Source organism: Cyclobacterium qasimii M12-11B, from assembly GCF_000427295.1.
GTDB classification, from domain to species: domain Bacteria; phylum Bacteroidota; class Bacteroidia; order Cytophagales; family Cyclobacteriaceae; genus Cyclobacterium; species Cyclobacterium qasimii.
Genome location: NZ_ATNM01000110.1, coordinates 1 through 57,671, shown reverse-complemented (window position 1 = coordinate 57,671; position 57,671 = coordinate 1). Strand labels below are relative to the sequence as shown.

The 57,671-nt window shown below is 39.4% G+C and carries 46 protein-coding genes and 3 pseudogenes (1 of these 49 running past the window's edge); 25 read left to right on the top strand and 24 right to left on the bottom strand.

Annotated elements, in window-relative coordinates; all coding sequences use genetic code 11:
• The 8 genes and pseudogenes from gatA to ADICYQ_RS12705 form a co-directional block, all read right to left on the bottom strand.
• Positions 1-235, bottom strand: a pseudogene (gatA, locus tag ADICYQ_RS12740) (Asp-tRNA(Asn)/Glu-tRNA(Gln) amidotransferase subunit GatA) (it extends 1,198 nt beyond the left edge of the window).
• A 4-nt stretch (positions 236-239) separates the two neighbouring features.
• Entirely contained in the window at positions 240-449 is a 210-nt protein-coding gene (locus ADICYQ_RS12735; protein WP_020888834.1) for a Sec-independent protein translocase subunit TatA/TatB, read from the bottom strand.
• 114 nt (positions 450-563) lie between these two features.
• Complete coding sequence (locus ADICYQ_RS12730) at positions 564-1,766, bottom strand: murein hydrolase activator EnvC family protein (protein ID WP_235114613.1); 1,203 nt, start codon at positions 1,764-1,766, stop codon at positions 564-566.
• Positions 1,767-1,818: 52 nt separating this feature from the next.
• Positions 1,819-2,562 carry a lipoprotein insertase outer membrane protein LolB1 gene (lolB1, locus tag ADICYQ_RS12725; RefSeq protein WP_020888832.1) on the bottom strand — a complete coding sequence of 248 codons (744 nt, stop codon included), beginning with the start codon at positions 2,560-2,562 and terminating at the stop codon, positions 1,819-1,821.
• Entirely contained in the window at positions 2,555-4,300 is a 1,746-nt protein-coding gene (locus ADICYQ_RS12720; RefSeq protein WP_040416084.1) for a tetratricopeptide repeat protein, read from the bottom strand. The genes lolB1 and ADICYQ_RS12720 overlap by 8 nt, the downstream gene beginning before the upstream one ends.
• A gap of 213 nt (positions 4,301-4,513) precedes the next feature.
• Complete coding sequence (gene dut / locus ADICYQ_RS12715; RefSeq protein ID WP_020888830.1) at positions 4,514-4,945, bottom strand: dUTP diphosphatase; 432 nt, start codon at positions 4,943-4,945, stop codon at positions 4,514-4,516.
• Position 4,946: 1 nt separating this feature from the next.
• Positions 4,947-6,464, bottom strand: a complete 1,518-nt coding sequence (locus ADICYQ_RS12710) for a polysaccharide biosynthesis C-terminal domain-containing protein (RefSeq protein WP_020888829.1) — start codon at positions 6,462-6,464, stop codon at positions 4,947-4,949.
• Between the two features lie 12 nt (positions 6,465-6,476).
• Positions 6,477-7,262: an enoyl-CoA hydratase/isomerase family protein gene (locus ADICYQ_RS12705; protein ID WP_020888828.1), complete on the bottom strand. Its 786-nt coding sequence runs from the start codon at positions 7,260-7,262 to the stop codon at positions 6,477-6,479.
• A 413-nt stretch (positions 7,263-7,675) separates the two neighbouring features.
• Here ADICYQ_RS12705 and ADICYQ_RS12700 point away from each other — a divergent pair, with 413 nt between their 5' ends.
• Positions 7,676-9,142 carry an NADP-dependent isocitrate dehydrogenase gene (locus ADICYQ_RS12700; RefSeq protein WP_020888827.1) on the top strand — a complete coding sequence of 489 codons (1,467 nt, stop codon included), beginning with the start codon at positions 7,676-7,678 and terminating at the stop codon, positions 9,140-9,142.
• A gap of 55 nt (positions 9,143-9,197) precedes the next feature.
• On the top strand, positions 9,198-10,484 hold the full coding sequence (locus tag ADICYQ_RS12695; protein ID WP_020888826.1) for a glycosyltransferase family 4 protein: 1,287 nt from the start codon (positions 9,198-9,200) through the stop codon (positions 10,482-10,484).
• Positions 10,485-10,552: 68 nt separating this feature from the next.
• On the opposite strand, the gene ADICYQ_RS12690 is transcribed toward ADICYQ_RS12695, so the two are convergent.
• The 5 genes from ADICYQ_RS12690 to ADICYQ_RS12670 form a co-directional block, all read right to left on the bottom strand.
• Entirely contained in the window at positions 10,553-11,677 is a 1,125-nt protein-coding gene (locus tag ADICYQ_RS12690) for an oligosaccharide flippase family protein (protein WP_235114612.1), read from the bottom strand.
• Between the two features lie 435 nt (positions 11,678-12,112).
• Positions 12,113-13,135, bottom strand: coding sequence for a glycosyltransferase family 4 protein (locus ADICYQ_RS12685; protein ID WP_040416080.1), 1,023 nt, complete (start codon positions 13,133-13,135; stop codon positions 12,113-12,115).
• An 18-nt stretch (positions 13,136-13,153) separates the two neighbouring features.
• Entirely contained in the window at positions 13,154-13,867 is a 714-nt protein-coding gene (locus ADICYQ_RS12680; protein WP_020888821.1) for a class I SAM-dependent methyltransferase, read from the bottom strand.
• A gap of 2 nt (positions 13,868-13,869) precedes the next feature.
• A complete protein-coding gene (locus ADICYQ_RS12675) occupies positions 13,870-16,311 on the bottom strand; it encodes a YfhO family protein (RefSeq protein WP_020888820.1) in 2,442 nt (813 codons plus the stop codon).
• 358 nt (positions 16,312-16,669) lie between these two features.
• Positions 16,670-17,350, bottom strand: a complete 681-nt coding sequence (locus tag ADICYQ_RS12670) for a Rossmann-fold NAD(P)-binding domain-containing protein (RefSeq protein ID WP_020888819.1) — start codon at positions 17,348-17,350, stop codon at positions 16,670-16,672.
• Positions 17,351-17,998: 648 nt separating this feature from the next.
• Here ADICYQ_RS12670 and ADICYQ_RS27725 point away from each other — a divergent pair.
• Positions 17,999-18,631, top strand: a complete 633-nt coding sequence (locus ADICYQ_RS27725) for a phage tail fiber protein (RefSeq protein ID WP_020888818.1) — start codon at positions 17,999-18,001, stop codon at positions 18,629-18,631.
• Between the two features lie 449 nt (positions 18,632-19,080).
• Here the strand turns inward: ADICYQ_RS27725 and ADICYQ_RS27140 are convergent, their stop codons facing one another.
• The 8 genes from ADICYQ_RS27140 to ADICYQ_RS12625 form a co-directional block, all read right to left on the bottom strand.
• Complete coding sequence (locus tag ADICYQ_RS27140) at positions 19,081-19,353, bottom strand: hypothetical protein (protein WP_020888815.1); 273 nt, start codon at positions 19,351-19,353, stop codon at positions 19,081-19,083.
• 17 nt (positions 19,354-19,370) lie between these two features.
• Positions 19,371-19,814, bottom strand: coding sequence for an RNA polymerase sigma factor (locus tag ADICYQ_RS12655; protein WP_020888814.1), 444 nt, complete (start codon positions 19,812-19,814; stop codon positions 19,371-19,373).
• 291 nt (positions 19,815-20,105) lie between these two features.
• On the bottom strand, positions 20,106-20,975 hold the full coding sequence (locus ADICYQ_RS12650) for a glycerophosphodiester phosphodiesterase (RefSeq protein WP_161625600.1): 870 nt from the start codon (positions 20,973-20,975) through the stop codon (positions 20,106-20,108).
• A gap of 493 nt (positions 20,976-21,468) precedes the next feature.
• On the bottom strand, positions 21,469-22,443 hold the full coding sequence (locus ADICYQ_RS12645; protein ID WP_020888811.1) for a PorP/SprF family type IX secretion system membrane protein: 975 nt from the start codon (positions 22,441-22,443) through the stop codon (positions 21,469-21,471).
• A gap of 11 nt (positions 22,444-22,454) precedes the next feature.
• Positions 22,455-24,890, bottom strand: coding sequence for a T9SS type B sorting domain-containing protein (locus ADICYQ_RS12640; protein WP_020888810.1), 2,436 nt, complete (start codon positions 24,888-24,890; stop codon positions 22,455-22,457).
• 103 nt (positions 24,891-24,993) lie between these two features.
• Complete coding sequence (locus ADICYQ_RS12635; protein WP_040416069.1) at positions 24,994-25,962, bottom strand: hypothetical protein; 969 nt, start codon at positions 25,960-25,962, stop codon at positions 24,994-24,996.
• A complete protein-coding gene (locus ADICYQ_RS12630) occupies positions 25,959-26,807 on the bottom strand; it encodes a hypothetical protein (RefSeq protein ID WP_040416066.1) in 849 nt (282 codons plus the stop codon). The genes ADICYQ_RS12635 and ADICYQ_RS12630 overlap by 4 nt, the downstream gene beginning before the upstream one ends.
• Positions 26,808-27,285: 478 nt before the next feature.
• A complete protein-coding gene (locus ADICYQ_RS12625; protein ID WP_020888805.1) occupies positions 27,286-27,780 on the bottom strand; it encodes a DUF6508 domain-containing protein in 495 nt (164 codons plus the stop codon).
• A 286-nt stretch (positions 27,781-28,066) separates the two neighbouring features.
• Between ADICYQ_RS12625 and ffh the strand changes: the two genes are divergently transcribed.
• Positions 28,067-29,404: a signal recognition particle protein gene (gene ffh / locus ADICYQ_RS12620; protein ID WP_040416064.1), complete on the top strand. Its 1,338-nt coding sequence runs from the start codon at positions 28,067-28,069 to the stop codon at positions 29,402-29,404.
• Positions 29,405-29,814: 410 nt separating this feature from the next.
• Here the strand turns inward: ffh and ADICYQ_RS12615 are convergent, their stop codons facing one another.
• The gene (locus tag ADICYQ_RS12615; RefSeq protein ID WP_020888803.1) at positions 29,815-30,798 is read right to left on the bottom strand and encodes a pyruvate dehydrogenase complex E1 component subunit beta; all 984 of its coding nucleotides are present in this window, start codon (positions 30,796-30,798) and stop codon (positions 29,815-29,817) included.
• A 426-nt stretch (positions 30,799-31,224) separates the two neighbouring features.
• Here ADICYQ_RS12615 and ADICYQ_RS12610 point away from each other — a divergent pair, with 426 nt between their 5' ends.
• From ADICYQ_RS12610 to ADICYQ_RS12595, 4 genes and pseudogenes are all read left to right on the top strand, one after another.
• Complete coding sequence (locus ADICYQ_RS12610; protein ID WP_020888802.1) at positions 31,225-31,725, top strand: metallophosphoesterase family protein; 501 nt, start codon at positions 31,225-31,227, stop codon at positions 31,723-31,725.
• A 349-nt stretch (positions 31,726-32,074) separates the two neighbouring features.
• Positions 32,075-33,444 (top strand): annotated as a pseudogene (hisS, locus tag ADICYQ_RS12605) (histidine--tRNA ligase).
• Between the two features lie 144 nt (positions 33,445-33,588).
• A complete protein-coding gene (locus ADICYQ_RS12600; protein ID WP_020888799.1) occupies positions 33,589-33,921 on the top strand; it encodes a YbaB/EbfC family nucleoid-associated protein in 333 nt (110 codons plus the stop codon).
• Positions 33,921-34,931 carry a glycosyltransferase family 2 protein gene (locus ADICYQ_RS12595; protein ID WP_020888798.1) on the top strand — a complete coding sequence of 337 codons (1,011 nt, stop codon included), beginning with the start codon at positions 33,921-33,923 and terminating at the stop codon, positions 34,929-34,931. The genes ADICYQ_RS12600 and ADICYQ_RS12595 overlap by 1 nt, the downstream gene beginning before the upstream one ends.
• Here ADICYQ_RS12595 and ADICYQ_RS28600 read toward each other — a convergent pair.
• Positions 34,928-35,147 (bottom strand): annotated as a pseudogene (locus ADICYQ_RS28600) (PspC family transcriptional regulator). The gene ADICYQ_RS12595 and the pseudogene ADICYQ_RS28600 overlap by 4 nt on opposite strands.
• 79 nt (positions 35,148-35,226) lie before the next feature.
• Between ADICYQ_RS28600 and ADICYQ_RS26050 the strand changes: the two are divergent.
• The 5 genes from ADICYQ_RS26050 (at position 35,227) to ADICYQ_RS12570 (ending at position 40,868) form a co-directional block, all read left to right on the top strand.
• Positions 35,227-36,756 (top strand): TPR end-of-group domain-containing protein, encoded by a 1,530-nt coding sequence (locus tag ADICYQ_RS26050; protein ID WP_146948292.1) that lies wholly within the window; start codon positions 35,227-35,229, stop codon positions 36,754-36,756.
• Between the two features lie 16 nt (positions 36,757-36,772).
• Positions 36,773-37,627, top strand: coding sequence for an ROK family protein (locus ADICYQ_RS12585; RefSeq protein WP_020888796.1), 855 nt, complete (start codon positions 36,773-36,775; stop codon positions 37,625-37,627).
• A gap of 73 nt (positions 37,628-37,700) precedes the next feature.
• On the top strand, positions 37,701-38,213 hold the full coding sequence (locus tag ADICYQ_RS12580; protein WP_020888795.1) for a cupin domain-containing protein: 513 nt from the start codon (positions 37,701-37,703) through the stop codon (positions 38,211-38,213).
• Between the two features lie 383 nt (positions 38,214-38,596).
• Complete coding sequence (locus ADICYQ_RS12575; protein WP_020888794.1) at positions 38,597-39,718, top strand: family 20 glycosylhydrolase; 1,122 nt, start codon at positions 38,597-38,599, stop codon at positions 39,716-39,718.
• Positions 39,719-39,722: 4 nt separating this feature from the next.
• Positions 39,723-40,868 carry an acyltransferase family protein gene (locus tag ADICYQ_RS12570; RefSeq protein ID WP_020888793.1) on the top strand — a complete coding sequence of 382 codons (1,146 nt, stop codon included), beginning with the start codon at positions 39,723-39,725 and terminating at the stop codon, positions 40,866-40,868.
• A 552-nt stretch (positions 40,869-41,420) separates the two neighbouring features.
• Here the strand turns inward: ADICYQ_RS12570 and ADICYQ_RS12565 are convergent.
• Positions 41,421-42,338 (bottom strand): DUF5996 family protein, encoded by a 918-nt coding sequence (locus ADICYQ_RS12565; protein WP_040416062.1) that lies wholly within the window; start codon positions 42,336-42,338, stop codon positions 41,421-41,423.
• Positions 42,339-42,795: 457 nt separating this feature from the next.
• Between ADICYQ_RS12565 and ADICYQ_RS28590 the strand changes: the two genes are divergently transcribed.
• From ADICYQ_RS28590 to ADICYQ_RS12510, 12 genes are all read left to right on the top strand, one after another.
• Complete coding sequence (locus ADICYQ_RS28590; protein ID WP_020888790.1) at positions 42,796-43,683, top strand: sulfatase-like hydrolase/transferase; 888 nt, start codon at positions 42,796-42,798, stop codon at positions 43,681-43,683.
• Complete coding sequence (locus ADICYQ_RS28585) at positions 43,572-44,345, top strand: sulfatase-like hydrolase/transferase (protein WP_235114611.1); 774 nt, start codon at positions 43,572-43,574, stop codon at positions 44,343-44,345. The genes ADICYQ_RS28590 and ADICYQ_RS28585 overlap by 112 nt, the downstream gene beginning before the upstream one ends.
• A gap of 653 nt (positions 44,346-44,998) precedes the next feature.
• Positions 44,999-46,018 carry a Gfo/Idh/MocA family protein gene (locus tag ADICYQ_RS12555; protein WP_020888788.1) on the top strand — a complete coding sequence of 340 codons (1,020 nt, stop codon included), beginning with the start codon at positions 44,999-45,001 and terminating at the stop codon, positions 46,016-46,018.
• Positions 46,019-46,053: 35 nt separating this feature from the next.
• A complete protein-coding gene (locus ADICYQ_RS12550) occupies positions 46,054-47,076 on the top strand; it encodes a Gfo/Idh/MocA family protein (RefSeq protein WP_020888787.1) in 1,023 nt (340 codons plus the stop codon).
• Between the two features lie 3 nt (positions 47,077-47,079).
• On the top strand, positions 47,080-47,865 hold the full coding sequence (locus tag ADICYQ_RS12545) for a PIG-L deacetylase family protein (RefSeq protein WP_020888786.1): 786 nt from the start codon (positions 47,080-47,082) through the stop codon (positions 47,863-47,865).
• A 23-nt stretch (positions 47,866-47,888) separates the two neighbouring features.
• A complete protein-coding gene (locus ADICYQ_RS12540; RefSeq protein WP_020888785.1) occupies positions 47,889-48,821 on the top strand; it encodes a sugar phosphate isomerase family in 933 nt (310 codons plus the stop codon).
• Positions 48,822-48,878: 57 nt separating this feature from the next.
• Positions 48,879-51,917: a PVC-type heme-binding CxxCH protein gene (locus ADICYQ_RS12535; protein ID WP_020888784.1), complete on the top strand. Its 3,039-nt coding sequence runs from the start codon at positions 48,879-48,881 to the stop codon at positions 51,915-51,917.
• Positions 51,918-51,975: 58 nt separating this feature from the next.
• The gene (locus tag ADICYQ_RS12530; RefSeq protein WP_051160198.1) at positions 51,976-52,899 is read left to right on the top strand and encodes a Gfo/Idh/MocA family protein; all 924 of its coding nucleotides are present in this window, start codon (positions 51,976-51,978) and stop codon (positions 52,897-52,899) included.
• Positions 52,900-52,936: 37 nt separating this feature from the next.
• Positions 52,937-53,773, top strand: coding sequence for a class I fructose-bisphosphate aldolase (locus ADICYQ_RS12525; protein WP_020888782.1), 837 nt, complete (start codon positions 52,937-52,939; stop codon positions 53,771-53,773).
• Positions 53,774-53,776: 3 nt separating this feature from the next.
• Positions 53,777-54,901 carry a Gfo/Idh/MocA family protein gene (locus ADICYQ_RS12520; protein WP_020888781.1) on the top strand — a complete coding sequence of 375 codons (1,125 nt, stop codon included), beginning with the start codon at positions 53,777-53,779 and terminating at the stop codon, positions 54,899-54,901.
• A gap of 75 nt (positions 54,902-54,976) precedes the next feature.
• The gene (locus ADICYQ_RS12515) at positions 54,977-56,002 is read left to right on the top strand and encodes a carbohydrate kinase family protein (protein WP_020888780.1); all 1,026 of its coding nucleotides are present in this window, start codon (positions 54,977-54,979) and stop codon (positions 56,000-56,002) included.
• A gap of 36 nt (positions 56,003-56,038) precedes the next feature.
• Complete coding sequence (locus tag ADICYQ_RS12510) at positions 56,039-57,394, top strand: purine-cytosine permease family protein (RefSeq protein ID WP_020888779.1); 1,356 nt, start codon at positions 56,039-56,041, stop codon at positions 57,392-57,394.
• Positions 57,395-57,671: the final 277 nt, after the last annotated feature.

Genomic DNA, 57,671 nt, shown 5'->3' with positions numbered 1-57,671 from the left:
AAAACATCCTTGATACCTATTACCATTCCTGCTAGTTTCCCAGCCTTTCCAGAAGCTAATTTTTCGTCAATAGCTGCTGCCTGCTCTAAAGCAGATTGGCTATAAACTTCAACGAAGGCGTTTAATTGCGCCTTCGTTTCAATGTTGCTTAGGTAGTATTTGACAATCGCTTTACAATCCGTTTCCTTTTTTCTAGCGATTTTCTTATCTCATCGAATGAACGAAATTTTTCCAACGTGTTATTTTTTTGCTTTCTTGTTGTCGTCTTTTAGACCTTCTTCCAAATCGTCCTGAATCTCTTTGGTTGCGTCTTTAAATTCTCTGATACCTCTGCCTAGTCCTCTAGCCAATTCAGGTATTCTTTTTGCTCCAAAAAGAAGGATAACTACCAGTACGATGACCACTAATGATCCTCCTCCGATATTTTGTATAAAACCCAATGTATTCATGATTCGATTATTTTGATTTTGAAATTATTACAAATATATGATAGTGCTTTATTAACGCAAAGGATTTAAAGCATGTTGTATTTAATTTTTTGTAAATATATTAAAATTTAGTGATTATTTACTAGAAAGCCAAATGCTGGGGTTCATTACTTCCAGGCCTTTCCACGTTTGAAAATGAAGTTCAGAATATCCATCTTCATCTGAATATACGTGGCCAATGATTGTTTCGGATTGAACCTCTTCACCAGATTTTACATCAATGGTTTTTAGCCTGCTATACATGGTGTAAAATTCGCCATGTTTGATGATAATAGTGCCTCCCATTCCGGGTACAGTGGTGATCTTGGTTACTGTGCCTGGAAAGACGGATTTGACTGGAGCGTTATTAGTGGTTTGAATGTCTATGCCATCATTGGTTTCAGAAATTCCTTTTAAGGTGGGGTGGGGATAAGTGCCGTATTTTTTTGATATGAATCCACTCTCTACTGGCCAGGGTATATTTCCCTTATTACTAGCGAATGAGGCGGATAGTTTTTTTACCTGTGGCGTATTTGGAAGATTTTTGGTTTTTGGACCTTCAGCTTTTGGTGTTTCGGTAGCTTTTTCTGCGGCTTTGGCAAGTCTGATTTCTTCAGCAATTACATTTTTAATCAGCTTATTGAGTTCTGCCTGCTGTTTTTTTGTAGCCGCTATTTCTTTTCTTACTTCCTCTTCTTTTTGGCTTAAGGTATTGACCATTCTTTGTTGCTCCGTTTTGAGCTGATCCAATGCTTTTTTCTGTTCTTGCTCTTGGGTGAGCACAGCTATTTGTTCTTGTTTTTGTACCTCTAAAGCTTCCTGTTTTCCAGCCAACTCTATACTTACCTTTTCCATTTGTTCCACCTGTTTTTTTCGCGCATCACTGTATTGCTTCAGGTATTTTAGCCGCATATAGAACTGCTTAAAGGTAGCAGAAGAAAAAATGAAAGTGATTAGATTTACCCCTTGATTTAATTTGTATGAGGTGTATACCATTTGGGCATATTCCTCCTTGAGTAAGCTTAGTTCATCACTCAGCTTTTTTATTTGAGTGGAGGTTTCTTTTATTTCTTTGTTTACAAGTTGGAGCTCCTTGTTGATGGTTGCGATGTATTTTTCCCTTTCCTGGAGTTTTTGATTAACCGCCCTCAGCTCGCTTACAGAAACTTTTTTTTCATCAGTAGTTTTTCTCAAAACGAGATCAAATTCCCTCAGTCTTTTTTGAATGGCAGATTTTTCCTTCTCTAACTTAGCCCTGTCTGCCGTAATTTGTGCCGTCAGAACAGAAGTTGAACTCAATCCTAAAATCAAAAATAGGATCAGACATAAAACCCTAGCTCGGCTGAATTGGCTAAAAATTGTATGGGAAATTAAGTGGGTCATCCGTTAGTTCTACTTTGATCATCTCTACATTTAAGAAAAAATTGCTTTTTGGCCTTTCTGGTAAGCTCAACACCATTTTAATAATGGCCTGATAAGGGAATGGCTGCTTGGAAACATCTCGAAAGTCCATATAGGACCCTTCCAGACTCCCACTCCTGGTTTGTGAAGCGATACTCTTGAGTTGGGTTACCTTACCATGTCCGGCGTCTATGGAGGTTTCATAGGTGATGTTTTCCCGTTCCTGCTTCAAAACAAAAGTTTTCCCTACCCTGATCAGCCTGTCTCTGTAACTGAATTCGTGGGGTAAGTTAGCGAAAAGTAAATTCTGGAATAAAGAAAAGGACAAAGGTACCCCGTATTTCTTTTGAAATTCAGCGTAATCCATGTCGATTTTTTGACCGTTTATGCGGTCTCGAATCTTTATCCTATCGGTACTGATATACCCTCTCAGGGCTTCTATTCCTAGCCCAGGAGACATGTTAAACCAAATAACACTGTCTTTTTTTGCTCTTAAGTTGAGTACCCCTTTAGTGATTTTACCATCCTGTTCTTCTAAAGTTATTCTTCCTTTCGCGGACAAGTAATTAAATTCAAGATAATTAGGCTGAAACTCATCCATTGCCTTATCGGTAGTATAAGACATGGGTTTTCTTGCACAAGACCAAAGCATCACTACTCCAAGGAGGTAGGTCAATAATTTAGCTTTACTCATAGTATGTTTTATTTTTGATTTTAAGTGTCAAAAATTCTGATGTATCCTCCAAAGCCATGGCCTTTTTCCAGTAGTCCATTGCCACCTTTTTCTCCCCAATTTTGAACATGATGTCTCCATAATGCTCAAACATCACTCCACTAGGCTCTGTTTCTATTTCTAAAGCCTTTTCCATAAATGGTCTGGCTTCCTCAAATTTATTCTGTTGAAATAAAACCCAAGCATGTGTGTCTAGATAAGTCGCATTATTGGGAAACTTTTTTACCAATTTTAGCGACATGTTATATGCTTTTTCAAGGTCTTTTTTTTCTAAAGAAAGAAAGTAGGCATAATTATTCAGTATATGTTCATTATTGGCATTTTGAGCTAAAACTTCGTCGTATATCTCAAAAGCCCTATCCTTTTCTTCCAAGCCAAAAAGCACATCTCCTAATTGCGAATTTGCCATTAAAGTCAGCTGTGGATTCGTATTATTGTTGAGCTTTAAAGATTCTTCAAGCGACTTCTTAGCAGCTTCATTTTCCTTGTTTGCAGATTGAGCAGTACCCAGGTAAAACCAAAACTCAGGAGTTTCATGGAAATTCTCCGTTGCCATGGTAGCCATTTCAGCTATTTCATCAAATGGTACCTGGTTTTCAAACATCAAAGGTATCAATTGCTGAAACAATTTCTCGTTTGTTGGATCAATTTTAGCTGCACTAGTGTAAAAATCAATGGCTTCACTGTAATCTTTTAACTGCAATTTCCAGTCCCCCAGAGCGATTAGGGTATTTGGATTATTAAGATGGAAAGCTTCCATTGGTTTGGAAAGACTATCAAGTAATTGGTCTCGGGCAGAATTTTGGATTTGTGTCAATAGCGCTGAAAATGCTTCAGCCTTGACATCTCCCTCTAAATCTGGATTCGAAAAGGCCTCTTTCAGGTATTTGTTTGCTTGTTCAAATTCGCTCCTTTCCTTGTACAGTTTGTATGCCGCCATTTTTACATCTGGCTGGTTGGGATATGCAGTCAGCGTATTTAAGACCAGTTCCATAGCCTGATTGGCTTTGTTATTGTTGAAAAGTACATCTACCAAAGAGAGCACAAATCTTGAATTACCAGGGTGCGCCTCTATAAGCTTTTCACCCTCTTTTATGGCCATTTCTAAGTTGTTTTCCTTCAGGTAAATGCGTTGTTTTTGAGCTGTAAGTTGCTCTACTACACCGAAATATTCCTCAGCTTTATTTAACGCTTCCAGCGCTTTATCGAAATCTTGAAGTTTTAAATACATGGAAGCCAGGTCCAATATATATTGCCTGTTGTTCCCGTCTTTAGCCATCAGGTTTTCAAGAACTCCTGCTGCTTCCAACGTTTTGTTTTGGTTATTGTATATTTCAGCTATCTGTAAATGGTAGTATTTATTGTCAGGATCTAACTCAAGAGCTCTTTTACCGTAGCTTAATGCTTTGTCGTATTGCTTGGCGCGAACCATCATTTGTGAGAGTTTGAAATGAATGGCGCTTTCTTCTTCATCGTATTCCAGGGCCTTTATAAAATAAAAATAGGCTTTCTCATAATCTTCCAGCATGAGGTTTTTTTGTCCCTCAATAAATAGCCTGCTGGCCATTTGCTCTTTTTCTTTGGCTTTTCGTTCTTTTCTGCTCATTTTGTTTTGAGCAAAAGCATCCTCTTGGGAAGTTCCCATCAGGAGTATTAAAGTGAAAAACCAGATAAAAAAATTAATATTCAATTTATTCATGTTTATGCATGCTATAGGTTTATAGCTATTAAATTACCTAAACCTTCATTTTGACTAAAGTGTGATTTGCTACGCTATTTGTACCCAAAAGGATTGCGAACATCCGTCAGGGATAATGATTTACAGATTACTTTCAAATATACAATTAACCCTTGCTTTTGGTTCATCTGATAGCTAACGCAAATAAAAAAGTTTGTGGCTTAATTTTTTAAATTATTTACCAGTGCTTCCGTAGCCACCAGCTCCTCTTTCGGTTTCAGAAAGTGCTTCTTGGGGACTCCATTCTATCTGTTCATATCTGGCAATTACCATCTGTGCAATTCGTTCACCATCCTGAACAGTAAAGGTAGTGTCAGAATTATTCACCAACAATACTTTTATTTCTCCTCGGTAATCCGCATCTATCGTGCCAGGGCTGTTGAGTACTGTAACACCATGCTTAAATGCCAATCCACTTCTTGGCCTTATTTGAGCTTCAAAACCTTCAGGTAATGCTATATACAGGCCAGTTCCTATTAGTTTCCTCTCCAGAGGGTTTAATTGAATAGGTTCCGTTATTTCTGCGGTAAGGTCCAGTCCTGCTGATAGTTTGGTTTGGTAAGCAGGCAAAGGATGCTTTGATTTATTGATGACGTTAATTTTCATGCTACTTTTTGGTGATAGATTTGTAAAACGAAGATAGTTCCTTTTTTTCCATCAGGAAAATGAGTCCACTGTACAATAATATGATGCCAGAATGCAGCATAAAATTTACCAGCATGGATCCTGTATCCAAAAGAAATCCTGCATAACTTAATAGGAAAGCAATGAGCAGGTAGCTGATGTCTTTTTTTGTTTGATAGGGGATGGGGTAATATTTTTGCCCAATGAAATAACACAACAATACCATGACCAAGTAACTTCCCAAAGTACTCAAGGCTCCACCTATATAACCCCAAACGGGAACCAGTGTTAAAATGATTACCACTGTAACGATTGCCCCTACTAAAGTAATATAAAAACTATAACGTGTTTGGTCGGTGATTTTAAACCAAATGCTTAGGTTGTAATATATTCCTAGGAGTAAATATCCCATCAAAAGAAGTGGAACCATGGGGAGTGCGGGTGCATAACCCTCATCCTGGAAAAACAATGCGCCAATCAATTTTAAATTAACGGTTACTGCCACCATCAGCAAAGTGCAAAAGATAATGAACCAATGCATTACCCTGGCAAATAAAAGCGGGTTGTTTTTGTTTTCAGATTGTTGGAAGAAGAAAGGCTCAGCGGCATATTTAAATGCCTGAATGATTAGGCTCATTAATATAGCCAACTTGAAATTGGCACCAAATACTCCTCCAGCCTCTCTGGAAGTTAATTCAGGATAAAAGCCTTCAGGAAGCGCATATTCAAATAATCCCCTGGAAAAAACTTCATTTGTGACACCGGCCAGCCCCATAAATAATAATGGAAGTGCATAACCCCACATGGGTTTTAGTATGGTGCGCTTTAGTTGGAATTTCCATTGGCCTGCCAGTTTCCATAGGATTGGTAAAATCAGCAAGTTAGCCAGTAGGTTAGCCAATAAGATATAATCTACTCCCCAATCTGGGTTGTACCATTTGGAGACAATAGGGTTAAGGGCTTGAAGAATATCTCCTTCTACTATATGGTAGGCCACTACTATAAAGAGGATGTTGAAACCTACATTCAGAAAGATGTTTACCAACTTAAGAAGGGCAAAAGTCAAAGACCTTCCCTCGAGTCTCAGCCTGGCAAATGGAAGCGCCATCAAAGCATCAATTGTCAAAATCATGGCTGCCCATTGAAACAAATGGGCCTTGCCTTCATATTCAAATAGTACACTGAGGTCTTTTGCAAATAGAAATAATGTTGCACCTAATGATAAACCGACTATGGCAACCAATGATTGTGCATTTTGAAAGACAACCTTTGGATCCAATCCTTTTCCAGTGGAAAATCTAAAATAGGTTGTTTCCATGCCGAATGTGAAGATTACATTCAGAAATGCAATCATTGCATAAAGCATGGTGAATGAACCTAGTTCTTCCTTTGGAAGATATCCCGTGTACAACGGGACGAGCAAAAAATTGATCGATTTGCCGAGAATACTACTAATGCCGTAGATGGCAGATTGCCCGGCTAATTTTTTTAACAGGCCCATAAAAAAAGGGGATTACTCCCCTTTAAAATTAGGTTTCCTTTTTTCGAGAAAGGCTTTGGTTCCTTCCCTATAATCTTCGGATTTAACGCATCTTGCGAAGCTGTTGGCCTCGATCTGATACCCGTTTTCGTCGGTAGCAAAAACTGCATTGACACAGTCGACTATCATGCCGATGGACAATGGCGCTTTGCTCATTATCTTCCTTAAAATCTCCTCTGCTTTGGCTATTGCATCTTCTTTTGTGGCTTCTACATGGTTTAGTAGCCCTAAAGATTTTGCTTCGTTGACGTCTAGCATATCTCCAGTCATCAGGATTTCCGTGGCTTTTGTTCTACCGATAAGGTTAGTAAGCCTTTGGGTGCCTCCATATCCAGGGATAATCCCTAAATTCACTTCCGGTTGTCCAAATTTGGCATTAGAAGTAGCAATTCTCATGTGGCAGGCAATAGCCAATTCACATCCCCCTCCCAGCGCATAGCCATTGACTACAGCGATTACAGGTTTATGACAAGATTCAATATTATCAAAAACTTCCTGACCAAATTCAGCAAACTTTCTTGCATTGAGTTCGTTGAGCTCTGAAATTTCATTGATATCAGCACCAGCGACAAAGGCCTTTTCTCCTGCACCCGTAATGATTACGCCTCTTATGGATTTGTTATCATTCACCTCGTTGAAAATGTTTTTCAATTCTTCTAAGGTGCTGAAATTTAAGGCGTTGAGTTTGGTCTCTCTGCTGATGGTAAGATAAAGTATTCCGTCTTTAGTCTCTGAAAGAATATTTTTTTGTTCAGCCATTCCAATTCTTCAATGTTAAGGCCCAAATATACGAGGTGCCTGATCAATCACAAAAGATTCGGCTAAAAAACATACATCAGTGGAAAAGTCACTTTTCATAAAAAAGCTATAAAATTGTATTTTAGATAAGGAGAAAACCATTTAGTAATCGAAATGGTAATTTAAATAAATCGAAATTGGGATGTTCACTTGGGTTATCTCACGACTGACCAGCCATTGATTTCGAAATATGTTTGGTAGTTTATCGCCTTTTCCAGGAGCGCTCTTTTTTGTATACGGATTGGTATTGATCGAATTAGCCTTTTTTTAGATTCAAAATGTCTATTAATTCTCAGGTTGAATCGATTGTATGTCAATATTTTCTATTTTTGTATTGAAGGTAAAAACATATTTAAATTTCAATCACTTACCACATGACCGAAAAAAAGAAAATTACAGTAGCATTTGGAGACGGCATTGGTCCGGAGATAATGAATGCAACCTTGTCAATTTTGGAAGCAGCAGGAGCAGCTATCGAACCGGATATTATAGAAATAGGTGAGCAGGTATATTTAAAGGGGATAAGTTCGGGGATAGCATCTAGTGCTTGGGACTCTCTTAGAGAGACCAAAGTATTTTTAAAATCCCCTATCACAACTCCCCAAGGAGGAGGGTTTAAGAGTCTGAATGTAACGACACGTAAGACTTTAGGACTTTACGCCAACGTAAGGCCTTGCAAGGCATATTCTCCTTTTATCCATACGCATTTCCCTAAAACGGATTTGGTTATTATCAGGGAGAATGAAGAAGATCTTTATGCCGGCATAGAGCACAGACAGACGGATGAGGTATTTCAATGTTTGAAGTTGATCTCAAGACCTGGTAGTGAGAAGATCGTCAGGTATGCTTTTGAATATGCCCGCATGAACAAGCGGAAAAAAGTCACTTGTATGACCAAGGACAACATCATGAAAATGACAGATGGTATTTTTCACCAGATGTTTAATGAGGTTGCCAAGGAGTATCCAGAAATTGAAACAGATCATAAGATTATAGATATAGCGACTGCACTAATTGCAGACAGCCCAGAAATATTTGATGTGATTGTCACCTTGAATCTTTATGGCGACATTATTTCAGACGTAGCCGCGCAAGTAACGGGTTCCGTTGGTCTTGGAGGATCAGCCAATGTGGGAGAAGACGTGGCAATGTTTGAAGCCATTCACGGGTCTGCACCTGACATAGCAGGTATGGACATTGCGAACCCTTCTGGCTTGTTAAATGGAGCAATCATGATGCTGGTACATATTGGTCAGCCTGAAGTGGCTCAAAAGATCAGCAATGCATGGATGGCTACCCTTGAAGATGGCATTCATACTGGAGACATTTATCAAGACGGCATAAGCACCAAAAGAGTAGGTACTAAGGAATTTGCTGAGGCGGTGATCGCTAGATTGGGAAAAGAACCTAAAAGCATGAAAAAAGCGGTTTTTGCTAAAGCTGAGCGAAGTGAAGCCGAGATAAAGAAAGCTCTCGCCATCAAACCACGAAAAGCTGCTGAAAAAGTATTGATAGGATTGGATGTGTTTATTGACTGGAAAGAGGGGGACAGAGACCCTAACGTGATGGGAGATAAACTTAGGTCGGTCAATGCTGATGGATTAAAGATGCAACTTGTTACCAACAGAGGTGTGAGAGTGTACCCAGATGGAATGAAAGAGACATTTTGTTCAGACCACTGGAGGGTGAGGTTTTTTGATGCGGATGATAAAAGCATTACTCATGGCCAGACCATAGAAATACTTAAACAAGTGGGTGATCTTGGTTTTGACTTTATAAAAACAGAGAACCTATACACCTTCGATGGGGAAAGAGGTTTCTCATTGGCACAAGGCGAATAATTATTTATTATCATTCAAGCAGGATTATCACTTCCTGCTTGAATTTTTTTGTTGTATGAAAAGGGTCCTGATTATTACCTATTACTGGCCACCAAGTGCTGGATCTGGCGTTCAACGCTGGCTGAAATTTTCCAAGTACCTTCCTGAATTTGGCTGGCAACCGGTGATTTTTACTCCTGAAAACCCTGATTTTGCTTTACAAGATAGCTCACTTGAGAAAGAAGTAGATATGAATACTGAGGTTTTGAAGTTTCCTATTTGGGAACCCTATCAGTTGTTCAGGTCACTTAAAAAACAGCAACCAAAGGATACTGCAAGCATTCTGGAGTATAAAAACCCAGGGGCAATCGACCAACTTGCCGTGTGGCTCAGAGGGAATTTATTAATTCCTGATCCACGACTATTTTGGATCAAACCCGCAGTTAATTTTTTGTCGGAAATCTGTGAACAGAATGATTTTAAAGCCATCATCACTACTGGTCCTCCCCACAGCATGCACCTGATCGGGAGAAACCTGAAAAGAAAAACAGGTATTCCCTGGCTTGCAGACTTTCGTGATCCCTGGTCAAACTGGGAGTTTTTGGATACGCTTAAGTTAAGCCAGTTTGCCAGAAAGAAACACCAAAAGCTTGAAGCTAGCGTGTTTAAAGAAGCAGACAGTCTAGTCACCATTTCCCCTACTTTTAAAAATGAAATGCAGGGGATAGGAGCTGAAAATGTTCAGGTAGTATTAAATGGTTATGATCCGGCAGATATTCCTGATTCGCTTGCTCCTCCGGATCACAAAGCTTCTGTTTTAGAGATTGTTTATTCTGGAGTGATTGACGGTATAAGAGATCCCTTTCCATTTTTAATGGCCTTAAAAACTGTTTTTGGGGAGACTTCAGGCAAGGTAAGGCTTACTTTTGTAGGGAGGGTGAATGAAAGTGTGAAAAAACTGGTCGCCCAGGACAGCTGGTTCAATGCACATGTTGAATTGCCAGGTTATGTTTCTCATGGTGAGGTGTTCTCCTTTTATGAAAAAGCCCAACTATTGCTTTTGATTCTTACCAATACTAAAAATGCCAAAGGTAATATTCCTGGGAAATTGTTTGAGTACATGGCTACTGGTCGGGAGGTTTTGGCCTTGGGGGACCCGATGGGGGATTCGGCTTCTATTATTAATGCATCAGGGGCGGGTAAAGTTTTTGCTCATCAAGATGAAGAAGGTTTGGTTCAGTTTCTTCGTGATTTTGCTAAAGGGGAAAACCAAGGTATAGCAAAGGCAGACATTCAACAGTACAGTAGAAAAAACATTACTCAGCAGTTGGCGATTTTACTCGATGACATTGCAAAGAAGTAGTTTTCAAAGGCTGTAGGAATCAAGGCATTTCTTTCTTGGTATAACTTTAAATTGCCTAAGCCTGGTCCTCAACGATTATTTATCATAGCGAGCACTTGCTTTACTTTTTGAATTATCATTGTTTCTGTTTCAGGTGCGGCTTTTAATAAGTGTACGAGCAGAAGGTAAACTGCCGTAACAATGCCACTTCTAATTAGAATGTCGGGAATAACGGATGAAAAAGTAGGGATCAAATAATACGAAACTGCCCAGCTAAGGCCTCCGGAGATAAGTATGAAAAACACACCGGGTGTGAAAGGATTGAAGCCTAACCTTATTTTTATGTAGATAAATTTCACCAGGTTATAACAAAACATGGCAATCAGAGATGCCAAAGCAGCACCTTCAATTCCGTATAGTGGAATCAAAGCAAGGTTGAAAATGATTACCGCAGCACTCATTAAAAGTGTAGCCGTGATATTAAAGGTATAAAACTTTGAAAAGACGATGATTTCTCCGTTAACTGAAAAAATAACATCTGTTAGTTTACCCAAACCTATCAATAAAACCACCCACTTTCCTTGTTCATAAATGGCCCGATTGGGGACAAAATGATAAAGGTTTTCGATATTGATCCATATCATCAGGAAGATTAGCAGGCAAATTAATAGCTGGTTGATTGCTATTTTTTTGTAAAGCGCATTTATTCCCGCAAGTTGATTTTCTGCAAACATCTCAGAAATAACAGGCATGGCCACTTGAGATATCGCCCGTCTGGGCATTTCTATGACTACCGCTATAGAAAAACCAATGGTATAGATCGCATTCGCATCCAGCCCTATCATTGAGCTCACCATAATGCTGTCAATTTTCATGATGAGCAGCGCTCCAGCGGTGCCCAGGAGGGTGATCAAACTGTATTGTAAAAATTCCTTCTTAAAGGGTTGGGTAATCCCTTCCCAGTTAAAATCAATTTTAAATATCTTTTCCCTTTTCATGTAAAAAACCATGGAAAGCATGGCCAACATATAGACTGCCCCCATGCCCCAAATCATGATGCTAAAGGTGTAAAATGACAAGAAATACCCGATAACCAGCATAGCCATAAGAATCCTCAAGAATACATCCCTAATCAATGAAGGGATGGCTACTTTTAGAAATGATCTGCAAAATGCATCGAGAAGCGAATTGATTAGCGAGAAAAATGCAATCAAAAGTGCAACAATCAGGAAGTTATTAACCTCAGGGGCTTTCTCCGCAAAAGCATTAATGATAGGATTTTTGAAAATAAAAAAAGTATGGCCACCAAAAAAAAGCCTATGGTAGCGATAAACATGCTAAAACTAAAGAAGGCAAATTCGTTGCCCCTCAATCTGGGAAAGAAACGTGTTATGCCATGACCGATACCCAATTGAGCGAATGGAACTAAAAGTAAAGCAATGTCCTGTACAGTTTTAAATAAACCGATCTGCGATGGACTAAGTACGTAGGGAAACAACCACAATAAATTGACATAACCTACGAGGACTCCCAGATAGGAAAAAACGGTTGTAAGTACACTTTGCTTAACACCTGCCATCAATAGTTGAATTTAATACTTGAATATTTCATTCAAAGTTGGAGATTATTTTTTTATACAGGCGTCAAAATTATTTTAAAATCGCAATCAGCTTTTCTTTTCTCAGGGCATAATTGAAATTTTCCTTAATCCTTTGCGCCGTATTTATTCGAAGTGTTTCTAAATCGATTTGATCTAGTTTGGAAACCAAGTCCTGTAAAAGTTTGAAATCCTTTTTAGGTAGAATAAAACCGGTTTCCCCAATGATTTTAGCAATTTCACCCACATCACTCCCGATTGGAACACATCCACATAGCATGGCTTCAGCGAGGGCGTTTGGAAAACCTTCTGAATAGGAAAGCTGTAAATAAAACTGATTGCTTCTGTATACCTCTCTAATGTCTTTTTGGGCAAGTGAAGGCAACACGGTAACATTTGGAAGTGTGGTTTGAAAATTTTCATCTCCAATGATTGTAAATAGATAGCTTGGGAAAGCTTTTGCCATTTCAAGTACAAGGTCTATGCCCTTGACCAAGGCCCGGTTTTTTTTTGAAATTCCTGTGGCTACTGTTACAAAGGAGAAAGGTGTTTTTCTCCTTTGATCATCGCTCCAGAATTGGTCATCAAAGCCATTGTATACAACTTGTATTTTGGTCTTTAGATCCGGAATCAAGTGTAACAAGCCCTGCTTTTTTGGAGAATCAGAATCATAGGTGTAGGTTGATTTAACCAAGGAATTGGAAACGGGCAGGATTAGTGAGCAGTTTTTAAAACTATATACGGTGGCTTTTTTAAGCCATTTTTTCCTGTAGTTGCCATAATCAATTTTGGGAAGGTGCATGGCGTCTGTACCTCCGCATTCTATTATTACTTCTTTGCTGAACAGCTTTCCGAGAAGGACAGGGATAATGGTATGGTAGCCAGCAAAAAAGCAAAGGTATTTTTTAGTGAACGGAAGCAATACCAACAGCTGAAGAAATTGAAACACTATAAAAAAAGGTAGTAAATAGGGGTTTGTTGTGAAATTGAGGTGAACAATACGAAAAGTAGGGCTTAACATCTCTATATCCCTTTGGATAAAAGCAGTAGGAATAGGAGAGATATAGAGGATCATTTATTCGTCAATTGAAATTTAAAAAGTTGGTAATTTTTGTTTTAGTTTGATCAATAGTCTTTCCTTAAAAATAGACCATTTGTCCCTATGTTTGGTGGTTTGAATGGCCTGTTTCTTTTTAAATACGAAATACTGATAATCTTTCTCTTTGTAAAAAAGACCATAGGTTTCCATTTTGTCAAGGTAAAAATCATTAGCCGACAGTTTGCTGACCAGTTCTCCGGTATCCAAAGGTTGATCTATTACCTGAAGTTTTTCCGGTTCATTTGCGATCATCCATTCCAGAAATCTTGGGGAAGGTATATGAATAAAAATAATAGTGCCTGAATGACTGTGTTTTTTAATGGTCTCAAATAAAGCAAAGTGATCCTCCACAGGTATATGTTCCAATACGTCTGGGAAAACAATGGTATCAAATAAGGTGTCTGCTTTCTGGAAATCCTTCATGTCAGAGACCTCAAAGTGGAGGTTGTCAAAACCCTTCCAAATTGATTTTGCTTGTGCGATACTTTCTGGACTAATGTCCACCGCCAGGACTTCACCCTTAGGAGTGTTTTTGGCAATAAGTTGACTTACCGTGCCTATCCCACAACCGACCTCCAATACCTTATGATGAGGTTTTAAACCTGCATTTTTCAATTTAGAAATAATGCTTAGGTGTCTTGAGTTTACACCAGTTTTGATTTGCTGGTTGGCAAATTTGTCATAAAATTGGGCAACGTCTTTTGTCATCTTTAAATAGTCGAATCTTGTTTGATTATAAGATTTTTGAAAACAGCAAATAATAAGGATAAGACTACTAAGTATTGAACGATCACAGAAAGTAACTCCCAACGATAATAAGCAGTCGGTTCAAAGCGCATCTCTACCTGATGTTCTCCTTCTGGTAGCATAAGTCCTCTCAATAAATAATTGACACGTAAAATGGGTGTCTCTTGCCCATCTATAAAAGCTTTCCAGCCTTTAGGGTAATAAATTTCGGAGAAAACAGCCAGACCGGATTTTTCTACTGATACTTTATAGGACAATGCATCAGGGGAGTAGGAGCTCAATGAAATATCGCCTTTACCAGTACTTATGCTTTGATTTTCGTTGTCTTGGGCATTGTAGGTGGCTGTCAATTTGGTGTTTACTTTTGCCAAAGCTTCAATTTCCTCCTCATTTGTCTTTGTACCTTCTATGCTCTCAGGAAACCATGCTGGTCCGTTTGCTTCAGGGTTTAGAAAAACGGCGTTTTCGGCCCTTCCAGCCATAAGGTATTTGGTATTCAGCATGTTCAGTGTCTGAATGCCTTCATAATCAAAATTTCCTTCCTGTGCTTTTTTTACAAAGTTGTTGATTTCGGTACCAAGTATTCTGTCTATCAGGTCATTGTATCGGCTCATTTTGGCTCCATGGTAACCACCTATGCTGTTGAATCGATAGCTCGTTCTGGCATCATTGAAGGGGTTTTGGATGTTCAATACACGGAAATAGTCTTTGTCAGCACTTATTTTATTATCAGCAGGAGTTGCTGCGAAATGTTGTTCGCTAGGGTTATCAGAAAAGCTATCTTTATCCAGGTAACGGCTATTGACTCCCCAAAGGTCTATCAGTAACAATGCCCCAATGCCTATAACTGCGTAGTTGATTTTTAATTTATTGTAGAGGACTAGCCCTATGAGCACCGCAGAAATCACAATAAAGATCCCAGACCTCATCGCATCAGATACAAGCATGCTTTTTCGATCTGATTTTAGAGCTGCCATCAGCCAGTCAGGGTATCCTGAATTAGGAGCAGAAGATTGGTATCCTGCCCAGGAAGCGAAGATGATCCCAAGCACTATCAAACCCAGGGTAATCCCAGTCCCTATAAGAAAAGATTTTTTGGTCCCTTTTTCCCCTGATTTGCTTAGAACATTTTCAAGCCCGATGGCACCAAAGAGAGGGATTACAAATAGGGTCATTCCCAATGCCATGGAAACAGCCCTGAACTTATTGTATCCAGGGAAATAGTCAAAAACCGTGTAATTAAACCAGGCCAGATTTTTTCCCCAGGATAGCATTAGGGTCAATAGGGTCATGGACAGAAAAACATTTCTATACAAAGGAGGAGCAAAGATTATCCCTAAAACGAACAAGAAAATCATGACAGCACCCCCATACATTGGACCACCGGTAAATGGTTGGTCACCCCAATAGGTGGGAGCACCATTGATGAATTGATTGACCTGCGCATTGTCCACCCCATTTGCACGAAGGGCTTTCTCAGAAGCTGAATTTTTAGGAATGGCATCTTGCGAAGCACCTCCAAAATAGTTTGGGATTAAAAGGGTAAAGGTTTCAAGCTTTCCATTGGACCAATTAAAGGCATAATCCTTGTCAAGTCCGGTGTCATTTTGGTTGACTGCAGGAAGGTTACGCTCGCCCCGGATAGAATACTTTCCATATTCCAAAACAGAGCTTAATCTTGCCGCATGCCCCATCACGCCTATTACAGCAGCCAGTAACAACATGCCGGTAACTTTGGCGAAAGCTGGTAACTTTTGTTGCTTGTAAGCAATTACCAATTGGCCGATCCCATAAACAATAACCAATAATAGGGTGTAATAGGTGATTTGTAGGTGATTGAATTTTAATTGAAGCAATACTGCTAGTCCGGTAAGGACTACACCAAGCAGTTTTTTATTTGTGAAAGCCAAGTGAACACCGGCCAATAATAGTGGGACAATACATACTGCCCATATTTTGGCATTGTGTCCGGCTTCAAGGCTGAGGAAATTAAAGGTGTTGAAGGAAAAGGCCCAGGCGCCTAACAGCGCAATAACCGAACGAACTTTAAAACAGAGCAGTAACAGGTACATCGAGACCATTCCAAAGAAAAGGGCACTTATAGGGTGCGGAAGTCCCAGCGTTAGAACCTTTATAAGTGTGTTTGTAATGTCACCTTTAGGTGCGAGGTGGATTAAGTAAGCGGGCATTCCGCCAAACATCCGGTTGGTCCATAAGGCTTCTTCACCAGTGCTTTCTCTATAATCTAAAAGCTCTTTGGCAGAACCTTCCCATTGAAGGATATCTGACTGGAACATCATTTTTCCATCAAATACAATTGGAGAAAAATAGAGAACCACGATTAGGTAAAAGGAAGAAATCGCTAAAAAATGGGGCAATACATCTGCTTTCAAATCAAACTTCATGTTCTAATCGTCTTGAATTAAGTTAGGTTTAAAATTCAATCTGCAAATTAGTAAAAAACGCCGGATTATCGTAGATGGCCTGGTGTCTGGATGACTGTTAAGTTCAATTATTCTTAATAATGGATGGTAAATGTTTCTGAAATTAATTCCTTTGGATCATTATGAAGAAAATCTTGATTAGATTATAAGGCAAGAAGGAAGTAGTTTTAACGTACTTTGATCTTGTATAGAGCAGTCCTTGGTAGGGTTGATGGCGGTGCCTGAATTTTACCTAAGACAGTCATCTGAGTTTTATGTTGAGGGTTTAGCCCCACACTTACTCGATTACTGGCAGGGCTTAGTAGGGTTTATATTCGTTTTATTTAATTACCGAATAAAACTGGTCCCATTGTAACATTTCGTAGCCTTTACCCTTATTGAAAATGTTTTTTGCCATTGCCTGTCCTAGCACCTCTACTGGGATGCCACGGTATTTCCGTAGACCTCCTATAAAAAAGGGTTTCAGAAGTGGCCAAACTTTCAAGGTAATGGCTTGAGCAACTCCATATCGATTAGTGGGGGTTAAAATCATAGAGGGTTGAAATATGCTTAATCTTTCAAAATTCAATTCTTTTAAAGCTTCTACCAATTCTCCTTTTATACGTAAATAAAAAGACCTTGATTTTGGATGTATTCCTACTGATGCCAGTAACTCAAAATGTTTAATCCCAGCCTTTTTGCATGCCATGGCAAAATCTAATACCGCTTTTTTGTCAATTTTTATAAATTCTTCTTTGCTTATTTTTGAAGGTTCACCTACACCTAAAGTGCAAATGGCACTGCTGTGACCAGATAAGAATTCCTGGTAAGAATGGGCATCACTGATGCTAATAATGTGTTGTTGTACAAAATCAACGGCTATGCCTGAAATGGCTTTTCTTCCTAGCAATGTCAATTGCGAAACATTACTGAGAGAAAGAAGAGCGTTTAAAGCGGCTGTGCCAACGGCACCACTGGCACCGAGCATTACAATCGATTGTTGGTTGGGTTTTGTATTCATCACGTATTTTTATTCAATTTGATGTTATTATGGAAAACAACTTCATTGTTGTTTATTCAGTTTTCATATGGAATGGTTTTCTTTCGACTATACCACCTCTCGATGCCGTTAGGGCAGTGTATCCCTAATTCTCTTAATAATTAGGGATAAAAACCTTAATGGGGGATTACTGAGCAATCTATTTCCTATTTCTTTCAGGTCGGTGAAAAATAAATATTTCATGGATTTGCTTCGACCCAAGTTAACTACATTACCTTACTTATCAATCCCCTCAAATCGAAGTTTAACAATTTTATTCCCATACTATTTATTTAAACGATTCTAGAATCCAATTTTTGAGATTAGCGATTGATCAGTAATGGATTAGGCCATCCTGTAGGATTTTTTCCCTGTATTTACCTTGTTTGTTGAAGCGGTAGGCAAATCCTTCCAAAAACCATTGCCTCGTAAATTAGGCTGGTGAAATTAGCGAAAGTTAGCAGCCTTTCTATTCAGCGCTTTTAGTTCTTTTTGTAATTAATATATGAATTAACAGTAAATTATTCATAAAAATTTTAATTTATTAAAACAAATTTCGTTATTTCTTGTTCCGTAAAATTTTATTGATGTTGTTAAAAAAATAAACAAATAAAATTTTAACAAAACGAAATGAAACGAATTTTAGGTAAACATTGGTATCTTATGATATTGCTCCCTTTTTTGGTATTTGCATGTGTTGAAGACGGAGAAACTGGACCACAAGGAGAAGATGGTATAGGGTTACAGGGCGATCAAGGTGAACAGGGCGATCAGGGCGATCAGGGTGTTCAAGGTGACCAAGGAGACCAAGGCGATCAGGGTGACACAGGTACGGCTAATGTGATTTATTCTGATTGGATAACATTCGAAAGTAATTTATGGAGTCAACCTATTTCTTATATTAATGTAAACCGAAGGAGGTATAGGATATCAGCTGCTGATTTGACCGAAAATATCTTGAATACTGGTATTATAATGGTTTACATAAGGAATGCAGGTCCAAAACAAGCTTATCCTCTGCCTCTTACTAGGGCTATAAATATAAGTACTAATCAAGTAATGGCCTTTGATGCTGCTATTGGCTTCATGATGATAAATTTATATAATTTAGACAATACTGATGATCCAGGGGTACCTTCTGAATCATGGGACTACAGATATGTTTTCATACCTGGCGGCACGCCAGCGTCGGCTAGCAGGATAGCCAATATAGATCTTTTAGATTTCGAAGAAGTTAAGCTGGAGTATAATATTCCTGATTGATTTTTTTTATAAAAAGCTACCTGAGTACTTCAGGTAGCTTTTTATTCATTGGTGTACTTTCTTTTTAGACCTTGCTATTTAGGTCATTTCTATTCACTTTTCAGCTTCTCAACGCTTCCATTTCTTTTATTAAGAAGTTGATTTTTTTATCTCTGCTATAGTTTGTTTGTTTAAAACCAATTTCAAAAATTGCCAAAGCAAGAAGGGCGATCATTGGCAAAAGTAAAACAAAGTCAGGCTGGGCCAGTTTAGCGCGTCAATTCCAAATATTTCACCTATGGTCTTTGATTGATTATTAAAGTAGGTATAAAGTAGCATGGGAAAAAAGATTATTGCTACACTTGATATTGCTAGGTTTTTATTGAAGCTGGTGATTTCATACAATTTCTTTCTTACAGCAACTAAATAATCATAGCAGCTGTCACCGTAACTAATCATTTTCAAAGATTTTATTTGCTTAATGCCAACATAAAACCAGAGAAGGCAAGGAAGTGCACACATAACACCCCAAAAAGCACTGTTGTCATTGTCCAGCAAAAGGTTAAAAAGAATTGAGCAAATGCCAATGGAATTAAAATCCACACTTCCACTTTGAAACTCCTCAGTAGTTTATTTATCAAGAGGGTGGATTTTCGATTGTAAAAATCATTAAGTTTTGGCGTTAAGGATGATTTTTCATTTAAAAATCCATCTTCCCATATTTTTTCAAGTGTTTGACTCATAGCTGTTTGATTTTGTGTTATTTGTATATTTCTATCTTGTTCTCCAGTAAATCTTTCAACCTGGACTTAATACGTTGCACCCTTACCGCTATGTTTTTTGCATTGGAGTCCAATATGGTTGCGATTTCTTTGTAAGGTTTTTTCTCCAGGTAAAGTAGAATTATCGTCCGATCTATTTCGGAAAGCTTTTTTATGGCAACGTATAGCTCATTTAAATCTTCGTCACTATAAACCTGCTGATCTTCCACCGACTCATTTAGTGGTAGTTCTGTAACGATGACTTTTCTTGTTTTTTGATCTTGTTTTAGTTGTGTAAGGCAGACATTTAAGGACAATCTGTAAACCCATGTTGACCACTCAGATTTCCCCTGATAATTGTCCCTACTTCGCCAAATCTGTAAGCAAACCTCTTGATAGTAGTCCTCAAAGTCAGCTTGAGAATTGGTGTATAGTCTGCACATCTTTGAAATGATGGCAGCATAAGGCAAAATTCTTGATGTATAAAACGCGTGGCTCAAAGTATCTTTTTCTTTATTAGTGGTGATACTTTGGAAATATAACAGCCTAGTATGGAATTTTTAAAAGATTGGCCTTATTTAAACTGATCCAGGGATCTATTCAAATGGCGTCCAATTCATAGGGAAGAAGCTTTACTATCAAAAAAAATGGCGTTTATGATATTATTGAAAGGAATGTTTTCAGCAGCTGTTCTGTTTTCAAATGTTTTTAATGCGCTTGACCGTGCTAGTGCCTTACTTCTCCTCCAGTATTTTAAAGAGAGCCCTTGGGTCATCTGTGTAGATCCGATCAACACCCATGCCCAATAGTGTTTTCATGGTTTCTGGGTCATTAACAGTCCATGCCCCAGCCTCAATACCGGCTTTGTGTACTTTATCCACTTTTGCCTTTGTAACTCCTACCTGATTGATCACAATGGATTCAAATCCTTCCTTTAACGCAATTTTAATGTCTTCATCAATATCCGAGTCAGCTGGGCGATCCCAAAACACAGGAATTGTGTTTACTTCTTTCTTCACTTCCTTCATTTTCGAAAGGCTACCATCATTAAACCCAACCCATGCTTCCGCATTAAGTTTTTTGATTATATCAATGGCTTCCTTAACACAATTTGATTTTGGCTGAATCGATAAGCGCGTCTTATTTTGTTCCATTATCAAATGGATAATCTCAGAAAGCAAGGGCATACTTTCAGGGGGGCATTCTTTCAAGCTAAGTTTTTTTCGTATTCTAAAATCATGGGCCACATCTATTGATTTCAATGCTTCATAACTTTTCTCTTCTATCTGAAGATCTGTGTCACTAACCCGGCTAGTATTTGCGTCGTGAGTCACTACAATTTGGCCATCTTTTGTCTTGAAAATGTCTAGCTCAATCCAGTCGACTCCAAGAGAAAGGGCACTTTTGAAAGCCGGAATCGTATTCTCCGGGAAGTCTTCAGAATTACCTCTGTGCGCCGTGACGCCATTGTGTGCGAAATTACTTTCACTAGAAAAAACACAACTTACTAATGTGCTTATTACCAGAATAGGGTAATAACCCATCCCTTTTTTCAACACATTAAGCAGGAAGTAAGGCAATAGCGCTTGTACAAATGATACCATTTTTGGGTTTTTGATGGTTAATTTGATCTTTTTAATTATCATGTTATCCCTATGGAACATGTTATCCCTTTGTCTTAATTCAAAAATCAAAACTAAGCTTGCTCATTGATGTTTTAGAGAGAGGTCTCATCTCAACTCCAATTGAGAAATTCTAGTCCTAGCTCCTGTTAGTAAGCATTTTAATTTGAAAAAAAACAGTATATCAAGGCTGTTTGGAAAAGTGTAATGGTTATTTCTAGACTTGAAAGTCAAATTAAAATCACTTAAAGAAACAAATACAACTATCAATATTCCTGCTTTGAATGAACGTCTAATCTAATGGTATTTTAATGTTTTTAAAAGGATTAGTTGGAAGGGCACTTCAAGAACTGATACTTTTACGAAGTAAATGAGCCAAAAGTCATTGTGGCTTTTTAAAACAAATACTTACTGTTTAAAACTTAAGCGTTCAAATGGTAGAAAGTAAGCGAAAAAACTTTTGTCTGCCGATAAATTAAAATCTTCTCTGATTGCGCTGCTTGAGCCATTTGTTATTGAGGTAGTATCCAAGAGAAATCTCGTGACTGTTATTGGTATAATTGCTCTTACTGTTCAAATTGAAATCGTATCCATAACCCATACGGAGTTCGTCGGTAATAAAGATGTCAAATAGCAAAGCGAGGGCAGTTCTGTTTCCCGATATTTCGGAAATGGTTGCCTGGTTTTTAGTTAACCCTGACCGGAAAGAAGTGCCAATCCAATAGTTCTCTTGCAACAAAAACATGGCATTGATGTCAAAACTCGTGGGGCCATTTAGGTCTTCACGGACAAGTACGGAAGGTTTAAAGTATACCTCGCTCGTTAAATGGAATAAAGCTCCCAATTGAAAATAAAAATGAGGATTGTGGGTTGCCACAGCTAGGTTTTTATTCTCTAAAATGTTTTGCCCTACTAAATTATAAGCACTCAAACCTGTGAAAAAGACAGGAGTGTGAAAAAAGATCCCTAGGTTTAAATTGGGTGTAATGGCATTGATACTGCCTTGAGGGATGCCGGGGTCACTAGGGTCATCTGCCTGAAATTGACTTGCATCAAGGCCATAGGAAGTGAAGCCCGAACTGACACCCATTGCTAAAAAGCTTTCATATGATATTTGAGCATTGTAAGAATAGGTGAGTAATAAGGATTGAATTTCGCTGGCCCCAAACTGGTCAGCATTTATGTTTATCCCAAAACCCATTGTTTCATCCAGATTTCCCATATCTGCAGCCAATGAAAAAGTCTGGGGAGCTCCCTCAAAACCACTAAACTGAGTTCGGTATGTTGCCTGTACAAATGGCTCTACTTTATAACCGGCATAGGCAGGGTTGACATGCACACCATTAAATACATATTGGCTGTATTGAGGTAATTGTTGGGCACGCACACTTGTCAGCGTGACAAATACACCAAAAATTATAAGAATGCTATTTAAATTATTTGGCTTCATATTTTACTTAATCACCTGAATCCAGCCTTTGTATTTTTTTCTTTCTTATCAAAATCTACACCTATTACCTGATAATAATAAGTTCCAGCCAATAAACCTTCGGCAGACCATTCGTTCTGGTAATCTTTGGATCCATATACGATGTCCCCCCATCGATTAAATAATATCAATTCCAAGCGTTCAAATCTATGTGATGCCCTGATGATAAGGGTTTCGTTTTTCCCATCGCCATCCGGCTTGATGACATTTGGAATAAATAGTGGTAAGATGGTTTTTACCTCAATGGAAGTATTGTTTTCAGGTTGTACATCCTTTCCATCTGCACTTACTTCAGCCCTGTTACTGATTCTCCCATCCTCAACGGCAATTACTGTTAAGGTGATTTGAAGTGTCGCTCCTACTGCGAATTGTGGTATTTCCCAAATTAATGATTCTCCTTCTTGTGAGAATATTGGGGAGGAAAATAGCCCGGTTGAAGTTAGGGAAGCATTGACATATTTTAATTGTGGAGGTAGGAAATCTACTATTTTGATATTGTCCGCTGGATCTGGACCATTGTTACTTACGACTATTTGATAGTCAAACGAACCCCCATCGTTAACCGAAGTGCTAGAGGAAGATTTTTGAATGCTCATGTCGATCATTTTTGGCCTTACCTGCAATTCATCACTGCTTATCGTTTGGTTATAATTCTCAACATTTATGTTTATTTCGTTGGTGAAGTTTCCGTCTTTAGTTGGCATTATTGTTAAAGTTAACGCCATAGATTCTTCAGAAGCAAGGGTCGCTATTTCCCAAGTATTGGAAGGGCTTAATTCAGGGCTTGCTGACAAAACCATCAATTCTTCCGGAAGAATCTCTGTTAGGACAATGTTTTCTAAAGTGAAGGCGCTAGTGTTTTTGATGGTGATCGCATAGTTCACAATTTCTCCCGGCAAAGCTTGGGTTCTGTCAATGTTTTTCACTGCTTCAAGTGAAATTCCAACTACTTCAAGGGTGATATTTGCCTCACTGCAGTTTTCCGGCACCTCTTTTTGGCAAATGTTGTATCGGATGGTATAAGTCTCAAGAGCGATGTCCTCAGGTAAAGAAAGATTGCCATTTTCATCCAATTGAAAGTCTAATTCGATGGCATTTCCCTCTTTATCTCTAATGTCTAGGATGCTAATAACAATGCTTTCAGGTAGTATGGGTTCGTTCTTAAGGCGGTCATTCAACAAGATCGATGGTAAAAGATGTGGTTCATAATTTTTTAGTGGGCCAAAGGAATCATCATTTGCCATGATAGGTGCAACCGCGACTGTAATAGTACTAGCGTTACTTACGAAATCGCCACAGACCATATCTGAAGTAGTTCTTCTAAAGCTGGTAGTTTCTAACAATGGTGATGGAGTGTAATTTTCCCCTTCTGCTCCAGTGATAAGCTCCCATTCGGAGGTACTTGTTTTTTTCTCCCAGGTATATGTGAAACTTCCTGACCCTCCTTGAGGAGTAGTACCAATGATTTCTTCAGGTGTTTCCATTTGGAATATGGTTTGTTCCCCAGAAATGGTGTTGTCCTGAACTTCTGAATAGATAAATACTTTTACGGCTAGTCTTTCATCAGAGAGACAGGTGCCATTTGACTGGGTAGCATAATAGGTCACCTCATTTATAAGGGTTGTTTCTGGAGGTAGTATAGCCTCTCCCAGCGGGGTCAAGTGCCATTGAATATTAGTGCCTTCTGCTTGCAAGTCAGCCAACGTATAGGCTCCTGGGCTACAAAACTCCTGGGTAGGATTGCCTTGAGGAGCGTCAGGAACTTCAGCTAGGTTTATGGTTACGGTCGTGCTTCTTTCTCCAGAACAAATGCCTGTAATTAGGTAGTCAAAAGTATAAGTTCCAGGCTCCAAATCAGAAGATGACCAGGTATTGTCAATTAGCCCGCCGCTATTACTTGTTTCGCTCCAGGTACCATAATTGTCATAAGGCCCATCTAAAAAATCAAATAGGTTTACAATTTCTCCTTTACAGATCTCTACTTCTTGTCCTTCACCTGGTTTAGGATTTAAACTCGAGGCATCTATGTTGAATTCGAGGGTTTTGTTGACACAAGATTCAGGGTTGTCATCACTAATCCTTACATAATAAGTCCCCGATTGGGAAACCAAACTAAATGGTGAAAATTCAAGGCGTGGACCAGTACTTAAAATAATGTCCGGGGCACCACCTTTGTACCATTCAAATTGAAGGAAGTCCAGGTTTTTAACTAACAAAGCTCCATTTTCTCCCTCGCAGAGGTTTTCGGGAATGATTTTAGGCAAGTTTTCACCTCTAACCTGGACGGAAGTATTGGTTAGGTTGCCGCAAGCATCCTCTAATTGAAGTTTGTATCTGCCGGATTCCAGCCCTTTAAATAGAGGGTCTTCACCATTGTCAATCACAAATGGTAAGCCATCTTTTTCCACGATTTTAAAGGTGATAGGGAGATAACCATCAGCATTTATAGACAGCTCATAACTGTCTCCACTGCATTTGAAGGTGTTGATGCTATTGAAGGTGCTTTTTCTTTTATTTCAAATGTTTTAGGGTTTCAAGGCAATAGGTGGTTTGTGGCCTGTTTAAAACCATGTCCTCTCCATTTTTCCAGATACGCATTGATTTAACAAGCCTCAACTTTCCGGAGTAGTTTTGATTAATATTAGAAGCACCGTTGACCATTAAAACAGCGTTTTCATTACTTAATTCGTCTGCGGGGTTATAAACTTGACCCGTTACCGGATGAGTCCAATTGCTTGTGACAGGATCAAATTTTTGGATACCGAAGAGAGGTGCCTGATTGCTATTCAGATTGTCTTCATGCTTTAAATAAAGGTTGAAAGCTCCACAGTTTTCAGTGACCTCAATTTTATTTTCAGTCACATTGACACCTTCTATGGTGACCTTGGTAAGGTGCGTGGTTTTACAACTGGTCGAAGAGGTAAATTCATATTCGCCAGCAGGTAGGTTATTCATGAAAAACCTTCTAGGGTCGATGCTAAAACTTATATTTTGACTTACATCTACGGGTACTGTGCCAGTATAGGAAGCAGGTGCCTTTGTCAATTCCACTTTGGTGAACTCGAAATCAAAACTATTCAATTGAAGTGAACCCATGTCTGGACCACAGCCTTTATAAACTGTCGCTCCTGGACCACTTAGTACATCTAGTAGCTCTTTTGAAATACTTGCTGAATTACCACAGGCATCTACTAAGGTGAAAGCATAGTTCCCTGCAGGTATTGGCATTTCAGTAGATCCGAAAAAAACATTTTCCTCATCAAAAGGGCCTGGATACCCAGAATTGTAAGTCACAGGATCGAACCCGGCTGGAAAGTCGGTGAAATTTATAGTGAATGGAGCGGTAAAATTTGAAGGCTTAATAGATAGACGTCTTTTCCCACACAATCCTGCACCCCATAACAGATCACTGGAAATGGTCAATTTTCGATCTATTTCGTTTCCTTCCAATGTGGAGGTTTGCCCACAATTATCCGTCACGGTAATGTCATAACTATAGGCTTGATCGTAAAAAAAGGAAGGTCTCCATAAATTACATTCTCTGAAGGATCACCACTTACTATCTCTTTATTAATCTCTTCAATAGCTCCCCCAGGAGTATAGATCGAATAGTTTACCTGAAGCGGGTAGGCGATAGCTGTTCCGATAGATTTTACAAGATGACCAACACTTATCTCTTCACAACTATTCAAAGCATTCTCAAACTGCTGATAACCCGGGTCAATAAAAATTTCTGCTTTCTGAATTTCAAAAGATTGTGAAAGTCTGTCACCACAATCGTCGGTAACAATAATAGTATAATTCCCCGCCTCAAGGTCTTCGAATACCGGGCTTTCTTGTGGGGCTCTTTGGGATGGCCCTAATAATTGAAAACTGGCTGGTGTTCCAGAGTGAATAACTACTTCAATTCTTCCCAGGTCGCTTTCACACAGGCTATTAGAGAGTACAGTGAAAGACAAGGGCTCAAAAACAGTATTAAGCGTTATTTCTGATGAAGTCTCTTGTGGAGCACCTTCTATGGTGTAGTTTGCAGTTACCCTATAAGATCCTTCCTCTAAACCATCAAAAACACCGTTTTGATTTGTATTTAAAAGGGTCTCTCCAGGAAGGATAAATATGTTGTAGGATAAATTCCCCGAATTGTTTACGTTTTCAAGCAAAGCAGTCAAAGCTCCATTTCCAGAACAGGAAGGATCTACCTTTTCAAGCTTCACTGAAGGGGTTGATTGCGCCGATAAACTGAACTGAAAACCAATTCCTATCAGGAACAAAAATATGGTAATCACATTCTTTTGATGTGAAAGGACTAATTTTTGGATTTTCATTAACACTGGTTTTACCTATAGATCCAAAATGATTGTAATCAATCAATTTGGGGTTCCTAATTATTCTTTAACTCGAAATATGCAATTACTGTTGTCCGGCTTGATGTAACCATTTTAAAATCAGTTACTTCATTTTTTCCTTTTGCTTCCTTATTAAATTGGTAGGTGGAAGAAGAAAAACAACTGGTTTTTCATGTCAAAGCACCAATCCTAAGAAGGCTTGGGATTGGTGGTTATAAGCCCGGGTAATTTTCTTAGAGATTTACGGAAAATAAAATGCGTTTGGATTACACCACCAACAGATTTAGCAGTGTTAAATTCATCTTATTTATAGCTTTTGCATTTCGTGGTAAACAATTTGAAATTAGTGTTAATTACCCTTGCAATTTTAAGGCCAATTAAAAAAAATAGAGGGCGTTAAGCATAAAAAATTGCGTACTATATAGATTAATATAGTACTAGTTATTTGTTAATTGAGCTAATCAACGATGTCAGTGTTTAAATAACCTGAAATACTAGATTGATCTAAAGAATGAACGATGGCTTTAAGTAGTGTAAGTACAAACCTGTCTTTTATCTTGGATTCAAGAAATGTAGGACCATAGATTGTTTGAGATCTAAGCAAGACAGTCATTACCTTACCAAGCGTAACTGTATCCAAACCTATTAGCAAAGATGGATCCTGATAATACCTTTCGGCTTCAGTTTTCCAAGATAGCCAATCGAAAAGTGGCACTAATCTTAGTTTCAATACGGCGTCTAATAACTTAACATGAATTCCATTTAAACCAATAGCATTAAGCGTTATACCGCTCAAATCATGGATTCCGAGAAATTTCTCTGTTTTATAAAACCTCAATTCCATTTCTTGAATAAGGTGAATCAATGGCAATAGTTTTCTTCCATCAAGGCTGTTACAATGGTCAGAAAAATTTCCGATAGGAATAAAAAGCGGGATCTGGTCTTTTATCATTATTTGAGTTATTTTGATGAACAAATGATAATTAAAATTGTAATTGTTTGATACTGTTTAATTTGAATTTGTAAGTAACGACATTTTTTTGATCAATAAAATACCCTGATCAGGGTATTTTTGTATACTAAATGCAACATTTTGTCTTTTTGAGAAACAGTCAAAATTCGTTATAATGACATTTGTAATTATAACGAATTTTATAAAATGTACGTATTCTTTTGCAGTTTTAGACTGACTTGCTTAAAAAAAATGGCTATTTTTGTTGATTCAAAACAAAAATGACATGTTCGATAATCTCAGTTTTAAATTAGACAGAGCCTTTAAAACCTTAAAAGGCACGGGGAAGATTACAGAAATAAATGTAGCTACCACGGTAAAAGAAATTAGGAGAGCTCTGATCGACGCTGACGTGAATTATAAGGTAGCCAAAGAGGTTACTGACAAGATTAAGGAGGAAGCCTTGGGAAGGGATGTGTTGATAGCCGTTTCCCCTGGTCAGTTACTAATTAAAATCACGCAGGAAGAGTTGACCCAATTAATGGGGGGCGCAAAGGAGGAGATTAGCTTAAAAGGAGATCCTTCAGTTATTTTGATTTCAGGGTTACAAGGTTCTGGTAAAACTACCTTCTCAGGGAAATTGGGGACCTACTTGAAAAAACAAGGTCGTCAGGTTTTATTAGTTGCTTGTGATATTTATCGCCCTGCAGCGATTGAACAGCTCAAAACACTTGGTGAACAAATCGGAATTGAAGTTTACGCAGAACCTGGCAACCAAAACGCATTAGAAATAGCTACCAATGCGGTAGAATACGCCAAAAAGACAGGTAAAAAGACCGTCATCGTAGATACTGCAGGTCGTCTTGCTGTTGATGAGGTGATGATGAATGAGATTTCAGCTTTAAAAGAAAGCCTGAAACCTTCAGAAACCTTGTTTGTGGTCGATTCAATGACCGGGCAGGATGCCGTCAATACAGCAAAAACTTTCGACGAAAGGTTGGATTTTGATGGGGTTGTACTTACCAAGCTTGATGGTGACAGTAGAGGTGGTGCTGCCATTTCAATTCGTCACGTAGTAAATAAACCTATCAAGTTTATTTCAACAGGTGAAAAGATGGAAAATCTTGACCTGTTTTATCCTGATCGTATGGCCCAAAGGATTTTGGGTATGGGTGATGTGGTTTCATTGGTAGAGAAAGCACAGCAATCATTTGATGAAGATGAAGCAAAACGCCTGAATGCGAAAATAAGGAAAAACCAATTTGATTTTGATGACTTCCTTTCTCAACTGGATCAGATTAAAAAGATGGGTAATATCAAGGACCTATTGGGGATGATTCCAGGAATGGGCAAAGCTATAAAAGGCTTGGATATTGATGATGAATCTTTTATTCCTATAGAAGCAATCATCAGAAGTATGACCCCACAGGAAAGAGGGAATCCTTCCCTTATTGACGGTAGCAGAAGGAAAAGAATTGCAAATGGTAGTGGAAGAACCATACAAGAAGTCAATAACCTTATGAAGCAGTTTTCTGATATGAGGAAAATGATGAAGCAGATGAATAAAATGGGTGGTGCTCAAAAAGCTTTGGGCGCACTTGGAGGAAATATGAAAAGACGGTGATAGTGAAAACGATATACCGGAAACCGGAATAAAAAATGGCTGCAAAATGAATGATTTTGCAGCCATTTTTTTTATATGAAGAATTGTATAAATCTGCTGTTAAACCAACAAAATAGTGCTGGATTTGACTACATTTAAAAGTAACGTTTTGAAGCTGATTTAGCTTGAGATTTTGTCATAATTGTAGCAGAATAAAAGCAACAATACCGCCATAATCATTTAACGTTCAATTATTTAAACAGGGGGCAAGCCCTTGACTAAAATTACACCCCCTTGGGCTTTTTCGGATTCACAAAATTGACAGTCAACACCTTCATAGACAGTTAAGTGAAGCTATAAAAGTTAGGTAAAATAAAAAAAGCAGTGCCATTGGCACTGCTTAAATTTTATCGTATAACTGAGTATTCTAATTACTTCTTATTATAAGTAACAGACTTCACAGCATCAATTGTCCTTTTTACATTTGGTAAAGTAACCTCAATGTACTTTGGAGAATAACTCAAAGGTATATCCATTGAATTTACCCTAATTACTGGTGCATCAAGATAATCAAAAGCTTGTTTTTGAATATTGTAAGCAATATCAGCAGATAAGGCTGCAACTGGATTGGCTTCCTCAACGATCACACATCTATTGGTCTTCTTAACCGATGCGATGATAGTAGGGTAGTCAATTGGTTTTACCGTTCTCAGGTCAATTACCTCTGCATGAATGTTGTCTTTGGCCAATTCATCGGCAGCTTCATAAGCTACTTTCATCATTTTGCCAAAAGAGACTATGGTTACATCATCTCCTTTTCTTTTGATTTCTGCAATGCCTAAAGGAAGTAAGTATTCACCCTCAGGTACCTCTCCTTTATCGCTATACATCACTTCTGACTCCATGAAAATAACAGGATTGTTATCTCTAATAGAAGCCTTTAGCAAACCTTTGGCATCATATGGATTTGACGGTATCACTACCTTTAAACCAGGAGTGTTGGCAAACCAGTTTTCAAAATTTGAAGAGTGAGTGGCTCCCAATTGTCCTGCATTCCCTGTTGGTCCCCTAAAAACGATGGGAACACTGTATTGGCCTCCGGACATGGCCAGCATTTTAGCTGCTGAATTCACCAATTGATCCATTGCTACCAATGAGAAGTTAAATGTCATAAACTCTATTATGGGCCTCAGACCATTCATAGCAGCACCTACACCAAGACCTGAAAATCCAAGTTCCGAAATAGGAGTGTCATATACCCGATCCGGTCCAAACTCATCCAGCATTCCCTGGCTAGCTTTGTACGCACCGTTGTATTCAGCAACTTCTTCTCCCATAAGAAACACATTTTTATCGCGTCTCATTTCTTCGGTCATAGCATCCCGAATGGCATCTCTGAATTGTATTTCTTTCATTTATATACAAAATTTTCTATCCTCGTAAAAATAGAAAGGAATCTTTCAATTACCAAGTTTGCCATCTTTTTAAGGTCGTTTTCTTGCGATTTTAAATTTCAATTCGAAAATTTAAGTGTTAAAATGGGAGCATGTGCCGCGTTGAAAGTTGTTCTAGCGCTTTTTACCTGAAGCCAAAGTTTCAAATCCAAAGATAGTGGTAGCTATTTAGAATTCCGCTGAAACCGCTTCATAATCAGCCGTTTTCTTATGTGTGTGGTTTGCCTAAACCCAATTAATGTTGATCTAGTTTTTCCTGAAACGGTAATTAATCATTGGATCAAAAGCTCAAATTTCTATTAAATCCAATACCTTAGGTGGCTATTCTTGTTTTTCAAGGACAATTGAATTTGTTTTGTTGCTGAAACAGATCAAACATTTATTTTTATGGTGAAAGTAGCCCTCATAAGTGATACACATAGTAGTCTTCCTGAAAATGCAATCAAGACTTTAGAGCAGGTTGACGAAATATGGCATGCGGGAGATGTAGGAGACCCTGAGGTACTGGAGTTGTTACCAAAGAAGCCTTTGCTTAGGGTTGTTTATGGTAATATTGATGACCATAACCTGCAAAGAGAAATTCCCGAAGAGCTTGTCTTTGAAAGTGGGGGCGTGAAAGTATTTATGATACATATCGGTGGTACACCACCAAGGTATGCGAAAGGAGTGAAAGCTAAAATAAAATCACATCAACCAAACCTATTTGTCTGTGGGCATTCACATATTTGCAAAGTGATGCTTGACAAAGAGTTGAACGTCTTGTATATGAATCCTGGCGCTGTTGGAAATCATGGTTTTCATCAAATTAAAACCATGTTGACTTTTGATTTGGATAAAACCATCAAAAATCTAAAAGTTATAGAGCTAGGAAAAAGAGGGAGGATATAAAAAAACCCGATTAAAATCGGGTTCCTTTATTATTTATTTACTTGAAGTAAATCCTTTTTTAATTTCTTCAACATCTACATTTTTTGAGGACAGGCTGAGCACTCAATAATTTGATAGTTTGTACCCTGGCATTCTGTGCCTGTCTTTTTCTTCTTAATTTTCTTTTTAAAGTAGTAACAGCCATTGTATTGTTTGTTTTATTGTTCTCGCTTGAAATGATGGGCAAAGGTAAGTAAAATATTAAATAATCACATAAAATAATTAAAGAAGTTGAATTTAGCTTTCAAATTGCCCTGGGAATATCCTCCATATACTTTTTAATTTTTAACTTTGGGCAAAATTCCAGAGAATGAGCAAACAAAAACCAGGTATACCTAAAGGAATGCGTGACTTTGGCCCAAAAGAAATGGCGCGCAGAAATTATATTTTCAATACCATTCAGGATACCTTTAAGTTATATGGGTACCAGCAGTTAGAGACCCCTACTATGGAGAATCTAAGTACTTTGACTGGCAAATACGGCGATGAGGGAGACCAACTCTTGTTTAAGGTTCTTAACAGCGGAGAGTTTCTAAAGAAAGTAGATACCGATACTTTTAACGCCGGTGAAAGTAAGGTGCTTCCAAGAATTTCAGAAAAAGGATTGCGTTATGACCTCACTGTACCCTTTGCGCGGTACGTGGTCATGAACCAAAACGAAATAACTTATCCTTTCAAACGTTTTCAAATGCAACCTGTTTGGAGAGCGGATCGCCCCCAGAAGGGGAGGTACAGAGAGTTCTACCAATGCGATGCAGACGTTGTGGGCACAGACAGCCTTATCTGTGAAACAGAAATTCTTTGTATGATTAAAAGGGTTTTCTCAGACTTTAAGCTTAATGACTTTGACATTAAGATCAACAATAGAAAAATCCTTACAGGAATTGCAGAAGTAATTGGCGCTTCTGGCAAAGAGTCTGATTTATGCGTAGCGATTGATAAATTGGATAAAATCGGTTGGGAAAAGGTAAAAATCGAATTGCAAGAAAGGGGTTTTTCTGAAGGTGCAATTGAAACCCTGTCACCCATAATCGCTCAAAATGACAATAATAACGAGGATTGGCTATTGTTCTTAAAGAAATACCTGGCGAAAAGCGAGATAGGTTTAAAAGGAATAGCTGAACTTGAAGAGGTATTTGAGAACTTGAACAAGTTGGGTGAAAACCAAAACCATGTAGTGTTTGATCCTGTTTTGGCCAGAGGCTTGTCTTATTATACAGGAGCCATATTCGAAGTGAAAGTCAATGGTGTAGGCATTGGCTCTGTTAGTGGAGGTGGAAGATATGATGACCTAACGGGAGTTTTTGGTCTTCCTGGCGTTTCAGGTGTTGGTTTTTCCTTTGGTGTCGATAGACTTTATGACGTATTGGAAGAATTAGATATGTTCCCTGATGATGAAGTTGAGCGGACCAAAATCATGTTGGCCTATTTTGGGGAAGAAGAAAGGGATGCTTGTTTGGGTATTGTAGCTGCTTTAAGAAGAGAAGGGATAGCTGCTGAAATTTATCCTGACTTGGTAAAAATTAAAAACAATTCAACTATGCCGGCAAAAAGGGAATCCCTTTTGTAGGGGTTCTAGGATCGGACGAGTTGAAAAACAAAACCATTAGTCTGAAAGACATGACAAGTGGAGAACAAGAAAGTCTGACACTGGAAAAGCTTATTGAAAAGATAAAGTGACCGTTAGAATAAAGGTATCGATAAAATGAGTCAAATGTGATGTGTTGGTTTGATAATTGTGCTAGCTCTTTACTGATGATTGGTGCTTTGATTTCCAATTCCATGACTAAGTTAAATTAATGAAAACAAATAACAGCGAAGGATATGTTTGACATGATGAATATAATGAACAAGGTGAAGGACGCTCAAGCCAAAATCAAAGCCACTCAAGCTGAACTGGTGCATTTACGTGCAGAAGGAGAAGTTGGAGCCGGTATGGTAAAGGTAGTTGTGAACGGAGAGCGTAGGGTGTTGGATATTGAAATTGATCCTAGTCTTATCAATGAAAAAGACAAGGATATGATGAAGGACCTTATAGTGGGTGCTACAAATAAGGCCCTTGAAAACATAGATGTCAAGATCAAAGAAAAAATGGGTAGTGCTACTGCCGGAATGATGCCCAATATTCCAGGTATGGATTTTGGAAATATGGTTTAATGAAAGAGGCTGCTATTGTTATTTTAAATTACAATGGGGAAGCCATGCTTCGGCAATACTTGCCCCAAGTGACCAACAATAGCCTATTCGATATTGTAATCGTGGACAATGGGAGCAATGATGCTTCCCTATCCTTTCTTAGAGCTAATTTCCCTGATATCAGGTTGGTTTTACTTAGTGAAAATCATGGTTACAGTAAAGGGTATAATCTTGGTTTAGAAGAGTTGAAAGGTGAGTATTCTTATTACTTACTGCTTAACTCTGATGTGGAAGTCACCGCCAATTGGGACCGGACTTTGGTTGCCTTTCTGTCTGATAAGCCAGAAGTAGCGGCTTGTCAACCCAAGGTTCTTTCTCTTGTCAAAAAAGGGTATTTTGACTACGCTGGAGCTGGGGGAGGCTTTTTGGATCATTTGGGATATCCCTTTTGCAGGGGAAGAGTGCTTCACGTATTGGAGGAAGACCATAACCAATACAACGATTCTATTGATTTGGATTGGGCTTCAGGCGCTTGTTTTTGTGTAAACGCATCAATCTTTCACCAGTTAGGTGGATTTAACCCTTATTATTTTTCACACATGGAGGAAATAGACCTTTGTTGGCGAATGAGGAACGAAGGATATAAAATTCAATATTGTGGAGAATCAAGTGTCTACCATTTAGGTGGTGGTACCTTGAACCAGGTCAACCCCTTTAAAACATACCTCAATTTCAGAAATAGTCTTTACATGCTGAAAAGCAATCTGGAATTTAATAGTTTTATTAAAGTCTTCTGTGTGAGGTTGGTAATGGATTTTGGAGCAATGATGCATTTGTTGTTTACCAAGGGCTTTTCGCACAGTTGGGCTGTAGTTAGCGCCTATGCAGACTTCCTTTCTAAGAGAGAGGCATTGCGTTATCGTAAGTTTAAAAAAGTAAAAGGTTTTAAATCAGCCAAAACGAGTCCAATTTATTCCATAATACTGTCTTATTATTTGAAAGGAAAGAAAAAATATTCCGAGTTAAATTAATCGAATAATACTGGGTTATTCTTCCGTCTCAAATAAGTCCTTATTTTCATAAGCATCCCAAGACTTACATAAACAATGATGGGGGAGCCCAATGTGATAAATGAACTGTATATAAAAAACAATCGAATGCTATCAATAGGGAAATGAAGTTTTTTCCCCTAATTTTGAGCAAACACCGAAAGCTCTTTCTTGGAAGAATAATTTTATATTTTCCATCGTTACGACAATTTTTAATGTTCTAAAATTCAAACATACAACAACTTATTGATAATAAATTGGTTAACCTATGAATGTGGTGAAAAAAATTATTGCTTTTTTTGTTCTAAGTACTACTATAGCAAGCTATTCATGTAACGTAGTACAAGTTAAAAAAAAAGCGGATAACCAAAAAATTTATTTGGAACCAAATGCACTCGAGCGACTTGGGGACTCAGTAAGGTTTAGTTTGATTGTTGCTTTGCCTAATGCAATGCTTTTGAAGAATGAGACGTACGTTTTGTCTCCCTATTTTAAATATGGTAATGAGACGTATACTTTTGATAAAAAGATGCAGGTTAAAGGAGATACGTTGGATGTTTATTCGGGAGTAAAACTGAAAGAAAGTTTCACTATGCCATTTGTAGCCGGCATGGAAAAAGGTTCCTTGGTTGCTCGAGGAGCGATCTTGAACAATCAATCTGTTTCTCAGCAGGAAACGGATGAAGTGCTAATTTCCCAGGGTATCATTACAACTGCTTCCCTTTCTCAAATTGGGCAATACAGGGGGCAGGAGCAATATCCGGTATTAGGCTTATGGGCAGAACCAAGCGAGCCAGAAACCCTGGGGATGCTTTATGAGAATAGTTGGGAGGATTTGGCGAAAATATTCACTGCTTACAGTGGCATTCCCTTTACTGCAAAAGCACCATTTTTAGCCATAATTGAGGGGCCTGGGGACGGGACCTATAAAAAGAATAAAATGAAAGCGCTTGCTCATTATGCGCAAGTGGATCGAGATGTTTTAAAACGTTTCGAGCGCACAAATGCCCAATCTATGGGGGGATTTGATGAGGTGTCTAATCTTCAGCTTTCTATATTGGCAAGAAGTATTCGCTCAGGTACCGTTCCTGCAGATACTTTATCTGAGAAAGATTATATACGAGCATTAAATATGGAGCCTGGCTGGTCCGAAAAAGAGGAGCTTTTGAGGGCAATGGTAGAAGTCTATCCCAGTGCTTATTCCTACAATAACCTAGGGGTAGTTTTCACCAACAGAGCCAATAGAACTCAGAATAATAAAGATAGAAACCAGTTGCTGGAAAATGCCCTCTTCGCTTTTAATAGGTCTAATGGGGTTTTTGAAAATCCGTATGCAGCACATAATTTAGGGATTGTTTTTTGGTTGTGGGAGGATAAATTTAGTGCCTACACTAGCTTTTATAGAGCAAATTCCCTTACCAACTCGGATGAACTTATAAAGATTCACCAAGCGGCTTTGGGTGCTGTGTCGATATTCAATGGGGATTATCGATTAGCGGTAATCCATTTAAATAAAGCAGCACAAAATCCAACGAACCTCTTTAATCAGGGGCTGGCCAATGTTTTGTCAGGTGATCATTACAATGCGACAATTCAATTCGAAGAAAGTGCCATACAAAATATGGGGAATGGCTTTCCTTTTTATGGTTTGGCGCTTATAGCGGCAAGAAATGGAGAAGAAGGGAAGCTTTATGAAAACCTCAAAAAAGCGATTACAAGAAATGACTTCTTAAGAGAAAGAGCGGTCAATGATTTTGAATTTGCAGCATTTCATAAAAAAGAAGGCTTCAAAGAAGTCATTAGATAAAAGAAATAAGATTAAAATGAAACAGATTGTTGGTGTAGACATCGGAGGATCCCATATTAGTGCAGGGCTTCTGGACAACCAAAGCCTAAGTATTCTTGATGAAAAGGTTTCAAGGTTTCCTGTAGATTCTCATGGTTCGAAGGAGGAGATTCTGAATGCCTGGACGGAATGTATTTTATCTTTGGGAGTTACTGAAGATACCTGCTTGGGGATTGCCATGCCAGCTCCGTTTAACTATGAGGAAGGCATTTCCTTGATTCTTGACCAAGGCAAATACCGTTCTCTTTATGAACTCAATCTTAAGGAAGAACTTTCGCCTCTTCTCAATCTACCAGTCGGTAATATTAAATTCATCAATGATGCCGCTGCTTTTTTACAAGGGGAGGCTTTTGTAGCAGGCTGGCCTAAGACCGAAAGGTTGATGGGCGTTACTTTAGGTACTGGCTTGGGAGGGTCTTATAAATTTGGAGAAATGGCAGAAGATGGAGCCTTTTGGTCGGTTCCTTTTAAAGGCGGCATTGCAGAAGATTTGATCAGCACCTCTTTTTTCGTGAAATGGGCCAAAGCAAAACATGGCCTTGAGGTAGATGGTTTGAAAACATTACTTTCCTATCCCGATTTGAGACCAGCAACTTTGAACGTATTGAAGGAGTTTGGCCAAAACCTGGCTGAGCTAATGCTGATGCAAATGGAAGGAAAGGCCATTGATAAAGTTGTAATAGGTGGCAATATGGTGAAAGCGGCTGATTTGTTTTTGCCGGAAGTAAAGAGGGTGTTGCTTGCCCATTCATCAAACCCGGAAATTTTTATAAGCAAGTTGGGTGAAAAGGCTGCGATGATAGGTGCGGCAAGTTTATTTGAAGGAAACTGAAAAATTATTTATTATCTTTTGGGAGTTTTTAGAATAAGGAAGTTTTAATACTTTGTTTAATTTATAGAATAGAATGAAAATAGAGAAAGAATTATCCAAGACAGCTATTTTTAAAACGGTTGATGAGTGGTTGGCCGCCAGCGGATTGCAAATTGTAAATAAGGATGAAAGCCGACCATGGGGAGGTTTTTTCGTTATCAATGAAGATCAAATAAGTGAATTTCGGGAAAAGTTTTTCCCCGAAGTCGACTTGTCTCCGGAGCAGTTAAAAAATAAATTGAGCCCTAAAATATTATTGGTTGGCCCAGACAAAAGATTGTCATGGCAATACCACCACAGGAGGGCTGAAATTTGGAAATTGGTAGCAGGTGAAGGTGGGCTAATCACCAGCGAGGATGATACTGAAGGCGAATTGAAAGAGATGAAGATAGGAGAGGTTCAAAGGTTGAAACAAGGGGAGCGACATCGCCTCGTTGGAATGGGTAATTGGGGAGTAGTTGCGGAAATATGGATGCACACCGATCCTACCAAGCCTTCAGATGAAGAAGATATTGTCCGTGTTCAGGACGACTTCTCAAGAAAATAGAACAAATAGTATTGTCATTTAATTAAAAAAAGCCCCGAGACAATGTTAAGGGTGTTATTAGGGCTGTGACCATGCTTCTCATGATTTTTTAAATGACTTGTGGGCCCTAACAGCGGTCCCTAAATGGCTTTTACATATGCCGGCAAACATAGATGGGCTGGGATTATCCGATGTGATTTTCCCAGCCTTTTTATTTATACTAGCCTTATTTTCATTGTGCTGTCTTGATATTTAGTGGAATAATACGGCCTGAATTTCTGAGATTTGGCTGGATAGAAATTGATAAGTCATTAATTTATGCTATAATTATTGTTCAAATTACTGGCTGGATGGAGAAAAAAGGTTTCCGCTTGAAAATTTGATCCTTAGCAAATGGCAAAATCATGAGAATATTCAAGAGAATCGTATTGCTATTAGGCATGTTTTTTTTGTTTCAATCGGCATTTCCTCAGGAAATTGAAAAGGGAGATTTACCGGTAAGGGGATTTGCCATAGCAGCCCCTCAAAAAGCTGATGTCGATCGCTTTGTTACATTTATGGAGAAAGTATTGGCACCTAGAGGTGTCAATGTGTTGATCCTAAGGGTAGATTATAATTATGCCTTTAAAAGCCATCCGGAGCTTAGGAATAAAGTGACATTGTCCGAAGGAGATGTCAAGAAAATGGTGGCCGTAGCCAAGAAGCATGAGATTCAATTGGTGCCACAGATCAACCTTTTAGGACATCAATCCTGGGCTGGGTCACTTGGGAATTTATTAGAGGTTTATCCTGAATTTGACGAGACTCCTCATGTAGCAATACCTGCCGATTACAAATGGCCAAATGAAGAGGGCTTGTATTGTAAAAGCTATTGCCCTTTACATCCTGGAGTGCATGACATAGTCTTTGACTTGGTGGATGAAATAGTGGATGTATTCGAAACAGATGCCTTTCATGCAGGATTGGATGAGGTGTTTTACATTGCAGATGATAAATGCCCCAGATGCAATGGTAGAGATGCAGCCGAGCTATTTGCGGGAGAGGTGAGCAATATTAGAAACCACCTCCATGCCCAAGGAAAAAAGCTTTGGATTTGGGGGGATAGGTTGATAGATGGTAAAACCACAGGCATAGGAATGTGGGAAGCAAGCATGAACAACACCCATAGAGCCATTGACATGATTCCAAAAGATGTGGTGATTTGTGATTGGCATTACGAGAGGCCGGATCAAACGCCGGTAATGTTTGCCATGAAAGGTTTCGATGTGATCAGTTGTGCATGGAAGACTCCTGAGGTGGGTGTCCAGCAAGTCAAGGACATGTTTAGGTGGAGGGAATTCCAAACTGAAGCAATGAAAAATCGGTTTCAAGGAGTGATATTAACCGTTTGGTCCAGTGCTGATGGGTTTATGGACGGACTGGAGAATTACATGGCTTCAAACAATAAATCAAACGAGGAACAATTCCAGCCTTGGGTGACTTTCGTCCAGATGTTTGACACAATAGATAAGGTTTCAACAAAGTAATAATATGACAAATACATTGGAAAACGCTACTTCATCAAAAAGGTATCAATCTTTGGATGTTTTACGAGGCTTGACATTGGCATTGATGGTGATCGTCAATACTCCAGGGGATGGAAGTACTAGTTTTGGCCCTTTAACTCACGCCTCCTGGCATGGTTTAACCCTTACAGATTTGGTTTTTCCCTCCTTTTTGTTTGTGGTAGGTAATGCCATGAGCTTTAGTCTTGGTAAATTTAAATTGAAGGGGAGTAAGGAGTATTTTGGCAAAGTGTTTAAAAGAACAGCCTTGATTTTTCTTATTGGCTTGTTGCTAACCGCCTTCCCTTACTTTAGAATTAACGATAGCGGCTTTGTGCTTTATGATTTCACCAGTATCAGAATCCTTGGCGTATTGCAAAGAATAGCGTTGTGTTATGGACTTGCTGCGACCTTGATCTATTTTCTAAGTCCGAAAAAAATTCTTATTACGAGTGGGGTAGTGTTGATCCTGTATTGGCTAGTCATGCTTTTTCTTGGCATTCCCGGCATGGATCCTTTTTCACTGGAAGGCAATGCGAGTGGCCGACTGGATTTGTGGCTGTTTTCTCCTGACAACCTCTACATGATGGATGGGGTTGCCTTTGATCCAGAAGGCTTGTTAAGCACCTTTCCTGCCATGGTCAATGTATTATTAGGCTATTGGGTAGGTTTGCAGGTTCAGAAAAGAGGAGGGAATATAGAGGCAGTACTTTGGTTGGCCATGTTTGCAATGGTTTTACTTGTTGCAGGTTACCTCTGGGATTATGGCTTTCCAATCAATAAAAAGATCTGGACCAGTTCCTTTACTCTCGTAACGGTAGGTTATTCCACCCTTACCTTAGCCGTACTAATGTTTTTATTAGAAGTGCGGTCAATCAAAGGCTGGGCTTATTTCTTTGAAGTCTTTGGCAAAAACCCCTTGGCATTGTACATAATGTCGGGCGTATTGGTAAGAATATTGGGGATGATAAAAATCGAAGGCCAATCCATCCGTAACCTGGCCTATAAAACCCTATTTGAACCAGTGTTTCCAGAAGGTTGGGCAAGTTTATTGTTCTCCATATCCTTTATGCTGATCATATGGCTGATAGGTTGGTGGATGGATAAAAACCGATGGTATGTGAAGGTTTAAAGGGATTGCTGAGAAGTACTCGTATCTGGTCTAAGTTTAGCGAAGCGTAACTTAGACCTAAAATTCCGAAAGTTTTCAACTTTCGTTAAATAGGGTCAAGGCTGCTATTGTAGCCTAGATTGAAGGAGAACATCTCGTGTAAATGATTGGGCTAAAGCCCTATAAAAAAGTAAATTACCGACATCCCCCAGCTGAAGCTGAGGGCTATTGAAAAAATGGTTTCATTATTTCAATTTCTGAATTCCACCCGAACCCATTGTTTAAAAAATACGACTCAATAGGAATGGGCTTTAGCCCATTTACAGGATAGCATAATAGAACCTGGCTTTAGCCAAAATTTAGAGTTAAGAAGGTTCTTTTAATAATCTACCTTTCCATATAGATAGGGGGTCTAATTGTTGAGGCCTCAGGTTGACTTCGGCTCCGCTCATTCACCCGACTTCGATACCGCTGGCTTCGACAGGCTCAGACACCGGTGGTGAATAATTGAGATAAAAAAGTTTACAGATAAGTGTTCCTACCAAACCACGTAGCTATTTAAATATTCGCTCTTTACTTTTCCAATGCCTTTCGTTCCCAGTTTGAGGTATTGGCTGCTGCCTCGTAGGTGGTTTGTAGAAAATCCATTAGCGTTCTTTCTGGATCTGAAGAGGATTGAACGTCTTCATATTTAAGAAAAAACTCACCCATTTCAGGACTGTAAAATGCCTGTTCCGGTAAAACTTTTTGTTTTGCATAGGCTTCATTTCCAGGATAGGCATAGGCATAATAAACGGCCATGGGCGAATCTGTGGATCCAGGCCAAAATCCCGCACTACTTACCTCATGGGAATAGGCTTCCTGCATGACATCTAACGGCATATTTGGCATTCCTCCCTGGTGCAAAGGTGCAGGTCTTCCAGAAAAGCGGGTTACAGCCAAATCAAAGGCACCCCAGAATAGGTGTACCGGGCTGGATTTACCGATAAACCCACTTCGAAATTTATTGAACACTCCATTTGACTTGAGCATAGCTTTCCAAAGTAGGTTGGCAGCTTCAGGATCGTATGTACTGATGGCAGTATTGCTGGCAAAAGGGATGGCCGGTTCCATTTCGTTTGGACGGCCATGAATTTTTATGTCAATGCCTGAAGCTGCTAATTTTTCAAAAAGTTCTTTGTAAAAGTCGGCTACACTCATTGTTTTTAGCGCAATGTGTTGTGTTGCTGCATTTGAAGATTTGATGTGCAATTGGTGGTGGACAAAATCTAACTCTATTTCAAAAATGCCACCTCCAAAACATATGGCCTGAGTGGAATACCCCACTGGAGAAAGGTATAAAGTCGTGTGCCATGAGTGGTTTTGCCAAGGCATTGTTTTTAAACGGATCTTACCAATTATCTGAATCCATTGGTGGATGGTTTCAATGGTGCCTTGCATTGCTGCAAAATCTAGGACAGGCCATTCGGTTGCTAGGGATTTTGTCTTCATTATTATGGGTTAAAGTGTCATGATAGCGCATAAAAAAATGCGATATTGTTAACTTATATTTTTTCTTTTGGTGGTTCAAAAACTCGCTTGTGTTTAGTTAAGGTATAGACACACAAAGCTTAACTGATGTTAAAATACAAAAAAATCCTTTATTCCTACATGCCTGCAAGTGCTTTATGATGCTGTCCTTCAAATCTAATAATTTTAAGTAAATGACATTAAAGCCCATCAAACTGAAGATTCTGGGGTTAGGGTTTAAATGGAGAATGCAAATCTGTTATTCATTATTATTCCCAGATATTGTTTGAAGAAATATTAAATGGTGAAACATGATTTTGGAAGGGTTATTATGAAATAGTATTAGCAATGTAGAAGATATAATAGGAGCTTTAATTTTAAAACCCATATTTTTATCATTCAGAACATTAATATTTCGACTTATTTAATTCTTAATAATATGGAGAGCTTAATTTTTTCACCAAACAGAAATAAAAGGTTGAATCTTTCCATTTTATATGCTTGTATTTTCTTTCTGTTCATAGGCAACGCCAATCTGAATGCCAAAGTGTTAAAAGAAGAGGTGGGGAATACTCCCATGGATCAAGAACAGATAGCACCTTCAGATAAGCGCCCTAACTTTATAATTATATTCTGTGATAATTTGGGTTATGGCGACATTGAACCCTTTGGCTCGAAAGTGATCCGCACCCCCGCATTAAACCGAATGGCCCAAGAAGGTCGGAAATTCACCCATTTTCTAGTTACAGCAGGCGTTTGTACGCCTTCCAGAGCATCCATTATGACTGGCTGTTATTCTCAGCGAGTAGGCATGCATGTGAACCCTAGAGATGGCCTGGTTTTGCGTCCCATTTCACCTTATGGGTTAAATCCTGAAGAAGTTACAATAGCAGAAGTATTGAAAGGTGTTGGTTACATAACAGGGCTTATTGGAAAATGGCATTTAGGAGACCAGCCAGAATTTTTACCAAACAATCAGGGCTTCGATTATTTTTATGGTATACCTTATAGTGATGACATGACGCAGGAGGTGGGTTTGCGCATTGGTACAAAGTTTAATGGATCCAATTGGCCGCCTTTACCTGTGATGGAAAACACGAAAGTTGTTCGGGCAGGGGTTGATAGAAATTTGTTGACCAAAGATTTCACTGAAAAGGCTTTGGAATTTATTACCCAAAACCAAACGAACCATTTTTCCTTTACCTGCCACATGCCATGCCGGGAAGCACTACTGAGCCTTTTGCAAGTGAGGCTTTCAAGGGTAAAAGTAAAGGTGGACCATGGGGAGACAGTGTGGAGGAATTGGATTGGTCAGTTGGGCAAATAATGGATAAGTTGGAGGAGCTGGGAATAGAAAAGAATACGGTGGTCGTTTTTACATCAGACAATGGTGCCCCTATGACCGATGATCCAACGAGCACAGTTAGGGGGACGAACCTTCCTTTAACAGGTCGAGGTTACACAACGGCCGAGGGAGCCTTTAGAGTGCCTACTATTTTTTGGTGGCCGGGTACTGTTCCTGCTGGGACAGTTAGTGAGGAAATGGCCACTACAATGGATTTTCTCCCAACCTTTGCCCAGCTTTCAGGAGCAAAGGTTCCTCATGATCGGATAATTGATGGAAAAAATATTCTCCCCTTGATTTTGGGAGACAAAGGTGCCGAAACGCCTTATGATGTTTTTTACTATTACTATATGGATCAACTTCAAGCCATAAGGGCAGGGCAATGGAAATTATTTTTACCCCTAAAAGAGTTTGTGGTCCATCCCTATTTTAAACCTGGAGAGGACAACCAGCCACTTTTATTCAATGTCGTCAATGACATTTCCTCCTCCCACAATATGGCCGCAGAAAAGCCGGAAATTGTAAAGAGGCTTTCCGAACTGGCAGAAATTGCAAAAAATGATTTGGGCAATAATGGCCAACCTGGAGTCAATCAACGAAGTCCTGGTAAAATGGCCAATCCAGTTCCAGTTTTGATGAGGTGAATTTTGCATTCCGAGACTATTTTTATTTAACCTTCTGATTTTCTTTAGATTATAGGTGTTCCTTCTGGGGGTTGGGACAGGTACGCCTAATTCTAATTCCTTTTTATGCTTAAAGGGATATATAATGGTCTAATAATTATAAAACTACTTCAATGAATAGTTTATGACTTATTTAATGTCTAATACATTAAAATTTAGCTAATCTATAAGATAGTATCTTAGATCTAGGAAAAAGTATAGGATTCTCGAGAATGGAATAATTAAATTTGGTAATAGAGTAATTTTATCTATAATAGATATTGTATTTTATTCATAAAATAAAATTATAATATAGATGTGAGGATTGAACCGGCGATCTCGGAAATGCTGAAGCTGAGAGAGCGGTCACTATAAAGTAATTGATAAAACAGGAAGCATAACAGAAGACATGGAATTAATTCCAATCCCTTTATCAGAAATTGATATCAATTCGGCATTGGAGCAAAATCCAGGTTATTAATTCTCTGTGTACTGAATACCAGTAACAAACCACTAGCAAGCGGGAGACGGGCATTAGATCTGTTGCCAATAGGATGGAACAGGTTTTATCGTCTCCCAATGGGGTGCTTTTAAAGACAGGAACTGAAAGAAGTAATATATAATCTATAGAGTAAATGGTCGAAAATAAAATAGTACGCAGGAATTTTGTTAAAAAACTGTCCTTTGGGGGAGTTGGGTTAAGTCTTTTGGGGCAGCCCTTATTTTCTATAGCCAAAAACCTTCCAAAGGAAGACCTAAAGGTAGGTCTGGTAGGCTTATCAGTCCATAGTGCGGCATTTTCAAAAATACTAAACGACCCAAATAAAAAGAAAGACCTTTTTGGTTGCAAGATGGTGGCATTGTACCATCCACCTGGAAACCCCGATGTTGATTTTACGCCAGAACAACTTAGCAGTTATCAAAAAGATGTGGAGGAGATGGGGGTTACCATGGTTGAATCCATGGAGCATTTGATTGAGATGGTGGACGTGGTGATGATAGAGACCAATGACGGCAGACCCCATATGAAGGAAGTTCTCCCAGCGCTGAAAGCAGGAAAACCTGTGTTTGTAGACAAGCCTGTTGCTGAGGATTTGCAAGGAGTGGTGGACATCTACAAAGAGGCAGAGAAATACGGAGTGCCGATTTTTTCCTCTTCAGCCTTAAGGTACATGGAAAGTGCTCAAAACATCAATCCTTCAGAAGTAATAAGTGCCCATACTTTTAGCCCTGCTGCTTTGGAAAAGAGCCATACAGACTTGTTTTGGTATGGGATTCATGGCATTGAATACCTATTTACAGTAATGGGGCCAGGCTGTGTGGAAGTGCAGCAAGTGCAACATTCAGAAGCCGAAGACCTGGTTATCGGACATTGGAAGGATGGCAGGGTAGGTGTCTTCAGGGGCATCAGAGAAGGAAAACGTGATTTTGGAGGTACGGTATTCAAGGAAAATGAAATCGTGGACCTCGGATCCTTTAAAGGGTATCGGTCCCTGGTTGTCAAAGTAGTTGAATTTTTCCTTCAAAATAAAGCTCCGGTGTCAGCTGAAGAAACCTTTGAAATCTATGCTTTTATGGAAGCGGCTCAGGAAAGTAAAAACAAAGGGGGGAAAAAAATATCCCTGGACAAAGTATTAAAAAAGGCTTTAAAATAATCAATTACTATTAACTATTTAATAAAGAGATAATTATGAAAAAATTGAATGTTGGAATTATTGGATACGGTTGGGTAGCTACAGCACACATTAATGCGATTAACGCAGGTGAATTTGCTCAGGTTTCGGCTATTTTTTCATCCAGAAAACATGACGATGCCGAATTAAGCAAAACCTGGGGGACAGACATCAAATCTTACACAGACCTTGATGAAATGCTAAAGGACAAAAGCATTGATGCTGTTTCCATATGTAGCTATACTTATCAACATACTGAACATGCATTGGCCGCAGCAAAGGCAGGTAAACATATCATTTTGGAAAAGCCTATGGCTTTGTCATGGGCGGATTGTCAAGAGATAGAAAAAGCTGTAAAAGAGGCAAATGTTAAGTTTTGTATTTGCTTTGAATGCAGGTGGTCCAACCAGTTTATTTCCACAAAAGAAGTAGTAGATCAGGGATTGATCGGAGACATCCATTATGGTGAAATTGATTACCTGCATGGTATCGGCCCTTGGTATGGACAATTTGAGTGGAATGCGAAGAAAACTGGTGGAGGAAGCTCTTTGCTAACAGCGGGATGCCATGCTTTGGATTCACTATTAATGTTTATGGGTTCTGATGTTGAAGAGGTTACCAGTTATGATACCAAGACCAAAAGCGAGATTTTCAAGCCTTATGAATACACGACTACCAGTGTAACCATTCTAAAATTCAAAAGTGGAAAAATAGCCAAGTGTGCAGCAAGTGTGGATTGTTTGCAACCTTACTATTTTCATACCCATTTGTTTGGAAGTGAAGGGTCAATTTTGGACAATAAATTTCATTCCAATAAACTAAAATCTGATAAAACGAGATGGAGTGAATTGTCCATGAAAATGTTGGACTCCGGGGATGTTGCTGACCATCCTTACCAATTGCAGTTTGATTCCTTTTTCCAATCCATAAATAACGGAACAGACATGCCTTTAACTGGATTGAAAGAGGCCATGAAAACACATGAAGTCATTTTTGCTGCTGACAAATCTGCTGCAACAGGGAAAAGTGTAAAGCTATAATTGATGGATAAAATAGCTATGGCAATTGCAGCGCATCCTGATGATATTGAGTTTTTGATGGCTGGGACATTGGTATTGTTAAAAAATGCTGGATATGAAATTCATTATATGAATTTATCTTCAGGAGACTGTGGAAGTACTGAAATGGATGCTGACACTACCGCCAAGATAAGATTGCTTGAGGCGCAAAATTCCGCCAATATTCTGGGTGCGGAATTTCACCCTCCTATTTGTGATGATTTTGAAATTTTCTATGAGGCTAAAGCACTGAAGGCTTTGGCAGGAATTATTCGAAAAGTAAAGCCAAGTGTCATTCTCACGCATTCACCTTCCGATTATATGGAGGACCACATGAATGCTTGCCGTTTGGCAGTAACAGCAGCCTTTGTGAGGGGAGTGCCTAATTTTAAGGCAGCCTTTCCAGCAGTTTCCAATTACAATTGTGCAATATATCACGCACTCCCGCATGGTCTTCTTGATCCCCTGGGGCAAAAAGTATGGCCAGGGGTATTTATCGATACAGCATCCGTCCAACCCCTAAAAAGAGAGGCTTTAAATGCCCATAAAAGTCAGAAAAACTGGTTGGAAGACAGCCAGAAAATGGACTCCTACATTGCTGCCATGGAGGATTTCTCGATAAAGGTTGGGGCAATGTCCGAATGCTTTGAACATGCAGAAGGGTGGAGAAAAAGAGTTCACTTTGGATTTTCAGAGTCTGAATTTGATCCACTTAAAGGGTTAGGAGAAGTGTATTCCTTATGCAAAGAAAGCATTGGAGCTAAAGATTAAAAGTTAAAATAACGAATAAAGATATGAGAAAGATAAGTTCAATAGCTCCTGATTGGTGGGATTATACCACCTTGGATTTAGGTAGCAAGATTACCGACCAAATAGCCAGCATGACTCCGGCAGATATGATAAAGTTATCCAGGCCTGGTTTTAAAGTAGTCTTTTATGATACCATTGAAGAATTTTACCTTGCCGAAGCATTGGAATACATTACTACCTGGAAAAAGGCAACAGCAGATAATCCGGTAGGGATTTGTGGTCCTATTGGTCCAACAGAACAATTGCCACTAGTGGCCAGATTGGTCAATGAATTGCAAATCTCTCTCAAGCATGCTCATTTTTGGTCCATGGACGAATGGGTGGTCGATGGCAAGGAGGTTTCTGCCAATCATTCCTTATCCTTTAAAAAGGCATTTAATGACCTTTGTTACAGCAGGATTGACAAGAAATTGGCCATGCCAGAGGAGAACATACATTTCCCGCAGGCCGATACTGCCAAGTTTATAGAAAGCTGGAAACACGCCAGATGTTTAATCATGCAAGGAGGGCAGGGCGATGTCAAGCATTGGGCCTTTAATGAGCCACCAAAACGAGAAGGAGCCTATAAAGACAATCCACAGACGGTGGAGGAATACAAAAAACTTCCTACCAGGGTTTTGGATTTGCACCCTATCACCATTCAACAAAACTCCAGGTTGCACTGTGGTGGAAATGTTCCTTTGATACCAACGCAAGCTGTGACAGTAGGGCCTAAAGAAACCTGGGAAACGGATCAGGTTTCTATATGGCATGCCGGCGCCCACGACAATCCCTTTGGTCAGAGGCTGACCACCTACATGATATCCAATAATATTCCAGATACTTCTGTGCCTATGTCGGTTTTGGCAGATCATCCCAATGTACAGTTTAACTTCTATGCACCAGGCTTAGGTACCTGCTCTGTAGAAATGCATTAAGAAGGCTTAAACCCGAAATAGGTAGGAAAATTAACATTTATCTAAATTAAATTCTAAATGAGATTATTGACAAATTCGAAAAACCCCATAAGGGTGGCCCGATCCTTTATCCTTCTGGTCAGCCTGATTTATTTAGGGGCCTGTTCCAGCGAGTCTGATTATTCTTTCAGTGAAGGGGATAGAATTGCCATTGTTGGGAATTCATTGGCTGAGCGATTCCAACATGACGGATGGATGGAAACGTACCTCCAAGCTGCTAGCCCAGGCAAAAAACTGGTTTTCAGAAATCTGGGTTATTCAGGGGATCAGGTGCATTATAGGCCGAGAGCCCATGAAGGTTTTGGGGACAGCGATAGCCATTTGTCAAAGGTTAAAGCCAATGTAATTTTCTCATTTTTCGGGTACAATGAATCTTTTGACAACCAACCAGAGACGTTTAAAAAACAACTTTCCCTTTGGATCGATCATTTGCGTACGCAGAAATATGATTCTGTGAATGTACCCAAAGTGGTGTTGTTTTCTCCTATTGCGCATGAAAATTTAGGTTCACCTAACCTTCCTGATGGCTCCGAAAATAATCCCCGCTTGCAGGCTTATACCCAGGCAATGGCAGAAGTCGCCCAAGAGAAAGGGGTTGTCTTCGTTGATCTGTTTAATGCAACGCAGCAAATGTACCAATCCATTGAAGAACCTTTGACCATAAATGGCATTCATTTAAATGAAAAAGGCAATCAGGAAGTGGGCAAATACATTGCTGAAACCCTCATGGGAGGTAGTGTAAGTAATGACCAGGTGGCTTTAGATGCTATAAGATCCACCGTTAAGGATAAAAATCTCTATTGGTTTCACAAGTACCGAGCCATTAGTGGCAATGATGTGTGGGGAACGCGATCCATTCAAGATGGCAATTATAAAACCCTTCAGAGGGAATTAGAGATGCTGGATGTAATGACAGCCAATAGGGATAAGAAAATCTGGGCCAGAGCGAATGGGGATGATATCGAAATTGATGACAGCAATATGCCTGACCCACTAATGGTAGGGACCCATATTGTTAGAGATTTAACCTATATAGATCCGGAGGAAGCCATTGATAGAATGACGGTGCCTGATGACCTGGAAATTAATCTGTTTGCTGCAGAGGATGAGTTTCCGGAAATCATTAACCCTGTTGCTTTGCAGGTGGATACAAAGGGAAACATCTGGGTAGCTTCCTGGTCTACTTATCCAAAATGGGAGCCAGGAAGAGAGATGAGTGACAGATTGGCCTATCTAAGTGATGAGGATGGTGATGGCAAAGCAGATAAAGTGACCACTTTTGCCTATGTGCCACATCCTACAGGTTTTGAGTTCTGGAATGGAGGGGTGATCGTAATATCAGCCCCTGATGTGTGGTTTCTTAAAGATACAGATGGGGATGGTGTAGCCGATTTTAAAGAACGCCTTTTTGGAGGCTTGGGATCGGATGATTCCCATCATACGGCAAACAACCTTATCTACTCTCCTGATGGCAATATCTATTACCAAAGAGGGATTTTCATTCTTGAAAATATAGAAACGCCTTACCGAAAAAGTGAAGAATCAGGATCACCGGGCCTTTATCGTTTCAATCCAAGGACATCTGATTTCTCATTTATGGTGGAAAATACGCCCAATGCGCATGGTATCAGTATCGATAGATGGGGCAATCCGCTAATAACAGATGGTACGACAGGGAAAGCTTTCCAGGTTTATTATAAAAGAACGGTTACTTCCACGACAGACACCAATGAATTTGACAAAAGGCCATTGTTCAAACAAACCATTCGACCTATTACCTCCAATCAAATTTTATCAAGCCAGCATTTTCCTGATAAATACGAAAACAATTTTCTGATTTATAATGTGATAGGATTTCAAGGGATAAAAAGGTACCAGTTGGAGTACAAAGAACATGGAGTAGTAGAGGGTGTGGAAGCAGGGGATTTGGTTTTTACTGGAAATGATCCAACATTCCGTCCTTCTTCTGAAGCCCAGCCTAGGGTTGTTCCTGAAGGGTACACAGGTGATCCAAACTTTCGTCCTTCAGACGGGGTAATAGGAAAAGACGGTGCCTTGTATTTTGGAGATTGGCACAATGCCATCATTACCCATTCGCCTTATAACTTAAGGGACATAAACCGAGATCAGGCGCATGGAAGGATTTACAGAATGTCTGCAAAAAACAGACCACTTCAGGAGCCAGTGGCCATTTACGGAGAACCGGTAGAAAAGCTATTGGAATTGTTTAGAAGTCCAGTGGATGGAATTAGGCATTCCGTCAGGGTCGAATTGAGTGGAAGAGAAACCAAGGAAGTGATAGAAAAAGCGCAGAACTATGCGAAAACACTAGATCCGCAAAGCAAGGAAGATGCCCTTCCTATGTTAGAGATTTTATGGCTTCACCAGCAGCACAATGTCAAAAACAATGATTTGCTCAAAACGGTATTGAGATCTCCAGAGGAAAAAGCCAGAATAGCGGCGCAGAAAGTTGCCTGGTTTTGGAGCGATAGGGATTCGCATAGACGTGGGGGAACTACAAATGACATTTCAGGAATGCAGTTTAGGACATTCTACGAGAAATTCTGGGTAGATGCCGATTCTTCTAAAGTGGAGACGAAACATGAAGACATGAAAGGCCATGCCAATATGGCCCCTGCCAAGAAGGCAAATGAAAGCGGTAAACGAAAACTAGAACTTCAGAAAGAACCCATTGCCAAGTTGACCATTGTTGCTGAGTTGCTTGCCTTCGATGTTTCAGAATTTTCTGTTAATGCTGGTCAGCAAATAGAATTGACTGTGGATAATAAAGACCTTATGGAACACAATATTGTGATTGTGGAACCAGGCGCAGCGGATGAAATAGCCTCATTGGCCATCGCCTTGGGGGACGATGGTCCTGCCAAGCATTACCTTCCAGAAAGTCCTAAAATAATAGCCGCTTCTAAATTGCTAGATGGAAAAACTACCGAAACATTGACCTTCAAAGCGCCAACCAAACCGGGTGATTACCAATTTGTATGCACTTTCCCTGGGCATGGGCCAGTGATGAGAGGCATCATGCGGGTGTTGCCTTAATATTGGTGGGACTATTTCATCCTAGTACATTCATTCTAAAGCAGGAGAAGAAAAAACAATGGTTAAGCCGAAAATTAGCATAGGTATTATTGGCCTATCTGTACACAGTGCAGACTTTACTGAGATTCTGAACACAGTGGTTCCTAATGTCGATGGATACCATAGTAAAGTGGTGGCGATTTACCATCCTAAGGGAAATCCCGATGTGGAATTCTCTGAAGAACGGTTGCAAAACTTTTCTGAGAGGATTGGTAAGCATGGAGTGTCCACCGTTAATTCAATTGAGGAAGTCATTGAAAAGTCAGATGCTGTAATGCTATTGACCAACGACGGGAGACCGCATTTAGAGCAGGTCTTGCCCGTGTTAAAAGCAGGGAAACCGGTTTATATCGACAAACCATTGGCCGAGAATTTGGAAAATGTGATGAAGATTTTTCACGAAGCCAATCATTACGGCGTCAAAGTATTTAGCTCTTCGGCTCTTCGTTATGGAAGCCAAAACACTTCGATTAGAGCAGGGGAATATGTGGGGGAATTATTGGGAGCTCAGACTTACGGTCCTGCACCCCTTCAAAAAGCCCATGTCGATTTGTTCTGGGATGGCATTCATGGGATAGAATCTCTCTTTAGTGTGATGGGGACAGGTTGTCAAACGGTCTCAAGGACTTCAACCAATGGAACTGACCTGGTTGTTGGCAAATGGCCTGGCGATAAGTTGGGTTATTTCAGAGGGATCAGAGAGGGGAAAGTTGGTTTCGGAGGGACCGTTTTTGGTACAGACGGAATTAATTCAATAGGGAAATTTGAAGGTTATCAAAGGTTGGTTAGGGCCATAGATGAGTTTTTCCTGACAGGTAAACTACCAGTAGAACCCGAAGAAACCATTGAAATTTATGCTTTCATGGAAGCAGCCGATGAAAGCAAAAGGCAGGGTGGAAAGCCGATAAAAATTAGCGATACAATTAACAGGATTAAAATTTAATTCAATCAACGAAATAACCTTAGTAAATAAAAATACCATGAAATTAAGTAGAATCAACAGGCTTTTTAACGAGAAATCTGGAAAATGTTTTGATGTGGCCATTGACCATGGCTTTTTCAGTGAATATACATTTTTGAGTGGAATTGAGAATATTTCAGCATCGGTCAAAGTTTTGATAGATGCTGATCCAGACGCTATCCAGTTGACAGTAGGGCAGGCCCGACATTTACAGTCTGTTCCTGGTAAGCGAAAGCCTGCACTCGTTCTAAGAACGGATGTTGCCAACGTTTATGGCTTAGAATTACAAAAAGTATTGTACAGTAGAATGATAGAAGATCCGGTTTTACAGGCGGTAAGATTGGATGCTGCCTGCGTGGTAGTCAACCTTTTTAATATACCTGGAGCGCCAGAAGTTACAGATCATTGTATCCAGAATATACTTAAGCTAAAACCTTTGTGTGATTATTATGGCATGCCTTTGATGATAGAGCCATTGGTTTTTCAGCCCAATAACAAAGCGGGTGGCTATATGGTAGATGGCAATATAAAACTGATTACGCCAATGGTAAGACAGGCTGCTGAGTTGGGTGCGGACCTAATAAAAGCTGATCCAACAGATGATGTGGAGGAATACCATAAAGTAATAGAAGTGGCTGGCGATATTCCTGTACTGGTAAGAGGTGGAGGCCGTGCCAGTGACGAGGAGATATTGGATAGAACTTATCGACTGATGAAGCAAGGAGCGAAAGGCATTGTCTACGGTAGAAATGTGGTACAACATGCCAATCCTGGTGGAATGACCAGAGCCCTAATGGCAATTGTTCACAATGATGCCACGCCGGATGAGGTGAGAGGCTTATTAAAGTCGAACTAGGAAATGAAAACCATTAACGTTGGGATAATAGGAGGAGGCTTGATGGGCAAGGAAGTGGCGAGTGCGCTTGGAAGATGGTTTGTCCTCAATGATTATCCTTTAAAAGTTGTATTAACAGCTGTTTGCGATATCAATGAGGAGGCCTTGAAATGGTACGAGCAGATTCCTACCATTGATTTGCTGACCACTGATTATAAAGCTTTATTGGATGCGCCAAATGTGGATGTTGTCTACGTGGCCCTCCCTCATCACCTGCACGAGGAGTATTACCTGAAAGTATTGGAGGCAGGAAAGGATTTGTTTGCAGAGAAGCCATTTGGGATAAACCTGGAAGCAGCCGAAATCATTAAAAATAAAATTGATGAATCAGGTAGTTTCGTAAGGTGCAGTTCTGAAATGCCATTTTTCCCTGGCGGCCAGCGGGTGATCAAAGAAATTTTATCTGGAAGACTCGGTAAAATCATTGAGGTGAAAGCTGGATTTTGTCATTCTAGTGACATGGATCCGCTAAAGCCGATCAACTGGAAAAGGCAATCCAGGTTTTGTGGAGATATAGGGGTAATGGGTGATTTAGGGATGCATGTGATGCATATTCCATTGAGAATGGGTTGGAAGCCAAGTAGGGTTTATGCACAACTTCAGAAGATTGTCACAAAAAGGCCGGATGGAAAAGGCGGATGGAGTGAGTGTGACACCTGGAACAATGCGCATCTTTCTTCAACCATTTCCATTGAAGGAGAAGACGTACCGATGATATTGGAAATGAAGCGCCTGGCTCCTGGAGAGACAAATTCCTGGTACATAGAAGTGCTGGGGACAGAAGGTGGGGTAAGGTACAGTACCAAAGATACCAAGGTGTTTTGGAAATTCAGTCGAGAAAAAGAGCAGGTCTGGAAAAGGCTTGACCTGGGCTTTCAGGTTCCATTTACCACCATTACAGGGGGGATATTTGAACCAGGATTCCCTGATTGTTTCATGCAGATGCTGGCAGCCTACTTTGCGGAGAGGGAGGGGTTTCTTGATGGCAGGCTGGGATGTGTAACTCCCGAAGAGGCAGTGATGAGCCATCAGGTATTTGCTGCAGCCTTAGCGTCTCACGAAACAAAATCAGCTGTTGTTATACCTTAAAAGTTGTTAGATGGTAAATGTATTGAATTATTATTCTATAAAATCACCTATTTATGGGATTTACTGTATGAAATAATGGTAAAAAACAGTAGAATAGGTATATTGGCTGGGGGTAATTGGATTTTGGATTTCATCAAAATGATTGATGTGTATCCAAATGAAAATGCGCTGGCCAATATTATCAGTCAAAATTCTGGAAATGGAGGGGCTCCTTTCAATGTGTTAAAGGCCATTCGTAAAATGGACTTTTCCATTCCACTTGAAGGGGTAGGTGTTTTGGGTGACGATGAATTTGGTGACGATATTTTGGATCAGTGTGAAAGACTGGGATTAGAGACCCGACAAATGAAGCGATTGAAAGGGGTTGAAACTTCATTTACTGATGTGATGACTGTTTGTTCTACGGGTAAACGAACGTTTTTTCACCACCGTGGGGCCAATGCATTATTGGAAGAGGATGATTTTGATTTTGAGGTTTCGAAAGCGAAATTTTTCCATCTAGGCTATTTGCTTTTATTGGATAATTTGGACAGGATTCATGAGGATGGGCTTTCTGGGGCTGCGAAAGTTTTGAGAAGGGCAAAAGAGGCTGGGATGATTACTTCAGCTGATATTGTAAGTGAACAATCAGATAGGTATACGGAGGTGATCCCTTCGTCTCTTCCTTTTATTGATTTTCTTTTCATCAATGAGCTGGAAGCGCACAACCTTACTGAAATTCAGTTATTAGATGCTGACAATGTCTTTCTGATTTCAAATGGCTTCAAAGCCGCAAAAAAAATCCTAGATATGGGAGTGCTTAGTTGGGTGGTAATACACTTTCCCAATGGGGCCCTGGCATTGAATAAAGAGGGGCATCAAATTCTTCAACCATGTATAAAAATGCCAAAAAAGTTGGTGAAGGGGACAGTTGGTGCCGGAGATGCATTTGCCGCCGGCGTTTTGGCTGGTATGCATGAAGGTTGGGAAATGGAAGCTTCGCTCCAGTTAGGTGTAAATGTGGCGGCGTCAAGCCTTATGGACAATACCGCCTCAGAGGCCATTTTGCCTTGGATGGAATGTCTTCAGTTGGGGAATAAATTTGGTTACAGAAAATTATGATTTTGTTTATATGTTAATGTAAAAATTAAAACCTCCATGAAAGAAACAACTATTGAAAATGAATTAGAAAGAGGAGACGAAGTAAGGTCTCGATTACCTGCCTCCAAACGCCTGGGCTTTTGGAGTAATACCTTTATCCTCTGGGGTCTAGTTCTTACTGTTACCAGTTTGCTGGTTGGAGGACTTGTGGGGTCTCAACTGGCATTCAAAGATGCGGTCATTGTCATTGCAATGGCAGGTGTTTTTAACAGTTTAGTAGCCATCTTAATTGGAATAATTGGGGCAAGAACTGGATATACCAGTGCGATGATTTTTAGGTATTCTTATGGCGTCAAAGGGGTTTTGCTCCCCAATTTTATAATCGCCATTACCACTGTCATTTGGTTTGCCGTGATCTTAAATCTTACCAGAGATTCCTTTGTGGGGATAATTGGAGTGAGCCTTGATTCTCCGGTGCTCTTTTATGGAATTACGCTCCTAATGGCTATTTTATTCTTGATTCCTGCTTACAAAACCATGAAATGGATCGCCTATGTGAATTATTTGGCCGTTCCTGCCATCGTATTTATTTTGATAGTTACTGTTTGGGGAGCATTGGATGCGGGTGGTGGATTAATGGCTATCATTGATAAATCTCCTGTCGCCTCGGCTTCTTCTTTCGTCGTTTTCACGGCCGCTGCAGGTGGCTGGTTGCATGCAAATACCGTAATCTCTGATTTCACAAGGTTTTATAAAACTGGGAAACAGGCAGCAATAGGTTTGTTTTTAACCTATGGTGTGATGATGGTCTTTCAATATATCGGTGCTACGCTAGGGGCGCTTGCTACTGGAGAATGGAATATTTTCTTAATAATGGACCAATTCGGTCTTTTGGAAATTTCTTTCCTTGCCATATTTCTGGGTTCCTGGTCTACTGCAATGGCAGCGATTTACTTTGGTGCCAATATGATGTCAACCCCTCCAATGCCAAAGTATAAAACCGAGGAGAAAAACAGAAAGCTTGTGTTGCTTATTTCTTGGGGAATTGCCTTGTTTTTTGCTTGGTATGGACCCGATCAAATATTTAACTTCTTCCTTCAGTTCTTGTCCTGGGTGATTGGTCCCATTGCCATGACGGTGATTATAGATTATTGGCTTTTTCCCGAAAAAAGAGGCCTCTATGAAAATGCCGATGGCCAGCCGGATATGGTAATTAATCCTGCAGCCTTTCTAGCCTGGATTGTAGGGTTTTTAATCGGTTACTTTAGTCAGGAATTTTTCATCTCCTTGATAAATGGAATGATAACGACTGGAGTAATTTATTACGCGTGGATGCGCTTTGCGCTTAATCAGGGACTTACCCCAGAAACCCAATTGAAAAAATGGTTTTCTTCAAATAAAGTAGAGAAATAATAGGGTTGAGTCTTCTAGGTAGCTAGGTTCAATTTAGCAGCACTTTGCCAAAAGTATAATAGCATGATAAATGGTCTTGTAATTAGAATTACAGGACCATTTTTTTTCAGATTCTTAGTTCTCGCAAAGGCGCTAAGACGCAAAGGTCCTAGGCTACCACTTTTAGGATATCTTCCCCTTTGATTAACATTTTTATTTTCACCTTCCTTAGGACGAAACATTTCTTTGCGACTCCGCGGCTCTGCGTGCAATATTTATAAGTTATTTTCAGGTATTG

Bases quoted from the DNA above. Each gene is read 5' to 3' on its own strand.
- ADICYQ_RS12575 (WP_020888794.1), top strand. From the start codon at position 38,597: ATGAGAATATTCAAGAGAATCGTATTGCTATTAGGCATGTTTTTTTTG.
- ADICYQ_RS28590 (WP_020888790.1), top strand. From the start codon at position 42,796: ATGGAGAGCTTAATTTTTTCACCAAACAGAAATAAAAGGTTGAATCTT.
- ADICYQ_RS12685 (WP_040416080.1), bottom strand. From the start codon at position 13,135: ATGATCCTCTATATCTCTCCTATTCCTACTGCTTTTATCCAAAGGGAT.
- ADICYQ_RS12585 (WP_020888796.1), top strand. From the start codon at position 36,773: ATGAAACAGATTGTTGGTGTAGACATCGGAGGATCCCATATTAGTGCA.
- ADICYQ_RS12710 (WP_020888829.1), bottom strand. From the start codon at position 6,464: ATGGGCCTGTTAAAAAAATTAGCCGGGCAATCTGCCATCTACGGCATT.
- ADICYQ_RS12510 (WP_020888779.1), top strand. From the start codon at position 56,039: ATGAAAGAAACAACTATTGAAAATGAATTAGAAAGAGGAGACGAAGTA.
- ADICYQ_RS12535 (WP_020888784.1), top strand. From the start codon at position 48,879: ATGAGATTATTGACAAATTCGAAAAACCCCATAAGGGTGGCCCGATCC.
- ADICYQ_RS12540 (WP_020888785.1), top strand. From the start codon at position 47,889: ATGAGAAAGATAAGTTCAATAGCTCCTGATTGGTGGGATTATACCACC.
- ADICYQ_RS12545 (WP_020888786.1), top strand. From the start codon at position 47,080: ATGGATAAAATAGCTATGGCAATTGCAGCGCATCCTGATGATATTGAG.
- ADICYQ_RS12610 (WP_020888802.1), top strand. From the start codon at position 31,225: ATGGTGAAAGTAGCCCTCATAAGTGATACACATAGTAGTCTTCCTGAA.
- ADICYQ_RS28585 (WP_235114611.1), top strand. From the start codon at position 43,572: ATGCCGGGAAGCACTACTGAGCCTTTTGCAAGTGAGGCTTTCAAGGGT.
- ADICYQ_RS12595 (WP_020888798.1), top strand. From the start codon at position 33,921: ATGAAAGAGGCTGCTATTGTTATTTTAAATTACAATGGGGAAGCCATG.
- ADICYQ_RS27725 (WP_020888818.1), top strand. From the start codon at position 17,999: ATGAAACGAATTTTAGGTAAACATTGGTATCTTATGATATTGCTCCCT.
- ADICYQ_RS12650 (WP_161625600.1), bottom strand. From the start codon at position 20,975: ATGGTATCATTTGTACAAGCGCTATTGCCTTACTTCCTGCTTAATGTG.
- ADICYQ_RS12565 (WP_040416062.1), bottom strand. From the start codon at position 42,338: ATGAAGACAAAATCCCTAGCAACCGAATGGCCTGTCCTAGATTTTGCA.
- ADICYQ_RS12695 (WP_020888826.1), top strand. From the start codon at position 9,198: ATGAAAAGGGTCCTGATTATTACCTATTACTGGCCACCAAGTGCTGGA.
- ADICYQ_RS12680 (WP_020888821.1), bottom strand. From the start codon at position 13,867: ATGACAAAAGACGTTGCCCAATTTTATGACAAATTTGCCAACCAGCAA.
- ADICYQ_RS12700 (WP_020888827.1), top strand. From the start codon at position 7,676: ATGACCGAAAAAAAGAAAATTACAGTAGCATTTGGAGACGGCATTGGT.
- dut (WP_020888830.1), bottom strand. From the start codon at position 4,945: ATGAAAATTAACGTCATCAATAAATCAAAGCATCCTTTGCCTGCTTAC.
- ADICYQ_RS12515 (WP_020888780.1), top strand. From the start codon at position 54,977: ATGGTAAAAAACAGTAGAATAGGTATATTGGCTGGGGGTAATTGGATT.
- ADICYQ_RS12705 (WP_020888828.1), bottom strand. From the start codon at position 7,262: ATGGCTGAACAAAAAAATATTCTTTCAGAGACTAAAGACGGAATACTT.
- ADICYQ_RS12555 (WP_020888788.1), top strand. From the start codon at position 44,999: ATGGTCGAAAATAAAATAGTACGCAGGAATTTTGTTAAAAAACTGTCC.
- ADICYQ_RS27140 (WP_020888815.1), bottom strand. From the start codon at position 19,353: ATGAGTCAAACACTTGAAAAAATATGGGAAGATGGATTTTTAAATGAA.
- ADICYQ_RS12570 (WP_020888793.1), top strand. From the start codon at position 39,723: ATGACAAATACATTGGAAAACGCTACTTCATCAAAAAGGTATCAATCT.
- ADICYQ_RS12530 (WP_051160198.1), top strand. From the start codon at position 51,976: ATGGTTAAGCCGAAAATTAGCATAGGTATTATTGGCCTATCTGTACAC.
- ADICYQ_RS12675 (WP_020888820.1), bottom strand. From the start codon at position 16,311: ATGAAGTTTGATTTGAAAGCAGATGTATTGCCCCATTTTTTAGCGATT.
- ADICYQ_RS12625 (WP_020888805.1), bottom strand. From the start codon at position 27,780: ATGATAAAAGACCAGATCCCGCTTTTTATTCCTATCGGAAATTTTTCT.
- ADICYQ_RS12600 (WP_020888799.1), top strand. From the start codon at position 33,589: ATGTTTGACATGATGAATATAATGAACAAGGTGAAGGACGCTCAAGCC.
- ADICYQ_RS12615 (WP_020888803.1), bottom strand. From the start codon at position 30,798: ATGAAAGAAATACAATTCAGAGATGCCATTCGGGATGCTATGACCGAA.
- ADICYQ_RS12655 (WP_020888814.1), bottom strand. From the start codon at position 19,814: ATGTGCAGACTATACACCAATTCTCAAGCTGACTTTGAGGACTACTAT.
- ffh (WP_040416064.1), top strand. From the start codon at position 28,067: ATGTTCGATAATCTCAGTTTTAAATTAGACAGAGCCTTTAAAACCTTA.
- lolB1 (WP_020888832.1), bottom strand. From the start codon at position 2,562: ATGAGTAAAGCTAAATTATTGACCTACCTCCTTGGAGTAGTGATGCTT.
- ADICYQ_RS12525 (WP_020888782.1), top strand. From the start codon at position 52,937: ATGAAATTAAGTAGAATCAACAGGCTTTTTAACGAGAAATCTGGAAAA.
- ADICYQ_RS12735 (WP_020888834.1), bottom strand. From the start codon at position 449: ATGAATACATTGGGTTTTATACAAAATATCGGAGGAGGATCATTAGTG.
- ADICYQ_RS12630 (WP_040416066.1), bottom strand. From the start codon at position 26,807: ATGAAAATCCAAAAATTAGTCCTTTCACATCAAAAGAATGTGATTACC.
- ADICYQ_RS12720 (WP_040416084.1), bottom strand. From the start codon at position 4,300: ATGAATAAATTGAATATTAATTTTTTTATCTGGTTTTTCACTTTAATA.
- ADICYQ_RS12645 (WP_020888811.1), bottom strand. From the start codon at position 22,443: ATGAAGCCAAATAATTTAAATAGCATTCTTATAATTTTTGGTGTATTT.
- ADICYQ_RS12520 (WP_020888781.1), top strand. From the start codon at position 53,777: ATGAAAACCATTAACGTTGGGATAATAGGAGGAGGCTTGATGGGCAAG.
- ADICYQ_RS12550 (WP_020888787.1), top strand. From the start codon at position 46,054: ATGAAAAAATTGAATGTTGGAATTATTGGATACGGTTGGGTAGCTACA.
- ADICYQ_RS12580 (WP_020888795.1), top strand. From the start codon at position 37,701: ATGAAAATAGAGAAAGAATTATCCAAGACAGCTATTTTTAAAACGGTT.
- ADICYQ_RS12670 (WP_020888819.1), bottom strand. From the start codon at position 17,350: ATGAATACAAAACCCAACCAACAATCGATTGTAATGCTCGGTGCCAGT.